Origin of the sequence: Bacillus sp. S71, assembly GCF_016625265.1 — a bacterium.
Taxonomy (GTDB): domain Bacteria; phylum Bacillota; class Bacilli; order Bacillales; family Bacillaceae_G; genus Bacillus_A; species Bacillus_A cereus.
This window is the reverse complement of sequence record NZ_JACVUW010000002.1, coordinates 633629-688805: the sequence shown is the minus strand read 5'-3', so window position 1 is coordinate 688805 and position 55177 is coordinate 633629. Positions and strand designations below refer to the sequence as shown.

Genomic DNA, 55177 nt, shown 5'->3' with positions numbered 1-55177 from the left:
TGCTACTGGTGCTACCGGCGCTACTGGACCTCAAGGCGTTCAAGGTAACACAGGTGCTACTGGACCTCAAGGCGTTCAAGGTAACACAGGTGCTACCGGCGCTACTGGACCTCAGGGTGTTCAAGGTAACACGGGCGCTACCGGACCTCAAGGTGTTCAAGGTAACACAGGCGCTACCGGACCTCAAGGCATTCAAGGACCAACGGGTGCTACCGGCGCTACTGGTATAGGAGTTACTGGACCTACTGGACCTTCTGGTGGACCTACCGGACCTACTGGGCCAACTGGACCTAGCTTCCCTATAGCAACAATTGTTGTAACAAACAATATTCAGCAAACAGTACTGCAATTTAATAACTTTATTTTTAGTACTGCAATTAACGTAAACAATATTATCTTCAACGGCACAGATACAGTTACTGTTATTAACGGTGGTATTTATGTAATTAGCGTATCCATTTCTACAACTGCGCCAGGATGCGCTCCACTCGGAGTAGGAATTTCAATTAATGGAGCAGTCGCAACTGATAATTTCTCTTCAAATTTAATAGGCGACTCACTTTCATTTACTACAATCGAAACATTAGCAGCTGGTGCAAGAATTTCTGTTCAATCTACTCTTAATGAGATTACGATCCCTGCGACAGGAAATACTAACATCCGCCTTACTGTATTTAGAATCGCTTAAATTTCATCATATATTGTTTATGACAAATAAAAAAAGAGCGAGGAAACTCGCTCTTTTTTTGTTATGTACAATAATTCATTACTATTCTAATTCAATTGAAACATTTTTTTGTGGTACAAATGTAGAAATTGCATGTTTATAAATAAGCTGTTGCTTACCTTCTGTTTCCAGCAGGACTGTAAAATTATCAAATCCTTTAATTAGTCCACGAAGCTGGAAACCATTTAATAAGTACAGCGTAACAAACGTATTTTCTTTACGGAGTTGATTTAAAAACTGATCTTGAATATTGATTGATTGCTTCATGTCGAATCCTCCTCTTTTTCTCTACTTACTATTATTCGACTTTACTTGTAACTTTCCTTCTATGTATCGTAAAATTTCTGACGTTTTTTCACCGTCTGTAACATCAAACCACGTGACATCCATTTTATTACGGAACCACGTTAATTGACGCTTTGCATAACGACGCGAATTCGTCTTTAATTGTGATACCGCATCTTCTAAAGGGGCTCGATTCTCAAAATAATCATAGATTTCTTTATATCCAATCGCTTGAATAGATTGACAATCTCGTATCCCTCTATTATACAGACCTTCTACTTCCTCTAATAGGCCTTGTTCCATCATCAAATCCACTCGTAAGTTAATGCGATCGTATAGCATTTCTCGATCCATTGTCAAGCCAATTAATGAAACATCATAGAGTAACTCTTTTTCTTGTTTCTCAATTTGGTCACTCATTTTTTCACCCGTCGTGCGGAAAATTTCTAACGCCCGAATGACACGTCGTACATTATTTGCATGAATACGCTCCGCACTTTCCGGATCTACTTCTTGCAATTTTTTATGTACATATTCCACACCGCGTTCTAAAGCTAACTTTTCCATTTGCTCTCGGTATATCACATCACCAGCATCATCTGTAAACTGATAATCGAATAAAACAGATTGTATATAAAGACCGGTCCCACCAACTATAATTGGTAATTTACCACGTTCTGTAATTTCTCGAATATGTTTGCGAACACGTTCTTGAAATTCCGCGACAGAAAATGAATCTTCCGGATTTTTTATATCGACCATATAATGTGGAATTCCGTCCATCTCTGCTTGTGTTACCTTTGCAGTTCCAATATCCATCGTTCGATAGATTTGCATGGAATCACCACTAATAATTTCACCGTTCAACGCTTTGGCAAGATCGATACTTAACTTCGTCTTTCCAACAGCTGTTGGTCCAATGATGACAGCAACTTTTTCACGTTGCACTTCTCCCATAGCATTCAACTCTCTTTATGTAATATACTCCATCTATTGATTATACCCAATCTTACCAATTTTAACGTCATGATTGCAAGTTCTTTCATTTCGGTACATGAAATTACATATAAAAAAGAACATAGTTTGTCCAATTCTGCATATACATGATAAAAATAGTTTCGAGAGGATGAGTTAACTATGAAACAATCCACCATCAATTTTTCATCTTTGACAAAAGACCTCATTTTAGCTACTTCTACAAAAGAACAAAATTGTTCACAAGAGGAATTATACTTCGCCCTAAATTGTTTACTACGGGCTTTTCATTCTACTCTCCATGAAACAACATCACATCCAGAAAATAAAAATACAGAATATATACAAACACAATTTTGCAGTGCATATAAAATTATTACAGGTAAAACTATTTATCCCTTTCAATAATCCATAAAAAGCGGCTGCTTACATAATTTCAAGCAACCGCTTTTTATATTAATATCGATAACCTATTGTATAACTTTCACTTTTACAGATTTGCGCCCCCAGCTATTAGCACTACCATCTGAACCGACTAATACATCAATACGATTTCCTTTAATCGCACCACCAGTGTCTCCAGCAATCGCTTCTCCATATCCTTCTACCCATACTTTTGATCCAAGCGGAATTACTTTCGGATCAACAGCAATTACTTTCATATTTGGATTTGCTGTTAAATCATGCCCCATTGCAGTTAATACACGACCACCATACGAACCATTCTCACTCGGATCTGCTGTATATGCCGTCGCTTCTACTGTAATTTCACGACCACCAGTAGGCGCACTTGTTTCAGTAGATTTCGCAACTGGTTTTGCAGCCGGCTTTTCTTTTACCACAGGTTTACTTGATTCTACATTCTTAATAGAATCGTTACTCTTAACAGACTCTTTATTCTTAACTGCTGTATTATTTTTAACCGGCGCTTCTTCTTGAGCTACAACCTCTTTCTTTTCAATTACAGGTGCCGTTCCTGTTAAAAATGGCACGTGAACATATCCGACTTTTCCATTGTAGTCGAATTGTAACCATTCATTTTGAACTTGATTCGTCGTTTCAATCACATCATTTTTATTAAGTTTACCTAAAATTTCAGAATCAGTATTCGCTCCAGCACGAACATTTAATACGCCCGCCGTTACATAATATGTGCTCTTTGTAAAATCAGCACTTACAAACGCTTCCTTACCGTTTAACTTAATTTTTGTCCATCCATTCTCTGTATTTATAACATCTAGTGTATTCCCACTTAACACTTTACCTACAAGCTTTGACTCTACATTTGGGTTTTCTCTAACATTTAATACGTCTGTTGTTACAATTGTTTCCGCTTTAGCAGAACCCGCAAAAATCCCAAGACCAAAAACTGCTGCTGTTGCTATACTTAATAATTTTTTCATGAATAGCCTCCATTTGCTTTGTTTTCGTATTTTCATTATAGCAACAGATTTTTAGAATTTTTAGAAATCACACAATTACAAAGCATTCGTAATATACAATTAACGAGTTGTAACATAAATTTCCATATTAATAAAATGTATTTCTCATACAATCTCCAGTGGTTTTCATATATTTTTCATATACGAGCACAAGAACTTTTTTCCAGAAAAAATTACAGTGTTACTTTTTTGTTACAAAAAATTCACAATTCGTTACATCTTTTACCAAAAAACATCAATATTCCATTGTTAACTTATTTTTTTGTAATAAAAAGAGAGCAGCTACTAAAAGCTACTCTCTTTTTATTTGTTATTGAACTTTCTTTTTCCAAACACCTAGCATAATAGCCGAGACAATTGTTCCAATTAATATAGAGAAAATATATAGTAACGGTTTATTTACTAACGCTATTACAAATAATCCACCATGCGGTGCCGGTAATGTAATTTGGAATAACATAGATAACGCACCTGCAATACTAGAACCAACAACACAACTTACGATTACTCGAACCGGATCTGCAGCTGCAAACGGAATCGCACCTTCTGTAATGAACGATGCCCCCATAATATAATTTGTTAAACCAGATTTACGTTCCGCTTCTGTAAACTTTGATTTAAAGAATGTAGTTGCGAATGCAATCGCAAGTGGCGGTACCATACCACCAGCCATAACTGCTGAGTGCACTCCAAAATTCTGTGCTTCTATTGCAGCAATACCAAACGTAAATGCCGCTTTATTAATTGGACCACCCATATCAATTGCCATCATACCACCTAAAATAAGACCTAGTAATATAGCATTCGTACCATTTAAACCATTTAACCACCCTGTCAACATTTCATTTAATGCTACTACAGGCGGAATTACTACTTTTTGCATTACAACTCCTGTAATCAATAATCCAAAGACTGGATATAACAAAACAGGTTTAATTCCTTCTAATTGTACTGGTAGTCCTGAAAATAATCTTTTTAACCCTAAAACAACATATCCAGCTAAGAAACCAGCAATTAATCCACCTAAAAATCCAGCATTCGCATTCGCCGCTAAAAATCCACCTACAACACCAGGCATAAAACCAGGACGATCAGCAATAGAGCTTGCAATAAATCCAGCTAAAATTGGTACAAGGAATAAAAATGCACCTGTTTTTCCTCCACCAATTGACATGAACAATTCAGCTAAAGGACCTTCCGCCTTTATACCACCAAACGAAAATGCTAGCGCTATTAAAATCCCGCCACCAACAACGAATGGAAGCATATTACTTACACCGCTCATTAAATGCTTATAAATTCCTAATCCTTTTTCTCTCTCAATACTTTCTGTTTTCCCATCCTCTTTTACACCTTTAAAGATTGGTGCATCTTGTTTGACAGCTCGTTTAAGCAGATTTTCCGTTTTTCTAATCCCATCAGCAACTGGCACTTGAATGACATGTTTACCAGCAAAACGATTCATTTCTACTTGTTTATCTGCCGCAACAATAATAGCTGTTGCACGTTCAATATCCTCTTTCGTTAAACCGTTTTTAATACCTGTTGATCCGTTCGTTTCAACTTTAATCGCTATTCCTAACTCTGTCGCTTTTGCTTTTAAGCTATCCGCCGCCATATATGTGTGAGCGATTCCAGTTGGGCAAGCTGTAACAGCAAGTACGTACGGTTCATTTCCTTCTGGTTTTGCGAATTCAATCTCTTCTTCTTTTTCATTCTCTTTTTCATCAAATAGTTGAAGAAGCTCACTTTCATCCTTCGCTTCTAATAGTTGCTTGCGAAACCCTTCATCCATTAATAATGTCGATAAACGAGACAACGTTTCTAAATGAGTATTATTCGCTCCTTCACTTGCAGCAATCATAAAGAATAAGTGTGCCGGTTGTCCATCAAGCGACTCATAATTGATACCGCTTACACTTCTACCAAAACAAATCGATGGTTGTTTAACAGCCTTTGTCTTCGCATGAGGTATTGCAATACCTTCCCCTATTCCAGTCGTACTTTGGGACTCCCGCTTTAAAATAGCTTCTTTAAATTCCGTTTTACTATTTAAACGATTTGCCCCGTGTAATTTCTCAACTAATTCATCTATGACAGCTTCTTTATTTGAAGCTGTCAAATCCATAATGACTGTATCCCTTTTTAATAGTTCTGTAATTTTCATATGTTGCTTCCCCCTATCGCTTAGCTACAATTACTTGCGACAATAATTCTTCTACTTTTTCCTTCTTACATAAATCAGCTGAAAATGCTGTTGCACTCCCTGTTGCAACGCCGTATTGAAATGCCTTTTCAATATCTTTTGTCTGTTCATATTTGCCTACAAACCCTGCAACAAGAGAATCTCCGGCCCCAACTGAATTAATTACAACACCTTTTGGAACAGTCGCTTCATATATACCTTCTGCCGTAAATAATAAAGCTCCCTCTCCAGCCATCGATACGATAACGTGTTTTACACCTTGTTCAATTAATTTTCTTCCATAAGGTAAAACGTCCTCTACTGTTGAAAGCTCCACTCCAAACAACTCACCAAGTTCATGATGGTTTGGCTTAATTAAAAATGGCTTATTTTTAATTACATGTTGCAGTGCACTTCCACTTGCATCTACTACTACACGAATACCTTTTTCAGCTCCAAACGCAGCAATTGATTCGTAAAAAGTACTTGGAATAGAGATCGGTACACTCCCAGCGAGTACAACACAATCTCCAGGTTGCATACTCTCAATTTTTTTCATTAACTGTTCGAACTGCTCTTTTGTTACAATAGGACCTTGGCCATTTAATTCTGTTTCTTCTTTCCCTTTTATTTTCACATTAATGCGAGTATCTTCATCTACTTGGACGAAGTTTGTTGTTACACCTTCGTCATGTAATACCTCTTTAATAAATTGACCAGTAAATCCACCAGTAAATCCAAGTGCTATATTTTTAACACCTAAACGCTGAAGAACACGAGAAACATTAATTCCTTTTCCTCCAGGAAACTTCATATCTTTCTCCGCTCGATTTATTGTTCCTAAATCAAAAGAAGGAACTTGCACTACATAATCAATAGATGGGTTTAAAGTAACTGTATAGATCATTGTTTATCAGCCTCAATTACATTGGTTTGTTTTTTATATTTTTCTAAATCAATTTCTAAATGGTTTGTAATAATATTTGCATCTTCAACATTTGCAATTTTCGCAAACGCAACTTCTGAAAACTTACTTTCATCAATTAAGAAATATCCTTCGTTTGCTAATGTTAGTGCCATTTGTTTTAGGAGCGCTTCTTCTGGATCTGGCGTTGTAAAGCCAAGCTGTTCATGTACACCATTTGCACCTAAAAAACATTTATCAAAGCGATACTTCTGCATACTTTCCTGTGCCATAGCACCGATTAAAGCTTTCGTCCTACTCTTCATCATTCCGCCTAGTAAATACGCACGAATATTATTTTCAACTAAAGCTTCAATATGCATAAGTCCATTCGTAACGACAGTAACATCTTTATTGATTAAAAATGGAATCATTTCAAATGTTGTACTCCCTGCATCTAAATAAATACAATCACCTTGTTCAACAACGCTAGCCGCATAATTAGCAATTTGTTGTTTTATTTGAATGTTTTTGGATGATTTTTCAACCATCGTTGGTTCTTGCCCTTTTCCTGTTAAAACAGCGGCACCACCATGAACTCTTTTTAATAACCTTTGCTTTTCCAATTGTGCTAAATCACGGCGAATTGTCGACTCAGAGCTTTCTGTTCTTTCAACTAATTGCTGTAATTTTACAACTTTCTGTTCTTTTACAAGTTGCAATATCATTTGATGACGTTCAGGAGTTAACATTTTATTCACCTCTTCTTTGATTACAGTATAATGAAAACGGTCACAAAAATCAACCATAAACAATCAAAAATAATCACAAACATTCATAAACGTTTATAAAAAGCAAAAAAAGAAACCTATTCGATCAAACAATCAAATAGGTTTCTTTTCTAAATTCACTTATAAAGAAGCTTTATATATACTTAGAACATCATCTTTGTTTAATTTTTTAAAGTTACCAAATTCACCATACGCCATCGCTTTATTAGCCATTATATCAATTTCATTTTCTCCAATACCGTAATCAGCTAATGTTGCTGGCGCTTCAATTGAAGTCCAAAATTGACGCAGTGCCTCAATTCCTTCTAACGCCACTTCTTTATCTGTTTTTCCATCTGTTTCTATTTCAAATACACGAATAGCGAACTGTTTAAAACGACTTACATTTTCCTCTACAACATGTTTCATCCAGTTCGGGAATAAAATCGCAAGGCCACCCCCGTGCGGTATATCATGAACAGCAGAAACTGCATGTTCAATATTATGAGTTGCCCAGTCACCTCTTACTCCCATCGCTAAAATACCATTTAACGCCATCGTTCCGCAATATAAAATTGTTTCCCTATGCTCATAATTTTCTAAATCACTTAAAAGCTTAGGTGCTGTTTCAACGACTGTTCTTAAAACAGATTCACAATAACGATCTTGTAGTTCTGTATTCGTTCCATGATGGAAATATTGTTCTAATACATGTGACATAATATCTACCATACCATAAATCGTTTGATCTCTCGGCACAGATGCAGTATGAACTGGATCTAAAATTGAAAACTGCGGGAATGTAACGGGGCTTCCCCATCCATACTTTTCATTCGTTTCCCAGTTTGTAATTACCGAGCCTGCATTCATTTCAGAACCTGTCGCAGCAAGAGTAAGTACAGTACCAAATGGTAATGCCTCACTAGCAAATGCTTTTTTCGTTACAATATCCCATACATCTCCATCATATTTACTACCAGCAGCAATCGCTTTCGTACAGTCGATTACACTTCCTCCACCAACTGCTAAAATAAATTCGACTCCATTATCTTTACAAATTTGAATCCCTTTCTTTACAGTTGATACACGCGGATTCGGTTCAACACCCGTCAATTCAAATACTTCTGCATTAATATCCTTTAAAATAGAAATCACATTATCATAAATACCGTTTCTTTTAATACTGCCTCCTCCATATACGAGAAGAACCTTCTTACCAAACTGTGGAATTTCAGTTTTTAACTGTTCTAATTGATCTTTACCGAAAATAAGTTTCGTTGGATTACGAAATACAAAATTTTGCATATTTCTTTACCATCCCTTCTATATGAAAAGCAACTATACTTTTGTATACCATATTTTTTTCATTTCACAAAAAGATTTGCTTAATAAAAAAATCCCAGCCTACAGGCTGAGATTTTTTTATTGATAATAAGGTGAGATCATTAAGTAAACAATAACACCAGATAAACTTACATATAACCAAATCGGCATCGTCCAACGTACAATTTTACGGTGACGTGTTAATTGATTTGTAAAACCAAATACAAGCGCAAACAATGCAAGTGGTACGATAATTGCTGCTAGGATAATATGTGTAATTAAAATGATGAAATACACATATTTAATGAATCCTTCTCCACCAAAATGTGTTGCCGGTGCTAAGTAATGATACGATAAATACGACACACAAAATAGTAAAGTTGTCGTAAATGCTGCAAGGATGAATCCACGATGCATTTTCACATTCTTTTTAATAATAGAGAATAACGCTGCTAATAAAAATACGAATGTAAAGCTATTAAAAATCGCGTTTAACATTGGTAAAATCGTTACATCAAAATGTACTTCTCCTTCATAGCCAACAGGTCCAAAGAACAAAAATAAAATAATCGCATTTACAATTACAGAAAGCGTTATCACAATAGGAGCATAGCTTTTCTGATTTGTTGATTGATCCACCAAAATGGTCACTCCCTCTTCCTTCAAGTATGTATACATAACCTCACTATTTTAACATATTATTCACAGTGTAAATGTGACAATAGTTTGACACAGCAAGACAAAACAAAGAAAAAAATCCTTCTTAATAAAACTTCTTAAGAAGGATTTTATCGCTTTATTATTCAAATAGCAACGCGATTAATTTTTGTTAAAAAATGTATCGCTATATGCTTGAAAAATTTCAGACACTTGATATCCCATTAATGAAATTGCTGTTAATGAAAAGAAACCAATCATAAGAAATCGAAACCACATATAAATCTCCTCCTTGTATTTAGCTTAAAAAACGTTAGCTACCTTACAAGTTGCGTGGCACTCTTCATCATCACTTTCCTTCTTCTTTACAATTGCTGTTATAAATCGAATCATAAAGAAAACTACAAAAGGAAATTGTTCGTAATTCACATTGGCATAGTTTAGCAACGGCTCGCGCTGCACATCGAACGGAGATGAGAAGGAATAGAACATACCTTGCTCTTCCATATATACAATTACAATTTTCATGCAAAATACTATTCCTAGAAACGAAACAATATCTTGCCATTCTGTCGTATATAACAGGTTATACAGCTCTAATACGTACTCTTCCATCATCATCCCCCCTTCCTTTTTTACCATTTTGCTCGCCTTCGTATAAAAAGTCAAGAAAAAAGTTTATATCCACTATGACAATAGTAATTACTTGTTTCTATGATTATATATGATTCTTTTATAGCAATGACTGGGTGTAACTCTCTTCGAAAATAAGAAAATTAGAATCGAACAGATTCCTCATTCTTACTTTTAGGATTCAAAACTGTGCTATTTTTATTTCTATTAAAAATAAAATAAGAAAGTATGATAAGAACTGTAACAAACATTGTTAAAAGTGCTTGTGAACGTAAAGTATCAATTGCGAACATCGCAACTAAAACTGCTATAATAGCAGCAATTGTAACATACGTTACATACGGAAAAAGCCACATTTTCACTTTCAAATTTTGTTGTTCTACTTTCCCCATTTTTTTACGCACCTTTAAATGCGAAACTGCAATAACGAGATAAACTAGTAACGCAATCCCGCCAGATGCATTCACTAAAAACAAAAAGACTTTATCTGGAGAAATATAACTAAACACAACTCCAATATAAGCGAAGAAAGTTCCAAATAAAACGGCTCGAACAGGAACACCACTACTGTTCAATTTTAAAAATGACTTTGGCGCATCTCCTCTTTCTGCCATTGAAAAAAGCATTCTTGAATTTGTATATAATCCTGAATTTAAGCAAGAAAGTACAGCTGTTAAAACGATAAAATTCATAATTTGTGCTGCCGCTGGAATTCCTATATGTTCAAGTACAGCTACAAACGGACTTTTTAGTATGTTTGCTGAATTCCATGGTAGTAGTGTAACAACTACCGCTATAGATCCAATGAAAAATACAAGAATACGCCAAATCACACTGTTTGTTGCTGTTTTTACTGCTTTTACAGGTTCTGCAGATTCACCTGCCGCTACTGCTACAATCTCTGATCCCATAAATGAAAATATAACAACAGTAATTCCAAGCAAGACCGAACTTATACCGTTTGGCATAAACCCACCTTGTCCAATTAAATTCGAAGTGCCGGGTGCTTCTGTTCCTGGAACAAATCCTAAAATAACAGCAAGACCTAGACAAAGGAACAAAACAATACTTATTACTTTAATAAAAGAAAACCAATATTCAAACTCTCCAAATGATTTCACCGAAAAAACGTTCGTCAGCGTTAATAAAATTGTTAATATTAAACTTAATAACCATAGCGGTATTTGTGGAATCCAATATTGGATAATACCAGCACCTGCTGTGGCTTCTATTGCAATAACAATTACCCAGAAAAACCAGTATAACCAGCCTATTGTATAACCCGCCCATGGACCAATTGCTTCTCTTGCATACGTTGCAAATGAACCACTTGTCGGATTTACAGCTGCCATTTCTCCTAGCATTCTCATGACGAAAATGACTAGAAGTCCTGCTAATGCATATGAAACGATAGAACCAGGTCCTGCCGAATGTACAACGGCACCACTTCCAACAAACAAACCAGCCCCTATTACGCCGCCAATTGAGATCATTGTAATGTGGCGTATTTTGAGATCTTTCTTTAGATTTTTATCCAACTCTTGTACATCCCCTTCCAAACTAAATTTTGAAATTTATGTAAGAGTACTGTGCGAAAGATTTTGTTCTATATGTTAAAATATATCAAAATATTCTGAATTTAACAATTGCAATTCAATCTCCTTCAAAAATTATTTCATTAGGTTTAATACTTTCCCACACACAATTGTTGAGAAAATTATAGTCCTCTTACGAAAGAAAGAATTTTCAGATATTATTAAATAAACAAGATTATACATCTAGACAACTTTTTGTATAGGAGTGTTGATATGTTAAACAAGTTCAAATTTTTTTGTTGTATTTTAGTACTGTTCTTACTACTACCGCTATCCCCTTTCCAAACACAAGCAGCAAACAATTTAGGTTCAAAATTACTCGTTGGATACTGGCATAACTTTGATAACGGTACTGGCATTATTAAATTAAAAGACGTTTCACCAAAATGGGATGTAATCAATGTATCTTTTGGTGAAACTGGTGGTGATCGTTCCACTGTTGAATTTTCTCCTGTGTATGGTACAGATGCAGACTTCAAATCAGATATTTCTTATTTAAAAAGTAAAGGAAAGAAAGTAGTTCTTTCAATAGGAGGACAAAATGGAGTCGTTTTACTTCCTGACAATGCCGCTAAGCAACGTTTTATTAATTCCATACAATCTCTAATCGATAAATACGGTTTTGATGGAATAGATATTGACCTTGAATCAGGTATTTACTTAAACGGAAATGACATTAATTTCAAAAATCCAACTACTCCCCAAATCGTAAATCTTATATCAGCTATTCGAACAATCTCAGATCATTATGGTCCAGATTTTCTATTAAGCATGGCTCCTGAAACAGCTTATGTTCAAGGCGGTTATAGCGCATACGGAAGTATCTGGGGTGCATATTTACCAATTATTTACGGAGTGAAAGATAAACTAACATACATTCACGTTCAACACTACAACGCTGGCAGCGGGGTTGGAATGGACGGTAATAACTACAATCAAGGTACTGCAGACTACGAAGTCGCTATGGCAGATATGCTCTTACATGGTTTTCCTGTAGGTGGTAATCCAAATAACATTTTCCCAGCTCTTCGCTCAGATCAAGTTATGATTGGGCTTCCAGCAGCACCAGCGGCAGCTCCAAGTGGTGGATACATTTCGCCAACTGAAATGAAAAAAGCTTTAAATTATATCATTAAAGGAGTTCCGTTCGGAGGAAAGTATAAACTTTCTAACCAAAGTGGCTATCCTGCATTCCGCGGCCTAATGTCTTGGTCTATTAATTGGGATGCAAAAAACAACTTTGAATTCTCTAATAATTACAGAACATATTTTGATACTCTTCCCTTGCAAAAATAATAAAAAACAACAATAGGTTATAGGACCTATTGTTGTTTTATTTACCATCAATTACCATATATCGTTCATCAAAATCAAATTGAGAATGATGATGTGGAATTGAATACATTAGTTACTATTTTGCTTCAATACAAATACTGAAAGTTCTGGTACACTCCAAAATCTAACAGGCATTCGGGTTGTCCCAATACCTCGATTTACATATAAATATAACAGCTTACTCTTCCCCTCTACTTCATACATACCTTCAACATAGCTCTCAGCTAGTTTGGTAGTAATTAATGGACCTACGAAAGGAATTTGGACTTGTCCTCCGTGACTATGTCCTGACAGTTGAAGATCCACTGGGTAACGATTTATTTTGGTTACAACATCCGGCTCATGTACTAATAACATGTTGAAATCATCTTGTTTCAAGTTTTTTAAAGTTGAATCTATTTGCGGCTTCCCTAATAGAAAATCATCCAAACCTGATATTGTAATATATTTGCCGTTTTCCACTTTAATTTTCTGCACTTCATTTACTAATACAGAAAAACCAGCTTCCTCCATATATTTTTTGTAAAATAAACTACCGCCCCCGCCCCTATCATGATTCCCAAACACAGCATATTTCCCTAAGGGAGCGTAAATTTTCTGCAAAATAGCCTTCGCTGCTTCTCTTTCCGCACTATAAGACCCAAATTTATCTATTAAATCTCCGGTAAAAACTACTATATCTGGATGTAATTCATTCATCTTCTCCACTAAATGTTCAAGTTGTTTCAGTGTAAACTCTGGTCCTAAATGTACATCTGAAAACTGCAATATTTTTTTATTATTAAACTCTTTAGGAATTGTAGAAGCTTCTATTTCATTCCACGTAACGGTTACTAGTTTTCGTTCTATTTCTGTCGCATAATAATACAAACTTACTGGTATCATTAATATACTTATAAAACTAATAATAAATATCTTTACGATTGATTTTTTTCGTTCTTTTTTTACATGATTCGTATTCATGTTTTCACCTCTAGAAACACTTTAAATCCTTATTGTTACATTCATGTGACAATATGAACAATGTTATCAATATTTAATTTCCTCTCTATTCACTTTGACAATTTTATACAGAAGTCATAACATATTTTTATAATACATAGATTTTTGAAATTTTTTCTATTCATTCCATCATTTTATTACGGAGGGATTATTCATGTCTGTATTTACACCAGAAGAAATTACGGAACTTGCTGCGAATTCAGGAAGAAAAAAAGCTCATTTATCATTGCTCCCTATGCTAATTCTTGGTTTTTTTGGTGGCGCTTTTATCGCATTAGGGTATTTACTCGATATTCATGTTATTGGGACAATGCCAAAATATTGGGGATCATTTTCTAGTTTTCTAGGCGCTGCTGTATTCCCTGTTGGTCTCATTCTCGTTATTCTTGCAGGCGGTGAACTAGTAACTGGTAACATGATGACAGTTTCTATGGCCTGGCTCCAAAAGAAAATTACTTTATTTTATTTCATACGAAATTTAGTTATTGTTACATGTAGCAATTTCATAGGAGCTGTATTCGTAGCCTATTTTTTCGGTCATATCGTCGGCTTAACTGAAGGAGCTTTTTTAGCGAAAACTATTTCTATCGCTCAAGCGAAACTACAAGATACACCATTGCAAGCATTTATTTCTGCAATCGGATGTAATTGGCTCGTTTGTTTAGCTGTTTGGCTCAGTATGGGAAGTAAAGAATTTATCGGAAAGATTATCGGTATTTGGTTCCCGGTTATGACTTTTGTTGCGATTGGATTTCAACACGTTGTAGCCAATATGTTTGTCATCCCAGCCGCGATTTTTGCCGGTCATTTCACTTGGGCTGAATATTTTCCAAACTTTATTTTTGTTTTCTTTGGAAATTTAGTAGGAGGTATGTTATTTGTAGCACTACCTTACTTCATATCTTATAATAAGAAACTACCTTCTTATCAAGAGAAGACTGAAATGAAAAACAAATCTCTGTCCGCTTAAATGGAATGTCTATAAAGTGCCCTAAAAAATATTACAAATTTCATTTTTTTTGCGAATATATGTACGTACACTTGTTCTCGAATGTTTTATACGTTATAATAACAACTTAAATAGCATTATTTACATATGAGGTGAAAAACATGAACAAAACAGAATTAATTAAAAACGTAGCACAAAATGCTGAGATTTCTCAAAAAGAAGCTACTGTAGTTGTACAAACTGTAGTAGAATCAATCACTAACACTTTAGCTGCTGGTGAAAAAGTACAACTTATCGGATTCGGTACATTCGAAGTTCGTGAAAGAGCTGCTCGTACAGGCCGTAACCCACAAACTGGTGAAGAAATGCAAATCGCAGCTTCTAAAGTACCTGCTTTCAAAGCTGGTAAAGAACTAAAAGAAGCTGTAAAATAATGAAAAATATCCTTCTCATTTATGAGAAGGATATTTTTTTCATAACATAATTAATAAAAATCTGACCATTATGCTGTTTCTTTTGTTCCTTTATGCAAATAAAACCTTTACTTTCAAAGAAAGGTTTTGCTGTAATACTCGCTTCTGTATAGATTTCCCTATGCCCTAGATTCACTGCTTCTTTTTCTAACTTCTGTAATATCGATGAGGCTATCCTTTTCCCTTGATAATATTTATGTGTAAATAAACGATCTACGTAATGATCCTCATTATAATCTCCAAATCCGACTATCACACCGTTATGATCCGCTACATAACTAATATTCTTTTCTAAAGACTTTAACCAGCTTTCTCTATCTAGTCGATCTGGTGCCCATGCCTGTAGCTGTAACTCATTATAATCTTTTGCATTAACCGTATGAACTGTTTCATAGAACAATTGTAATACTTGCTTTAAATCTTCTTTCTGAAATGTTCTAATTATAATATCTTTTAACATATATAAGTCTCCTTACCAAACTACCTCTTAACTTTTCTACTACATACGATTCAATAATTCTTCTTTATTATATCGTTTTAATTTCTATACGAACAAAAAAACAATACTTATTCAAAGTATTGTTTTTTAATTCTATTCAATTACTTAATGTAGCTTTTTAAGATTTTAATTTAACTCTTTGTAATCGTAATGCATTTAATACAACGGATACAGAACTAAATGCCATCGCTGCTCCAGCAACCCAAGGGGCTAAGAAACCTAATGCCGCAATTGGAATTCCTAACGCGTTATAAGCTAATGCCCAAAATAAATTTTGTTTAATATTTCTTATCGTCATTTTACTCATAAAGATCGCATCAGCAATACTATTTAAATCACCGCGGATTAACGTTATATCCGCTGCTTCCATCGCTACATCCGTTCCCGTTCCAATTGCCATACCAATGTTCGCTGTAGCAAGAGCAGGAGCATCATTTATCCCGTCTCCAACCATCGCTACTTTCTTACCATTTGCTTGCAGTTTTTTCACTTCTTCTGCTTTTCCTTCTGGCAATACTTCTGCAATTACGTGATCAATACCAACTTGCTTTGCAATTGCCTGAGCAGTTTGTGTATTATCCCCTGTAATCATCACAACGTCTAGACCCATTTTTTTCAGTCTTGCGATAGCTGCTTTTGAAGTATCTTTCACAGTATCTGCAACGGCAACTATACCAGCATATTCTTTATCGATTGCAATAAGCATTGCTGTTTTTCCTTCTCGTTCTAGCTCTTCCATTGATTTTGAAACTTCTTCAATATCAATATTGAATTTCTTCATTAATCGACGTGTGCCAATTAATAATTGTTTTCCTTCTACGACTGATTCGATACCAAATCCAGGAATCGCTTCAAACGTTTCTGAACTTGGAATATCAATTTTCTTTTCTCTAATTCCTTCCACAATCGCTTCTGCAAGTGGGTGTTCAGAATTTTTTTCTGCCGCACCTACTAAACGTAGTATTTCTTCTTCATGGAATCCATCTGCTACAATTATATCTGTTAACACAGGCTTTCCGTTTGTCACAGTACCTGTTTTATCTAGAATAACTGTATCTAATCGGTGCGTTGATTCTAAATGCTCTCCACCTTTAAATAAAATACCATACTCAGCCGATCTTCCTGATCCTGCCATAATAGATGTAGGCGTTGCAAGACCTAATGCACATGGACAAGCGATAACAAGTACTGCTATCATTTTCTCAAGTGCTCCGCCAAAATCACCAGGTGTAACAAATATCATCCATACTGCAAATGTGATAATCGCAATCACAACTACAACCGGTACAAAAATACCTGAAATTTGATCCGCTACCCTTTGAATAGGAGCTTTTGAACCTTGTGCCTCTTCTACTACTTTAATGATTTGAGCTAATGCAGTATCTCTGCCTACTTTAGTTGCTTTCACTTTTAAAAAACCATTTTTATTTATTGTCGAACCTATTACTACATCCCCAATTGACTTATCAACAGGAATACTTTCACCCGTTAACATCGATTCATCAATCGCTGATTTTCCTTCTACAATCTCACCATCTACTGGTATTTTTTCACCAGGCTTTACATAGACGATATCACCAGCTACTACTTCTTCAATCAAAATTTTTATTTCTGTTCCATCTCGCACAACTGTAGCTGTCTTCGCTTGTAAACCCATCAATTTTTTAATTGCTTCTGATGAGCGCCCTTTTGCTTTCGCTTCAAATAATTTACCTAAAATAATTAATGTAATAAGTACCGCACTCGTTTCAAAATATAAATCTGTCATATGTTCCGAAGAACCAATAGATTGAATACTTAAATATACACTATAGAAATACGCGGCCGACGTTCCAAGTGCCACGAGAACATCCATATTAGCACTTTTATTGCGTAACGCTTTATAAGCCCCAACATAAAACTGTCCACCAATGATAAATTGAACAGGAGTTGCAAGTGCTAGTTGCACCCAAGGGTTCATTAACATATCTGGTAAATAAATAAATGACGTAAATGAGAAATGACTAACCATTGCCCATAATAATGGGAAAGATAAAATAAACGAAATAATAAACTTCTTCTTTTGTCTTTCAATTTCTTGTAATCGATGATCAGTTGATGCATCTTGATCATCTGGTTTCACTTCTAATTTATATCCTAGCTTCGTAATCGCGCTCTTCATTTCATTTACATTAACTTCATCAGGGTTAAAGTCTACTGTGGCTGATTCTAAAGCAAAATTTACTGTCGCCTTGTTCACACCATCTAACTTATTTAAACGCTTTTCAACTCTATTTGCACATGCTGCACATGTCATTCCTGAAACAGTAAATTCAGCTTTATCACTTACAATTCCATATCCTAATGATTCAACTTTTTCTTTAAATTGTTGCGGATTTGTTTTAGTTGGATCGTACATTATTTTTGTTTTTTCAAGCGCAAAATTTACATTTGCCTCATGAACACCTTCTACTTTTTTTAGACCTTTTTCAATTCTATTTGCACATGCCGCACATGTCATTCCTGATATTTGAAGATTGGCCTCTTTTTTTTCATTCATGTCTCTCACCTCTATATACCCTTATGAGGTATAATTATTAGCAAAATAAATCGTACTTCATTTAAAGTACGATTTATTTCCATATCTAAAAATAATTATTGAACATCGTATCCTTGATCTTCGATTACAGCAACGATATCTTTTAATGTTACAGCAGACGAGTCGATAGTAACTTCAACAGTTCCTTCTGCTAATTGAACCTTCACTTGTTCAACACCGTTTAGCTCTTTCACGCTGCTTTCGATAGCATTTACACAATGTCCACAAGACATACCTTCAACTTGTAATGTTAACTGTTCCATTTAAAATCCTCCTCTTGTTTATTCATTGTTTGTTAATCACAATTATATCTTACCATACCCCCCTAAGGTAATCAATGGTTTTGTATCATGATTTTTCAATTATTTTCTAAAAGTTTATTTTACACACACTTTTTCACTACAATACACCCAAATCCAATATGAGGGTAAACAAAAAAACAAGCCAGTTAAATACTAGCTTGTTTTTACGCTTTTGAAAAACGTTCAAATACTGTCATTAATTCTTCAATTGCTTCGTCACCATTTCCATTTTTAATAGCTCCTGAAACACAATGACTCGTATGATTTTTGAGAACGCCCATTCCTACTTTTTTCATCGCTGCATTAATCGCTGAAATTTGCACTAAAATATCTACGCAATAACGATCATTTTCAATCATGTTTTGAATACCGCGGACCTGTCCTTCAATTCTCTTTAATCTATTTATAATCTGTTCTTTTTCTTTTTCTGATCTATGTGTTACTGCTTCATGCTCTTTATGATCCATATTATCACCTTCTTAAAGTTTCTCTTCATCCAATAAAATAATTGTTTTTTATGAGTATACCAATTATAGCATTAAATATCTACGCATGATACCCCATAAGAGTATATTTTCACTTTATGATTATTCTTAACAACTCATTAGCTTCTTAATCTCAATTTTCAGTATACCCTTTCCTTTTTGTCAAAAAATCATTATATCTCTCATCAAAATTCAATAAAGTGAAACAAGAATAAGCGGGGATTACCCGCCCCCGCTTATTCTTCGTCTATAATGTTTTAATTTTAATTTTCAGATATTTAACCCTAGAATTTTTCTTTCCATATATAATTATTGCTGATCACATACTTTTGTATCATTCACTACTGAAGTTCCTTCAACGGTTACCGTATGAAAACAATCATTCACTCGAACTGTCACAACATTATCTTGCCGATCAATGATATGATATTCATTAAAATTTTTATTCAGAGCACTGCGAATTTGTTCTCCTTCATAAATTGGGATGCCATGCGATAGAACCCAAATAAGTCCAGCGATAGCAAGAATAGTTTTCATACGATCTACCTCCTTGGGAATATAGTGAACTTTTAATCCATACTTTTTCAGCTCTACGAATCCTGATTGAAATAAACCAAGCCTTTTTGGAAATAAGTTCATTTCGTCTATTTTATGTTTATGCTAATTGTGACCGTTTTGTGACAACTTTTTGTCTCTTTAGACGAAAAGTTGAAACAAAACTTTCAAAAAGGACAATTCTACATATTAAAAAGGTTATGGAATGTCTCATCCATAACCTTTTTAAGCTCAATTCTACAACTCATCCACCGTACTTTATGTGATCTTTGTAGACTTGTTTTATTTTCATTCAGTGGCATCAAAGCAAAACTTCGAAAATACTTCCCACACAAGTTCATTTCTGCTACTTACCCCAGTCTTTTCAAAAATGGATTTTAAATGATCTTGTACCGTGTATATAGATATACAAAATTCTTGGGCTAATTCCTTTGTCGACATACCTGTAAGAATTTTACGTATTACTTGCTTCTCACGCATTGTAAAACTATAAGTTTCCATAATAAGTGGAAAAATCTCTTCCGGTCTTGCTCTTTCGAATAGAACAATATAACCATCTTGAAAACTACTTGTATGTTCTAACTTACTAGCCCGAATGATTAAAAAATGGCCATAGGCTAAAGGTAGACAAACTTTTTCTTCTCTATTCATACACCCTACATTATACTCGTTAGCCTTTACTTTTGAACAAACTGCACGTATTGGTCTTGGTATTTCTTTTATATTTAACTGTTCATACTTTCTAAGATTTGAAAGCCACTCGCTGCCATCTTGATTCCAATATAATACATTAAATTCCTCACTTACTATAATCGTGCCTGTACCTATCACCTTCTCTTCTGAAAAAGGTATAGGAACTGCCTTCTTTAAAGCCTCTCCAGCAATTGGGACTATCGTTGCTAAGTACTTACAATCATCGATATGAAACGCGGGACTTGTACTTCCTCGAAATAAACTAAGATGGCCATAACATTTTCCCTTACTCATACAAACGCCCCTTAATTCATCTCCAAAATTTGCTGGTTTTAAAATATTTCGGTATCTCGAACTTTTCTTTTGTTCACCATTTGTCGCCATACTTAGAGAAGCAACATGAGGAGAGTGTTCTGTTAAACATTTAAATTTATTAAAATCATCTTCTAAAAATTCATTCATAAACAATTGTGGATGAATCTTTTCAACACTCTCATCGGTAAATGCCCCAGTAGATAAAAAAGAAATCGGGTCTATAGTTGTAAAACAAGCGGCGTCAAAATCAATGACTTTACGTATCAAGTGGAGAAATGAATCTTGAAATGACCTTATAGAACTTATATGATTCGCCACCATTGTAATTTCTTTCATTGTTTTTTCATACATCCTCTTCCCCCCCAGATTTACGGGATTGTTCCCCTTCATAATTTCATTTCATAATAAACCTATAAAACACATACTTAGGAGGTTTAAAATGAATTGGAATGATACTACCGTAAATTCATATGAACAAAGAATTCCATGTAAAATCCCAGGCTACTACCACTTATATGAAATGATGAATCATTTCTTGTTTACTACACTCCCTAAAGAAAATATCAATCCCAATTTGCTAGTTATAGGTGCTGGTGGCGGACAAGAAATTCTCTCAATAGGCAAACAAAATAGTAATTTATATTTTACAGGTGTCGATCCATCTGAAAGCATGCTACAGTTAGCTAAAAAAAGAATTAACAACGAAGGCATACAAAATCATGTTCATCTTGTACATGGAACTATCCACACATTATTACCAAATCAGTTATTTGACGCTGCCACCTGTATGCTTGTCCTGCACTTCATTCCAACTAATAAGGAGAAAAAAGAACTTATTAATGACATCAGTAGTCGCCTAAAGCCTGGTGCGCCATTCTTTCTCTCTTCAATAAATGGTGTGCCCCATACGAGTATGTTTTCTACACAATTACATGCTTGGCGCAACCATATGATGCAAAATCAAATTCCATTAGAAGATTGGGACCGATTTGAAAATTCTTTTGAAACAGAAATATTCCCTATTTCCGAAGCTAATTTATTAACTATCATGAAGGAATGTGACTTTACTCAAATGACTCGCTTCTTCACTAGTTTTTTAATTGATGGATACATTGCCTTTAAACAATAAGGAAAAAAGGTAAGCAATTGCTTACCTTTTTTCCTATACGTAACTAATAAACCTCAATCCTTTACTTAAAGACGTCGGCACAACAGATGCATGATTCTCCCCTTCAGCTTCATAAAACTTAAATTTAAGTTTATCGTGGTTTACTTGGAGAAGGCGCTCTGATAATTCATTTGCACCTACAACCATATGCTCTCGTTCAAGTGATCCAACTGTAAGGAACACTCCTGTTTCAAACTTAGCATTGTTTAATTCAATTATAAGGTTCTCTTCTTTTTCAAGAACGGATTTATTATTCCACCATATAGATGGACTACTAATAAAATAATTTTGAAAAGCATTCAAGTTTGTAAATAGTATATGCAAAGCGAATAGGCCACCTAAAGAATGCCCAAATAACGTTTGCTTACTTTTATCAATCTCAAAATTCTTTTCAATTTGTGGTTTCAGTTCTTCTTCAATAAAAGTAAAGAAATTATGTGCTCCTCCTGTTTTAGGCCACGGTTTACCGTCTGGTTTTAAAGGGGCATCTTTTGAAATTACGCTAGGCGTAAAATCATAGCACCTTTCTTCCCCTGAAAATGCGCCTTCAATTGGATAACCCACTCCTACTATAATAGCTGGTGAAACACCGGTTTTTTCCGCTCTTACTGATTGTATTTTAACTGCTTCATGAAATGTTTGAAAAAAGGCATTGCCATCTAATACGTAAATGACAGGATATCCTGAATCCGGTGCTGGTTGCCTCGGCTTTGAAATATGAATTTGATATTCCTTACCTTCTAATTTTGAATACATTTTCCACTGCTCTGTATTAGATGTTATAATCTGCTGTTTTTCAACTGTAGTATTCACCCTATCCCCCCTTTTTAACTTGTTACATATATTTCGATTTTTTCTTCTTGAGATACAACGCTATCATAACCGAAACAAACAGGAGCCCCGTTATACGGATCAATCATGACACGTGCATCAATATGAAATACTTCTTTTAACACTTCATTTGTAATGATTTCTTCTGGGCTACCAGTTGTAACAATTTCTCCTTCCTTCATTGCAATAATTTCATCTGAAAACCTTGCTGCATGGTTAATATCATGTAATACCATAACAACCGTACAATTATGTTCTTTATTTAACTTCTCCACAATTTGTAATACATCTAATTGATGAGACATATCAAGGTATGTAGTTGGCTCATCTAATAGCAACACTTCTGTCTCTTGTGCTAATGCCATCGCTAGCCATACCTTTTGTCTTTGACCACCTGATAAATTTGCAATTTGTCTCGTTCGAAATTCAGAAGTTTTCGTTATATCTAATGCCCAATCAATCATTTCTTTATCTTTTGTTGTTAACTTATTTACGTTATTTCGATGTGGATAGCGTCCATAAGAAATTAATTCTTCCACTTTAAGCTCACCTGGTGCAATTGGAGTTTGCGGGAGTAAAGCTAACTGCTTCGCAATTTCTTTCGTTGGAATTGTATGTAAATCCTGTCCTTGCAAATATACTTTACCGCTTTTTTGTTTTAAAATTCTTCCCATTGTTTTTAACAATGTCGATTTACCGCAACCGTTTGGACCTATAATTGTCGTTACTTTTCCTTCTTGTATTTCCACATTTAAATCGCGAAACACTGTAAGCTTTTCATAACTTGTTTCTAAATTTTTTGCACTTAAAATACTCACTTTTATTCCTCCTCTTACGCTTTCGCCTTATAAAGTAAATATAAGAAATACGGTACACCGACAATAGAAATAACGATTCCAACTGGTAGCTCTACAGGTGTAAAAACTGTTTTCGCAATAAAGTCTGAAGCAATTACAAGAAACATTCCGATTACACCGCACGTAGGAATTATATACTTATGTTGAATACCGACAAGCCTTTTCGCTATATGCGGTGCCATTAGGCCAATAAAACCGATACTCCCTGAAACAGCAACACATGCGCTCACAAGCCCGATACTACTTAATAGTAAAATCGATTTCTCTCTTTCTACTGAAACACCTAAACTTGTAATACTCGTTTCTTCCAATTGAAATAAATCTAATAAATAAGCTTTCTTTTGTATAAGCGGAATTAAGATAATAAGCCATGGTAACATAGCCACAATATACTTCCAGTTTGCACTATATATGCTTCCAGACACCCACACTGCGGCCATTTCAAAATCAGTTGACTTCATTTTGAGTGATAAGTACATAGAAAAGGCTCCAAATCCTGATCCAATTGCAATCCCTGTTAATAAAAGTCGCTGCGAATCTAATTTACCGTTTTTCCAAGAAAACAGATAAATGATGATAGCTGCACCTAATCCGCCTACTAAACCAAACATTGGCATCATCATAATAGAAACCCAGTCTGTGCTTTTTAATTGCCCTTGAAAGAAAAACATAAAAATGACAATCGCTGTTCCTGCTCCGGCATTTACGCCTAAAATACCTGGGTCCGCCAACCCATTTCTCGTAATCCCTTGAATAACGGCACCCGCAACACCAAGGCCTAATCCTACTAATCCAGCAATTACGATGCGCGGAAGGCGAAACTCAAAAATAACTAAATCATGTTCTGGTACTGGATCAATTCTAAACAGTGTTTTAAATACATCTGTAATCGTAATATCGAACGTACCATTTGTTAAACTAATATAAATAGCACATAGTATTAAAAATATAATAATCCCCATCGTCATTCCGAAACGTTGACTTGAACTTTTAGGCATGTCTCTCTCCTCCTCTAGTACGGATTAAATAAAGGAAGAAAGGAATTCCAATTAAAGAGGTAACGACTCCAATAGGTGTTTCAAATGGATAGTTTACAAATCTACTCAAAACGTCACATAACGCTAAGAAAACGCCACCAATAACACCTGCACATGGCAAAATCCACTTATAATCTACCCCAATTATAAAGCGGGTAATGTGCGGAATAATTAAACCTACAAAACCAACTTTCCCCACTAAAGCAACTGCTGTTCCTGTTAAGAAAATTACCGATAAAATTGCCATCGCTTTAACTAGTTTTGTACGTTGCCCTAAATTAATAGAAACCTCTTCGCCTAATGAAAGAATGGTAATAGATTTTGATATTAACAGTGCTAAAATTATTCCAATTATCCCAAACGGTATCGTGATTTTAATGATATTAGGATCTACTTGATCTAACTTTGCATTAAACCAAAAACTAACATTTTGAGAAATTTGGAAATACGAAGCCATTGCAGCCGATACACTACTTAAAAATGTTCCAATAACTGTTCCTATAATCGCTAACCTAACTGGTGATAAGCCATTTTGAAGGAGCGAACCAAAACCAAACACGATACCGGCTCCTAGTGCAGAACCAATCATTGAACATAAAACCATACCAATTGATGACATTCCCGGAAGAAAAATCATGCTAAGTGTAATAACAAAGGCAGCGCCATCCGTCACACCCATAATAGAAGGGGATGCAAGATAGTTTCTTGTCATCCCCTGCATAAGTGCTCCTGATATGGCTAGAAATGCTCCGACTAAAAGAGCTGCAACTACCCTTGGTAAACGTGAAGTAATAATAATATTATGATTTACATCGCTTGAATCAAAATGAAATAATGCGTTCCACACTGTTTCAGCGTCAATACTTTTTGCCCCATACAAAATCGAAAGTATAACTGTAAATAAGATGAGTATGGGTGCTATACATAATATAGTTACTGGTACTGCATTTGTTTTCTGCATATCATTCAACGCACCTTACTTATTGTATTATTTAGATAAATTTTTCACTGCTTCTTTTAAAAATGCTGTTTTACTCCAAGCTGTACCACCTTGTGCCATTGGGTCTACAACATTTACAAATACTTTCTTTTCTTTCGCAGCGTTCATACTTTGCCAAATTGGATTATTTTCAATATCTTCTAGCACTTTCGGTTTATTATTTTCACTTGCTTCGTATTGCAAGAAGATATAATCAGGATTAACTTCAGCTAATTTTTCTAAAGAAATTTTTTCTTGTGCTTTTACCATTTTAAGTTGTTCTGGAGCAGTTAGTCCAAGATCTTTATAAATTACAGGGTTAAAGTATACTCCTTCTGGGTATAGGAATAAGTCATTTGCTCTTAGTCTAATGACAAGTACTTTTTTATCTTTTAACTTATCTCCTAGTTTTACTTTTGCTTTTTCAGCGTCCGAATTGTAGTCTTTAATAATTTTTTCTGCTTTATCTTTTTTACCAGTTAATTCTCCCATTAACTTTAAGTTATCTTCCCAATTTGTTGAAACGTGTGATACCGGGAATGTAGGAGCTACTTTCGTAAACTTTTCAGCTGTTTCTGCTGGGAATTTCGTACTTGATGTAATAACGTCTGGTTTTAATTGAAGTAATGTTTCGAAATTTGGTTCCATTTTCTCACCAACAGATTTCGCACCTTCTAAATCTTTCTCAAGATACTTCGGTAATTTACCACCAACAGTAATGGCACCAACTGGTTTAATTCCAAGTACTGCCGCATCTTCCATTGACTCTAAACTAGCTGTCGCAATTTTATCTACTTTTGCTGGCACTGTATATTCTTTACCTAAATATGTAATTTTACGTTTTTCATCTTTTTTCGTTTCCGTAGCTTTTGTCTGTTGTTTTTGCTCGCCTGAAGTTTTATCCGCACTATTACATGCCGCTAAACCTACACTTAAAACTGTAACCATCCCTAATGTAAATAACTTCTTATTCATCTTTATATATCTCCTCTCGAATTTTCCAAACTATATTCTCAATAAAATTTAACTATATGAAACTTGTCTTACATATATATTTCATTAGATTAATAATTCTATCCAGAACTCATTCTCGTTCACTTCCCCTAAGCTATAATTCTTTTATACCTCATCCATTGATAATATTTTTCATTGATAATGATTATCGTTACTAAGTATATATTTAATATGCAATTATTTCAAGAAAGATTTGAAAAATTTTAACAAACTGAATTAAAAAAGAAGTATCCGCCTAATGTTAGATGGATACTTCTTTTTTTAGAAATTTATATGTAATTCAACTGGACAATGGTCAGATCCCATTACTTCACTATTAATTTTCGCTTCTGTTATTTGGTCTTTCATTCTTTCCGAAACAACAAAATAATCTAAACGCCATCCGATATTTTTCGCTCTCGCGCCCATACGATACGACCACCACGAGTATGCACCTTCTTGATCAGGATAAAGGTAACGATATGTATCAACAAACCCTTCTTCTAAAATACATGAAAATTTCTCTCGTTCCTCATCAGAGAATCCAGGGTTTTTACGATTACTTTTTGGATTTTTCAAATCAATTTCTTTATGAGCAACATTTAAATCTCCACAAAAAATAACTGTTTTTTTCTCATCTAATCGTTTGATATAGGACCTGAAATCATCTTCCCATTTCATTCTGTAATCTAATCGTTCTAATCCACGTTTTGAATTTGGTGTATATAACGTTATCATGTAAAAATCTTCGAATTCTAAAGTAATAAGTCGTCCTTCTTGATCATGCTCTTCAATGCCTAAACCATATGTAACTGAAAGCGGTTCTTTTTTCGAAAAAATAGCTGTTCCTGAATATCCTTTTTTCACAGCATAGTTCCAGTATGTATAATATCCCTCTAGATTTAAATCAATTTGCCCTTCTTGTAATTTAATCTCTTGTAGACAAAATATATCAGCACTTGATTCCTCAAGATATTCCAAAAATCCACCTTTCGCGATAACTGCTCGCAAACCATTTACATTCCATGAAATTAACTTCACTTTTAGCCCTCCTCTTGATGTTTATTTCCAAATTTCATGCTATCACAAAATAGAAAAACAATCATATTTTCACCTTTGTAATCTTGCTCTTACATTTATGAATACATACATACGGACTTTATTCAGGTTATACTAATTTCTGAGGTGATGTTCTTTGCACAATGAAGGAGTTATATTAACAAATGAGTATTGGCAAGCAATTATTCATAATGATTCTTCCTATGATAGCAAATTCTTTTATGCTGTGAAATCAACTGGAATCTTTTGCAGGCCATCATGCAAATCAAGAATACCGAATAGAAACAATGTACGAATTTTTCATCATGCAGAACAAGCATTAAGTGAAAACTTTCGCCCGTGCAAACGTTGTAAGCCAAACGGGATCACTTTACCTAATGAAGAGTGGATAGAACAAATTAAAGACTATATCGAAAAGCATTATGATGAACCCTTAACTCTCGACATGCTTGCGGAAATGTGTCACGGTAGCCCTTTTCATTTACAGCGTACTTTCAAAAGAATAATAGGGATAACTCCTATAGAATATATACAACAATTCAGGGTTCTTAAAGCAACCGAATACCTTTTACACACAAATCAATCAATTAAAGAAATTAGTACTGCTGTCGGGATAGAAAACCCAGAGTATTTCGCAACTTTATTTAAAAAGAAAACCGGATTTACTCCTACTGAATATCGAAAAAAGAACGAAATGAAAGAGGGATACGATAATGAATTCCGACAAAAATAATTATATATATTGGATGCTACTTACACATAAAAATTGGCGATTTCATATTGCTGCAACTGAAAATGGACTATGCTTCATCGGATCACAAGAAGAAAACTTTGAAGAATTAAATATATGGGCTAGAAAAAAACTGCCCCACCATATATTGATCCATAGTCCAGATTACTTGCAAATATATACGCAAGAAGTTATCGAGTATTTAGAAAACAAGCGAGAAACTTTCACATTTCCTATCGATGCTTATGGAACTAATTTTCAATTATCTGTTTGGAATACGGTACGTGAAATTCCTTATGGAAAGACATATTCTTATACAGAAATTGCTGAAAGAATTCAAAAACCTAAAGCTGTGCGTGCCGTTGCTTCTGCTATTGCTGCTAACCCTCTTCTTATTACAATTCCTTGTCACCGCGTTATTGGGAAGAATGGGAAACTAACCGGATTTAGGGGCGGATTAGAAATGAAGAAAAAATTGCTTACATTAGAAAAGGTGCAGGTGGAATTCATATGACAACAGAATATAATAGCGCATTATCTATAGCAGTTCCAAAAGAATTTTGTTTCCAAGAAAATTTACGTTATCTATCACGTTCGAACAATGAATGTATGTTCCATATTGAAGATAACAAAATTTATAAAGTTATCCCTGTTCAAGATGTAAATCCTTTAGTTGAAATTAGTGTGAATACAGATGGAAATATTCAAATACGTTGTTTAGAAGAACCATATACATCTGAAAAATCGATACGTGAAGCTGTAGTTAACTATGTAAAAGAATGGTTTGATTTAACTACTGATTTAGCCCCATTTTATACATTAGCTAAACATGATTTACTCCTTCAAGGACCAATTGAACAATATTATGGCCTTCGTACTTTAGGCATTCCAGACTTATTTGAGGCACTTTCCTGGGGAATTATCGGTCAACAAATTAACCTAACATATGCTTATACGCTAAAAAGGAGATTAGTTGAGCAATTTGGAAGTTATGTAGAATGGGACGGTAGAAAACATTGGATATTCCCATCACCTGAAACAATTGCAAATCTACATGTAGAAAATCTTCAACAATTAAAAATGACGACTAGAAAATGTGAATATTTAATCGGTATTGCGAAGCTTATTACAGAGAGAAAACTATCAAAAGAGGATTTACTGCAAACACAAGATGTAAAGGTTGCTGAGAAACAATTAACTGCTATCCATGGTATAGGACCATGGACTGCCAACTATGTTTTAATGCGTTGTTTAAGATTTCCTTCGGCTTTTCCAATTGATGATGTTGGTCTGCATAATGCAATTAAATTTATAACAGGTTCCGAAAATAAACCGACAAAAAATGAAATAAAAGATTTCGCGGCAAACTGGGCTAATTGGGAGTCTTATGCGACTTTTTATTTGTGGCGAGTACTATATTAAAAGAACCAAGTAGCACATTCGTACTACTTGGTTCTTTTTTAAGCTTGCTCCTCAAAACGTCTTGCAATTTCCACAATAACTTGAACGGCTTTTTCCATAGTATCTACCGAAACATACTCAAATTTACCGTGATAGTTTTCACCACCAGTGAAAATATTCGGCGTCGGTAATCCCATATATGATAATTGTGATCCATCTGTGCCTCCGCGAATCGGATGAATATTTGGTTCAATGTCTAAACTTTTCATTGCTTCATATGCAATATCAACGATTTCTCTTACCGGTTCAATTTTTTCAAGCATGTTATAGTATTGATCATTCATTTCTAAAACGACTGCATCTTCGCCATATTTTTCTTGCATAGTCTTCACAATATTTTTAACGTTATTTTTACGTGCCTCAAAATTTTCACGGTCAAAGTCTCGAATAATATAATACGCTTTACTTTGCTCAACATCACCATTTAAAGAAAGTAAATGATAGAATCCTTCATAGCCTTCTGTATATTCTGGCGCCTCTTCTACTGGTAAATCCCCATTAAACTCCATAGCAAGTTTAGTAGCATTGCGCATTTTATTTTTCGCTGTTCCAGGATGTGTATTCGTTCCGTTAAACGTTAACTTAGCACCTGCAGCATTAAAACTTTCATACTCTAAACCACCTAATGGACCTCCATCCATCGTATAAGCGAATGATGCACCAAACGCTTCTACATCAAAATGCGCTGGCCCACGACCAATTTCTTCATCCGGTGTAAATGCTACTCTTATTTTCCCGTGCTTAATTTGCGGATTATGTATTAAATGGTTCATTGCAACCATAATTTCGGTAAGACCAGCTTTATCATCTGCTCCTAGCAGTGTTGTACCATCAGTTGTAATAATCGTATGTCCTTTATATGATGGTAATTCTGGGAACTGCTCTGGTGTTAACACAACATTTAGCTCTTCATTTAACGTAATTGCATTACCATCAAAATTTTCATGAATTTGTGGTTTGACGTTTTTCCCTGTAAAGTCTGTTGCCGTATCTAAATGGGCTAAAAATCCGATTACAGGAACATCCTTGTCCGTATTAGCTGGAAGTGTTGCCATTACATAGCCATTATCATCCATCGTTACTTCTGTTAAACCAATTTCTTTTAGCTCTTCCACTAATAACTTACCAAACTCAATTTGTCCTGGTGTTGTTGGTACTGTATGACTTTCTTCATTTGATTGCGTATCAATTTTTACATATCTCGTAAATCTTTCAATAAGTTCTTGTTTCAAGTTCATTCACTCCCTTTTATGTTTCTCCCTCCATTATAATCCTTAAAACGAAATATTTTAACTTTTTTGACTGTGAAGATGTATATTTCATTTACATTGTTAACACTTTTAAACGAATGATAAAAAGACATAATATTTGTACATTAAAACTGTAACAGGTAACATACATAATTATAAAATATGGGAGGTTGTAAAGATGAGGCTAACTCTCTTTCGCTATTTTCTTTTTTTCTTAGGATTAATTTTCTTTGGCCTTGGAAACGCTCTTGCAGTCAAAGTTAAATTTCTAGGCTTGCACCCTTGGGAAGTTTTAAATATGGCTCTCTACCAAAAGTTTGGATGGACCATCGGTACGTGGAGTGTCATATGTGGGTTATGTCTCGTCCTAATATCTTTACTAGTAGATCGAAAATATATAAATGTGGGGACATTTTTGAATGCACTACTTATCGGTCCCATTATGGACTTTTTCTTACAATCAAACATGCTTCCAGACGCTAGTAATTATTTATGGATAAACTTACTCATTTTATTTTCTGGTATTGCCATTACAGGTATCGGGGGAGGTATGTACGTTGCGGCTGGGATTGGCGCTGGACCCCGTGATGGATTCATGCTTACTATTTCAGACAAAACAGGACTTTCTATTAGCCGTGCTAGAATCATAGTAGAATGTATTGTACTAGTTATTGGATTTATGCTAGGAGGTCCTGTTTTCATCGTAACTTTTCTGTACACCTTTATTCAAAGTCCAATCTTTCAGCAATCATTTAAGATGTTTCAAACACTTTTACATACTTTACATGGCAAAAAGAAAATTAGCGAACATATTTAAAGTACAGCTTAATACAAATAAATCCACCCTATTTACGACTCTCATCGCAAATAGGGTGTTTCTGTTTTTATCTCGCAATTTAAGAATATATACTACTCATTTACAATAAAAGTATATACATCATCATAAATACAGCCATTTACTTTAATCACATACTTCCCAGGTTTATTAAAACTAATTGTGTATTTATTTAACTGAATTGCTTCTTTATCTCCAGAAAGAATATCAATGCTTCTGCCACTTAATACATACAATTCATTTAGATTCATCGTTACATCAATTGTATTGAAATTTTCTACTTTCACTTGCTGTGCTTCCGCAACGCTTACACTTGGTTCTAAAAACAGTAGTCCACTTAATCCAATCGTCCCCGCTAAAGCAACTCCCGCAAACTTTTTAATCTGTTTCATTATAATGACCTCCTTATAGATTTTGCGTAAAGGTAATGTCCGCCCTTACACCACAAAGCCTATATGTAATGAAATGAAAAGTAAACGGGGACTGTAAGACAAAATTCTACATCTTTTTCTCCTATTGAATATAAATCCAACGTTTGGAGTTTTGACACATTTAAAATTGTTTCCCTAAACCAATTTCCCAATAATTTATTCAAATACTGAATAATTACTTATTGATTTAACATTCTAAAAATAGTTGATAAAGATGCTTTCTATTCAAAAAAAGACTTTGCTATAAAAGTAACTTTTACAACAAAATCCATGCAACTAATTTTATTCCGCTTTCCATAATCTCTCTACATTCATTAATTGTTCTTCTTTAAACTCCATCTTATATATATCCGGTTTTGACGTATTCATTAAAAATTCAAAACCATATTGTTTATCAAAATAGTTCATCATTAATGTCATGACAAGCCCATGTGTACCAATTACAATTTTGCATCCTCGAAAATCCATTAAGATTTCTTTTAATACTTTCACTACTCTTCTCTGGCAATCTGCATATGACTCTCCTTCCGTTCGTGCAAAGTCCGGATTAGAGAACATCTTCTGTACAAGTGGATACACCTCTTTGTCTGATATAACCTGATCCTCACTTGAAAACATACACTCTTTAAGATTTTCATATACTACTATTTCTTTTTCATGGAAATTAGCTGACTCCTCTATCGTTAGCATAGCCCGATTATAAGGACTGGAAATAAAAGTATCAATCCTCTCCGCTTTTAATATGTCAGTTACTCCACGGGCATCCATATGTCCCCTCTCAGTTAATCCACGCATTCTTTCATTTCCTTCTAGTTTTGGTGATTCACCATGTCTAACCATATAAATATATGTGCTCATAATTTCTCCTTAAAATTTTTTATAAAGTGAAACTTTAATCAGCCCTCACTAATCGGGCTGCCCGGCAAATAGCGAGATAAGTTAATAAATCACGTTCATTTATCCCATTTCAACACTTAGGGGTAATACTAAAATACTTTATAAACTGTGCTGATTTGTTCGTCTAATCCATTCTCCTACTAAACTCTCAAATAATTCAGGCTGCTCAATTTGTAAATTATGCCCTGCCATATCTAACACTGCTAATGTTGCCCTTGGATATTCTTCAATAATTTCTATAATATTTTGATAACCTACTGATATATCTTGTCTTCCAGTCAGTAAAAGAACGGGATTTCCATATTTTTCATGATGAAAATCCATAGTAAGAGAGTAATTCTTTTGCAACCTTTCAATAAATTCATAATTAGCAACATCTAACCCAGGCTTAATTTCTTCTTTAAATCGCGTATATGTATATTCATTTGCTATTACAGCTAACTCACAAAACTCCTCTCTTTCTGTGGAAGTGAGCGTATTTAAAAATTCCTCATCTTGTACAATTATCTGTTTATCTGGAAGAATCCTTTTTTCTGGCTCCGCTACAACAACAGGACATACTAATAGTAATCCGCTAACTCTCTCAAACATCTTTGCAAGTATACCTTTGGCTAAATAGCCTCCATATGATTCTCCTACCAATAAAAATTTTTCAGTACAAATGATTTCCTCAATAAATGTGATAAGCACATCTACTATACGATCTGAACTATTTATCCAATTTGGAGCATTCGATTTTCCCATTCCAGGTAAATCAATATATATTCGCTTATAACCTTCATATTTCTGAAATACTGATTCCATACATTTCATCATTAACCTATGGTCAGGAGCGCAGCCATGTATGATAATGACCGGTTTACCCTCCCCCACAATTTCATAGTATATTTCTGCATCTTTAATTCGATATATCATAAAAAAACCTCCCTATTTAGTGGCAATACTATTCCACTCTGTAAGAATACACGTTCTTATTTTATATCTTTTCCTAACATTTCTACAAATATTAATTTTCAGACTAAAAATAAAAATCCCCATCATTTTATATGCAATTTTGCATCTCCACTTACAAATCACTAAAAAAACTTTACAATTCAAAGGATGACTAAATATACAATTTCTATTTAAAGTCTTGATACCGTCTATACTATCCACCGCAATATTTTTTCAACTTTGAGAATACTTATACTCTTTAACACTTTCCTTATAAACATGATTTTTATAAGGAAATCTGATACAATTCTTAAATAATATTATTATGTATAGATATAACGAACATAGTGCATAATTAAAGAAGGTGATTTCATTGAAATTAAATAAAAATTTACAATTATGTATATTAATCGGAACATTAATATGCTATTCAATCTATTTTATGTTTTTCTATCTGTTCCCTACTCATTTTTCAAATTCAGATGTACGCTTCGCTTCACTTGTCGTTGAAGCCATTACATTTGTATCACTGATTTACTCTATATATTCTAAAAAAGTCAGTTCAAATCCGTTTTGGATATGTATTACAATAGCAATTGGTAGTTTTTTATTAGGGAAAATAGTATATACATATCAAGATAGCTTCTTCGAAATTCCAATACATCGTTTTACTATTTCTGATGTATTTTACATGGTTTTTCTACTTTTCTGTCTTATCGCTTTCTCCTATAAAATCTTAAAGGAATGCAATAAATGGGAAAAAGCGTTCTTTATTTGTGATATATGCATAGTGCTTACTTCCATATTTACATTAGAATGGTATTTATTTAATCAACCAAATTTAAATATATTCGCTCTTTCACTAGGAGATGTTTTCCTTTCATTTTTATATCCAATTGCAGATTTATTATTTCTACTGCTAGGTGTTAGTCTCTTTTTCCGTCCAACAATTTTTAATTCCAAACGGAAAATTTATATATTTATTTTTGTATTAATAAGTTCTGCAACTTTTAACTATATTTATTTTTACTTAAATAACCACTTATCAACAGAAACAATAACATTATTACGTCTTTTATATAGAATACCTATATTACTTATTGCAATAGCTGGCTCTATTTCAGAAGATCATAATAGCCATAAAAATTATTTCATTGTAAACCCTATAATAGGAAAAAAAGCTTTAGTTGTATTTCCCTATCTTGCTGTTGCAATACTAATCGGGTTTACATTAAAAGAACAAACATCATCTTCAACTCTCATTACAGGGAATTGTATTACTTTTATTTTCGTACTCATTCGTCATTCTATCGTACGTATGCAAAACAATTCCTTAACAAAACGTTTACAGGCATTTAATGCCCAACTAGAAGAAAAAGTTACTGTACGGACGTCTGATTTAGTTCATAAATCAGAGGCTCTTTCTCAAAAACAACAAAAGTTTAAATCATTATATGAATATCATCCTGACCCTATTTTCACCATTGATTTAAATGGAACATTCTTAAATGTAAATAAGGCTGGGAGTGTACTACTTGGGGCACCAACGGATGAGTTACTAGGCGAAACTTGTTTTTCGATCATTTTAGATGAAGATAAGCATAAGCTAGCATTGGCATTAGAAAAAGTGAAACAACAAGAATCGGCATTCTTACAACTTAGTTCTCAATATAAAGATGGCTTTACTTATTTTTTATACGTTACAATCATTCCTATTATAATAGACGGACAAATTTCAGGAAGCTATATTATGGTGAAAGATATTACTGCACTAAAAAAACAGCAAGAAGAAATAAAATATTTAGCATTCCATGACACTGTAACGAAAATTGGGAACCGTGCCTTTTTCCATAAGAAATTAAAGAGAGTTATAAAAAATGCTAAAATAACAGAAAGCGAGTTTGCATTATTATATTTAGATTTAGATCGCTTTAAAGCAATTAACGATACACTTGGACATTCGTCAGGAGATTACATATTAGAAGAAGTAGCAAAGCGATTCCAATCATGTCTTCCATCACATACTCATCTTTCAAGAATCGGTGGCGATGAATTTACAATCATAATTGAAAACTATACTGACGAAGATTACTTATTCCAATTATGTAACCAATTATTTGAATGCATGAAAAAATCATTTATCATACATGAGCATAAATTAACTTTATCACTGAGTATCGGTATCGCTATTTATCCACATTCCGGAATCGATACCGCTACACTTTTGAAAAACGCTAATGTTGCAATGTATGATGCAAAAGCAAAAGAGCTTAATTCTGTCTCTATTTATGACGATGTAATCGCTAAAAAAATTGAAAGACGATTACGATTAGAAAAAGATTTACCAAACGCACTACAAAATGAAGAATTGTTCCTTTTGTATCAACCTCAAGTTGATAGTGAATCTAATAAAATTATCGGTGCAGAAGCTTTAATTAGGTGGAATCATCCTGAATTAGGTATTATTTCTCCATACGAGTTTATTCCGATTGCAGAAGAAACACTACAAATTATTTCAATAGGAAAATGGACATTAGAGCAGGCTTGTAAGCAAATGAAACGTTGGCACGCACTCGGATATTCACATTTAAAAATAGGTGTAAATTTATCTGCTAAAGAATTTGAACAAGAGGATTTTGTAAAATCTATTTCTTCTACTTTAACAAATACAGGTTTACCAGCAAGCTCTCTTGATCTTGAATTAACAGAGCGAATTGCAATGATGGATGAGCGAGAAACATTGATAAAACTGCGTACACTAAAAAGTTTAGGGATTCACATTTCAATCGACGACTTTGGTACAGGTTATTCTTCGCTAGCCTACTTACCTTTATATCCAATTGATACGTTAAAAATCCCGAGAGAATTTATTACAATGTCTGAAACATGTGATGATGGAATGGAAATTATTAAAACGATCATCACATTAGCAAATACATTAGGAATGTCTGTCATTGCTGAAGGTGTAGAAACAAAAGAGCACGTAAATTTCCTTCAAAAAAATAAATGTCAGTTTATTCAAGGTTATTATTACAGTAAACCTATTCATATTCATGCATTTACTGAGCTATTAGAAAACGGCATTCACCCATAGTACATAACTAATTAGAACAAATATAGCAAAAAGGAAAGAAGATACCTTCTTTCCTTTTGTTTTTCTATTTACATTTCTATTACTTCACCACTTCATTTATTATATCTATTATTTGATGAATCCCCTCATCATTTGTTTTCTTATACCCATTCATGTTTTGAATATATTTCTCCTTATTTGTATACAACTTATTTACTGCATGTATAAATGTATTCGTACTTACTCTGTCTTGGAGTATAACTTCAGCATATCCTTGCCGTGAAAAATATTCAGCATTTAAAACTTGATCTCCCCTACTGGAACTGTTAGTTAACGGGATAAGCAACATCGGTTTCTTCAAAAATAACAATTCAGAAATAGCAGTAGAACCCGCTCTAGAAACTACAACACTTGCCATATTTAGTATATGCGGCAACTCGTCGCCTATATATTCAAATTGCATATACCCCTCCATACCAATAGATGGGTCTACCTTTCCTTTACCACATATATGAATAATATTAAAATTTAATAGTATTGTATCTAAACATTCCCTTACCATATCATTTATCCACTTAGCACCTTGACTCCCACCCATAATTAATAATACTGGTTTATCTTGCTGAAATTCACAATATCTTCTTCCTCGTAATACGTTACCCTTCTCAATTTCTTCCCTTACAATTGGTCCTACATAAACCTTCTTCTCATTACTTACATTTTCTCCTGTCTGAGGAAATGTTGTGCATAGCTTTGTAGCAAAAGGTAATGCTATTTTATTAGCAAGTCCTAATGTGCTATCTGGTTCACGTATAATTATAGGCACACGATTTAACCATGCTCCTATAGCTACAGGAACTGAAACAAATCCTCCTGCTGAAAAGATAACGTCAGGCTTTGTTTTCTTAATTAATTTATAACTTTGTAAACAACCTCGTATAATTTTAAAAGGATCTTTAAAATTTTCCCAATCCCAATATCTCCTAAGCTTGCCCGTTGAAACACTATTGTATTTAACATTTTGCACTAATGATTTTTCAATTCCATTTTTTGATCCAATATACTCGACTCTCCAGCCTTTCTCTATAAATTTAGGAATTAATACAATATTAATCATAACGTGTCCGGCTGTACCGCCCCCAGTAAAAAGAATCGTTTTGCTCATAACTTATACCCACCTTTATTATTAAAAATCTAGCTATCTCTTTACCTTTTAAATGTAAATAAACTTATTATTTTTTATATAAATCTTTAACTCCACCTCTATATCTTGTAAAAGATCTTTAATGAGTTCATAAAAATCATTTCCATACTCACTACACTCGTATTGAGCAAAGATTTGAATCACATATCTAGTTTCCGTCTCTAATGCTGACTTTATTTGATTAACCCTTTTTTCTTCTACATACGCTTGATATTTATGTATTGCCTCATAAAGACGCAATACATGCGCTTCTTCATCTCTCCAATCCAACGTATCAACAATTGAAAGAAATAGCGTATTTTGATTATCTATTATTTCATAATCATTCATATATTTCTTACACCCTTTTTTGTTTTTCATTGCATGCAGATGTCACTACACTTCGCATACTCAAGTACATCTTTTAATGATTGATGAAATTCAATTTCTGGGATCCAACCTAACCTTTTTATCTCCTCTATTGCTAAACTCTCATTTGAGTCGCTCCCATTTTTCTCTGTTTCCTCTATAAAAAAATTTAGCTGTGTTAATTCTTTATATTGTTCTAGTACATTTAATAAAGATCGTTTTACTCCTGATCCGATATTATATTGTTTTCCATTTATTCCATCTCGTAATAACACATGATACGCTTTAATCGCATCACGTACATCTAGAAAATCTCTACTATCTTTCAAACTGTTTACTTCAATAATGGCTTTACTTCTACCTGATTCTATATCTATCATTTTCTTTGCGAGAATCGAACAAATGCCATTCGATTCCCCTGGACCAATTAAGTTTGAGGGCTTTGCAATGATAATATTTGAATCCATTAATCCTCCCCAAGCCTCTGCAATAATGACTTGCATCGTTTTACTTAAACTATATGGATTTGAAATTTTTATTTCGTTCATACTATCTGCTTGCAAAGCAGATCCTATAACTAATGTTCTACAATGCGAGGCTTCTTGCTTAATTGCTTCTAATAAATATAACGTTCCTATTACATTAATCTCTATATACTCAAGAGCAGCTGTCCAAGATTCTATAACCGAATTCCTTCCTGCTAAATGCAATACGTAGTCTGGCTTTATTTGTTTCATTACCTTCATTACTTCGCTCTTATTAGTTAAATTACAAGTAATACCATTTCTAATTTTTTCTCTATGTGCACGATTTTGAAACATAGGAATTACATGAAAGCCCTGCTCTAAAAAATATTGGCAAGCATGGCGTCCTGTGAAACCATTTGCACCAGTTATTAAAAGGCTCGCATTTTTTTTCATCGCAAAAACCCTCCTTTTAATAGCATTTGTTTCACCTCATGTTTTGCAAGCAAGTCTTGTTGAGAACTAAAACTCTTCACATCCACTAGCGGATAGCTAGAATAATATTCTTGAAGTCCTTCGATAGGAATCGTCGGTAGTACCACAAAATAATTTTGATCAAAGCTTATACTTGTTTTACTCTCTACCTCAGATAGAAGCATTTCACTTAATTTTTCACCCGGTCTTATCCCTACCTCTTTCACCTTAATGTTTTCTTTTTTTGAATCTTCAATTAATATTTCTGCTAAATCTGTTATTTTACATGCCGGCATTTTCATAACAAAGATTTCCCCGCCTCTACCTTGATATACTGCTTTAAATAACAATCCAACAGCATCTTCAACTGTTAAGAAAAATCTAGTCATATTCGCATCGGTAATCCCTACTTGTGAAGATCTTTTAATTTGTTGTTTAAAAAGCGGTACTACACTTCCACTCGTTCCTAAAACATTTCCACCACGAACACAAATGAATTTTGTTTTCTTCGTTTGTATATTCGCATGAATCATTAATTTTTCACCAATTGCTTTTGTCATCCCATACGTATTTGATGGATCAGCTGCTTTATCCGTTGAAACATATATAACTTTTTCAACTTGCGTCTGTGTAGAGGCTTCAATTACATTTTGCGTACCATGTATGTTAGTTTTTATAGCTTCATAAGGATAATACTCACATACTGGAACGTGTTTTAAAGCTGCAAGATGGAATACATAATGTACACCTTGGCATGCATAGACTAGTTGATCTTTATCACGAATATCTCCAATAATAAATTTTAGCCTATCATCATTTATAAACTGTTGCTGCATTTCAAACTGGACCGTTTCATTTCTTGAAAAAACTCTAATTTCTTTCGGTGATTTTTCTAATAGTTGTTTTATAAGTTCATGCCCCCACGAACCTGTACCACCAGTAATTAAAATTATTTTATTTAACATTCCTTTTCCTCCTACGAAACATCTCAATTTAAATAATATTTATTGAATTATTTTCAATTGATTCAAATCATAATCGTCGTTTGTTACATTTAATTGACAAAATAAAAAAACAGAAACTATTAAACTTAGTTTCTGTTTTTCATTTCACCTCACAACAGTAAGATTTTTTATACTGTTTGCATGATAAATAAATTCCTTGTAAAAAACACCGCTCATTTATTTCTTATACTCGTAATAAAATAAATAGAATGATTCATAGCCAATAATCATGTTTAAATTTATGAAAAAGGGAGGTAACGGAATGGACCGAAACAATTCATATCATACATATAACGGACCTTCCAAAGCACTGCCTCTCTCCCTATTCGATGTAAAAAATGAATTGAAACAAAAAAGCAAACTTATTCCTTCTGATACCATGTATAAATTAACGAAAGAAGAGCAACTCATCATCAACAAAATAAAAATACAAACAGAACAGCTAAATAAAAATAATGTTACAAGAACACGTGCATACTACCAATTTTACATTCAATATCCAGAAATACATTGGGCACTGCTTGGGCATATGGTATCACGTAACGGCGGTTGGAATATGACTGATTTAAAGGGCGATTTATATACGAGAATTTTATCAGAGAAAGATCAATTCATATTTTTTTCTTTTTTAGAAAGAGGGAATTGGCTTATTTTCCAAGATGTATACCCTCAATTTTTACTTTACGAACAAAGTGTAAAGAGATCACAAAAGTTATTTCACCTTCTCCCTCACCTAAATGTTTCTACATTTATGGAAACGATGTGGAACGATTTTTGGAAAACAGGCAACAAAAAAACATTAGCGATTGCAACTATTGTTAATGAACAAAACTACTTAGAAAAAAGAGTGATTCAAAATGTACAATTTAAAAAGACTGTACTAAATAGTATTGGATTTAAACTCTTTGATTTCTTTCAGTTTAATCATATCCTTTTCCCATTCTACGAAAATGATAAAAAACAAAAAGTATTACTATTTGGTGATACAATGAAACATTTCACTTCCTTACATGAACGAATATTAATTGGAAAAAGATTGTATTCATTATTATTTCGAGATACACATGTTTTATCTCAAATAATAAGCTGGGCCCAACATCATCCGCATACAGGATCAAGGAAAGATTACTGGCCCCATTTATTTTCAAGTGTAAATGAATCTTTTTCCCGTGAGTTTTATAAGCGCCGAATAAAGAAATGCCAGTTGCGAAGTGGCGCTTATCGTATATACAGTCCTTCACTCATCTATGCATGGCGAGATATGAAGCATGAAGAAGTTGACAGTGAAGATTGGTTTACCGATTGGCAAGTTGTAAATTACTTAGTTGATAAGGAGGAAAATATAAATGGACAAATTACAGAAGACTACTGCAAAACACTCGAAAAAATTGAACTCGCAATTCTCGCAAAGAAAAATGTCCTCCTCCGAGAAGATGAATGAGTTTCTAGCATTAGTAGTTACAATCTTTCTCTCTTCTATTATTGGAACTTGTTTAGATGCTTTTTTTGTTCATAAACAAATATATTCCTTTCCAGCTAGACCCTTCTCATCCACATTTTCAGTTAATATAGCTTTTACATTGTTCGTACTGCCGATTTTAACAGTTATCTTTATACACATTTCAAAAAAATTATCTAAAGTTTCTAGAATTCTATTTATTATTTCGATCGGTATTTGCGCTAGCCTTTTTGAACAGATTGCTGAAAGTTTAGGTTTATTTGTACATAGTGCGAATTGGAACCATACATATTCTTTATTTGGTTATATGATTTTTTATTCTTTTATTTGGAACGTATATAATTGGATAAAAAAATAAAGAGACCATTATAGGTCCCTTCTTAAGCATACTCTTCCATTATTGCTAATGGTGCCAGTGTTTGAAGGCTTTTAGAGCGTAAACGATAGGCAACGACTTTCTTCTTATATTGCTTAATGACATCAACATGTTCCTCATAGCTATATAGAGAAAACCTAATCTCTTTATTCCCTTTCTTCGTATCAATGACTATTGGTGTCCCTTCTCCGTGCGGCGGGAAATAATGTTTATCTAAAAACAAAGCCTCATTAAATTCATGAATAACTTGTAGTTTCATTTCTCCCTCTATATTTTTTCCATCTATCGATATAGAAGTATTTTCCGCCTCAAGCTTTTGATGCAATTCAAATTTACTAATAATTGATTCTACAACAGAAGTGGGCATGCTAGAAACTAATACTTTAATAGCTCCAAAAACAAATAATGTAACTATAAACCATGTTGTCATTGTTATCATCTCCATTACATTTAAAAAATAAATTTCGTTCCATACGGTATTAGTATACTAATGAGTATTCCAGTTACAATCATCGTTACCGAACCGATAGTCGCTTCTTTCTCGCCTTCCTTCACTAAACGGCTCACACCGATAATATGTGATGCACAGCCCATTCCAACTCCTTTTCCAATCGTACTTGTTATACTGAAAAGCTTAAGTACTGTTGGTCCGATAATAGCACCTGTTATTCCTGCAACAACTACAAAACTAGAAGTCATAGATGGAATACCACCAATTTGATCCGCTAATGATAGGGCAATAGGCATCGTTGCTAACTGTGGTAAAGTAGTTAATATAAGTTCCTTATCTATATTTAAAATTCCGCCAATCACTACATTCATACTCGTTACAGCCACTATACCTATCACTACTCCAATAAGTATCGATAAAAAATTTTTCATAAGTATCTTTCGCTCTTTAAATAGAGGTATGGCTAATGCTACAATTGCAGGGCTCAATAAGCTTGAAAGAATGTCTCCTCCATTTTCCCTATACTCATGATGAGAAATATCAAAAATGAAAAATAAACAAATCATAATTGCCGTAACTGTTAACACCGGTAACGTAAATGCAAACGTAAATTTTTTATATAGCTTTGTCGCCAAGAAATAAATTGCTACAGTAATAATAATTAAGACCATTTGAATCGTGCACCTTGTCGATTTTATTTTTTTGTTGTTATTAATAATTGACTTATATACCCTGAAACAATCAAAGTTACTACAGTACTTGCAACTACTAAAAGGAATATAATACTCCCCTTACTTAAAAGAAAAGACCCGTATTCCATCAGCCCTGTTGTCGAAGGGATTAAAAATAACGGTAAAAATACGATTAACTTTTCCGCACCTAACTCAAACCATTTTAACGGTAAAATGCGAGTGGAAAGGAGCAGGAACAGCATTAACATCCCTATTAAACTTCCCGGTATTGATAGATGGAATATTTCCTGAATCCACGTACCCACTAAGCTAAATATATATAGCACGCCTACTTGAAGTAAAAGCATCACGTACTTCATTTCTTTCCCTCATTTCACTATCACACATCCATATTATGAAATTTCATTTAGCGTGTAGGCAAACCGTTTAATTCCAAGTTGAATTTGTTCTATATTCGCTCTACCAAACGTAAATCGTATATATTCATTTTTCGAACCTAAAACACTGCCCGGAACAAATGCGACACCATTCCGTATAGATTCACCTAATAAGTGATATTCATCAAACTTTCCTTTCACTTTACACCATACATGTATTCCACCCTCTGGCACGAAACATTCAACTCGGTCTCCCAATGTTCCTTCAAGCTCTGCAATTAATTCATCTCTTCTTTGCTTCAATTTCCCACGAAGTATCGTAATATGTGTATGAAAATCCTTTGATTCTAAAAATTGATTTGCTACCCACTGCGTAAATACACTATGGCCAAAATCAACTTGTTGCTTTGCATCTGCTAAACGCTCAATTACGCGTGTAGGACCAATTATCCATCCAATACGTAATCCTGATGCAACAATTTTTGATAATGAACTTATATAAAGAACATTTCCATTTTGGTCCATTGATTTTAATGTCGGGTTCACTTCTCCATTAAAAGAAATTAAACTATACGGATCATCTTCTACAATTGGTATACCGAACTCAGAAGACAGTTCTAAAATCTTTTTACGTCTCGCTAATGAAAGCACAGTACCTGTTGGATTTTGATAATCTGGATTCAAAAATACCATACGAATGCGATGCTTTTTGTGCAAATCGATTAAGTCATCTGGATTCATTCCATGCTCATCAACAGGTAAATGAAATATGTTTAAACCAGCCGATTTAAACATTGGAAGCGAAAAACAATATGACGGATCTTCAATCGCAATCGCATCGCCAGGTTTTAATAAACATTGAACGATAAGATTAAGCGCCTGTTGTGCTCCAGACGTAATAAGAATAGAGCTTGAATCTGCTTCAATTTGTTTATATTGCTGAACATGTGCTGCAATTGTTTTTCTCAACATCTCATTTCCAAGTGGATGGTCATAGCCGAGATTTTCCATAAATGTTTTCTCCGCCAAAATTGTTCGAAATCTATCACTCGGAATTAATTCTGGTGACAGTTCACCACTCGCTAAATTAATTAAATCATCTTTTTGTGTTTCCGTTCGAATTTGTTGAACGAGTGGTACGTTAGGTAAGAACGATCCATCCTCCACGTACCTACCCCAGTTCGGTATTCGTTTATGTGAGACACCCCATATGTCTGTATTAACCCGTGTTCCGCTTCCCTTTTGCCGTTCTACTACTCCAAGTGATTTTAATTCTTCATACGCAGCTACTATTGTACTCCGGTTCACCTGTAATTCCTTTGCCAATATACGCTCAGAAGGTAACTTACTATCAGAAGGAAATTCACCTGAAGAAATGCCTCTTTCAATATAATCAGCAATTTGTTTATATACAGGTGTCTTATCTGCACGATTTGGTTTCCATTCCATCTAGTTCCCTCCTTTCAAAACGAACTATCCTCATTTTTTACTAACAGTATTCACCGTAAAAATAGTATTAATTAGTCACATTTTCTTATCCGTAAATGGATATATCCAAAATGGTTCTCTTTCTGATTACTCAATAGCTTCTGAAATTCCAACTTCATACTCTCATTTCCAGTTCTTTTACAAACTATCAAATCATTACCGCATACCATGTTACCCCGGCCAGTAGAACAAAAAGAAGAAGAATATAGATTGCAGATAAGTTTTTCACATTTCTTTTTGTAGACTTACCGTAATTCTCCTCCACGTTTCTTGCAACTAGTACAGTCCCAAATAGCGATACAATTACAATAATAACGACTAGTGAAATTGCAAAACTCATTGTCTTTTCACCTCTCTAAGACCCATCTATTTTAATTAAAGAACTTACATAAAAACCTTCCTCTTTAAAACGTTGATAACATACTACCTTTCTTCTCTTATCATAATAGATGTTTGCAAAAAGCGGACCAACCACTTTCGTGTTTTTTTGCTCATCCACTTAAAAAATAAAAAGCAACTGATCACTTAGGACCAGTTGCTTTTTTCACACGATAATTTTTCATTTAAAATTAATTCGATTTAAAAGTTTCGCCTTTTCATAATGAAACATCGACTGAGATAACTCGAAAATTGTTCCATTTACAAGATACACTGTATTTTCAATAAGAAGCGCCGGATCACCTTCATTTAATTCTAAAAGCTGTGCATTTTCTTTATTTACTTTTTCACAACTAATAACTTTATCAGCAAAACCAATATTTAATCGTAAATCTTCAATGAAATAACTGTATACAGAGCTTAATGCTATTTCTTCGTTCAAATATGGAATAATATCCTTTTTGAAATAACTTATTTCAATAGAGAATGGTTTAGCATCTACAATTCTTAAGCGCTTCAAAAAATACAACCTAGTTCCAGTTTCGCATTGCATCCGCTTTGCTATCTCTTCGTCCGCATCTATTACTTCAAGCTCTAACACTTTCGTTTCAATATTTTGTGAAACAAGATTTTTCGTTAATCCACGTAAACTTCCTAAATTAATGTAATCTGTTACAGAAGTTTCGCGTAAAAACATGCCACTACCTTGCACTTGAAAAATATAACCTCTATTCACAAGCTGACTAATTACTTTACGTATCGTATTACGGCTTACTTCAAATCGATTCATCAACGCTTCTTCTGTAGGTAGTTTTTTCGTTTCATTAAAAAGCCCATCTCGAATGTTTTGCTCTAACACATCTGCAATTTGTTTATACTTTGCACTCATACACTTTCTCCTAAAATACTCTTTTATCTGTTATAACTCTTCCCCTCTCGTTTCGATCACACGTTTATACCAATGAAACGAAAGTTTCTTCTTACGTTTTAAGTTATCATTATGATCGACAAAAATAAAGCCATATTGCTTTTTATATCCATTTAACCAACTTAAAAGATCAATCACTGACCATGCATAATAACCTTTTAAGTTAATTCCCTCTTCAATTGCACGCTTCATTACTTTTAAATGCGCTTCAATAAATTTAATTCTCGGAACATCTACAATTTCTCCGTCAATGATTGGATCTTCATCACCAAGTCCATTTTCCGTTACATACATCTTTATGTCACCGTAACGCGCTTTCAACATATGCAATCCCTCTAAGAAACCTTCGGGAGATATTTCCCATCCCCATTTTGTATATGTTTTATCATCCATTTTAACTGTTCGATAAAAACCATCAAAAGAAGGGTTACCTGGAGCAAGCGTTGAGTTTTCTCGAGAATGTCCCTCACTCTTTATATCCATATCGTATCTTTCTACTCGTATTGGTTGATAATAATTCAAGCCAATAAAATCATTTTCTTCTGCATTTTGTTTAATGATTTCTAATTCTTCAACCGTCCAATTAGGAGTCCACCCTTTTTCCTTTAATTGTTGTACAACATAAGACGGATACTCGCCTTTTAAAATTGGATCATAATACCAATACGTTTCATATTCATTCGCATGATTTGCTGCTCGTATATTTTCTTTTTGATCATCCACACTATAAGCAGGTAAGAAAACATGTGTAATCCCAATCTCACCATATTGTTTCAGCTGCTTGTACACCGCAACTGTTTTCGCATGTGCATAAAATACATAATGAGTCGCTTGAAAATACTTTGGAACATCATTTTGGATTCCTGGTGGATGTGCACCTTTTAAATAACCTAATCCACAAAACATTACTGTCTCATTAAAAGTAATCCAATGCTTAACTCTGTCACCAAATGCCTTAAAACAAGTTTCTGCATATTTTACGAAAGCCTCTGCTGTTCTTTTATTCGTCCATCCACCATCTTTTTCTAACGGTAATGGTAAATCCCAATGATATAAAGTGACAAACGGCACAATCCCGTATTTTAAACATTCATCAATTAAGTTGTTATAAAATTCAATCCCTTTTTCATTTACCTTTCCATCTCCAGTCGGCAATATTCTCGCCCAAGAAATAGAAAAACGATACGATTCTAATCCCATCTCAGCCATTAAGCGAACATCTTCCTTATATCGATGATAATGATCAACAGCTACATCACCATTTGTTCCATTGTATGTTTTGCCAGGAATTTTTGAAAACTCGTCCCAATTCGTAACACCTTTTCCATCTTCATTCCATGCACCTTCTACTTGATAAGAAGCTGAAGCAGCTCCGAATAAAAAATCATGTGGAAACTTCATAGTATATACCTCCATTTCATTACAATAAATCAAATTCATTCATACATATAAAATTTATAGGTACAAATTTTATATGTATGATTATATCTTATGTTTTTATTTTTTTCTATTATAAAAGTACAATTTCTATTGTTGGCTATTGGAAAAGAAAAAGAAGCGATATATTTTCTCGCTTCTTACTCTCATCATCTTTATTCTTTTATTAATGACTTATTCGCTCTTATAACTTCTTGATACAATAATGGTGACCACTTTTCATTTATGTAGTCTTGAATTACCCAGCCCACTCTCAAAGGATTCTTTTGTTTTATATAGTTTGCAATTTCAGGATTTATATAAGAGGCATAGTAATACGGACTATTCCATGCTGTACCACCAGAAGACAAGCTTGTAAAATTAATATATAGATGATTTAAATCCTCGCTATTGTTCATCGTTTCATCCATCGTATCTTTAATAGATTTTACTTTCTCATCATAATTCACTTTATATTTATCTTGTACTGTTACATTTACATTTTGGTTTACAGTTGTGGTAAACGTCTCATTATCTGGCCAATAAAAATTATTATATCCTCCAGATTCATTACTACCACTATATCTTTTTAGTAGTACAATTTTCCCACGAGCATCTCCAAGTTTTATATTTCCTTCTGTTTTTAAAAAGATAGGATCAACAAAATAATTTTTTTCAAACGTACTACTAAATGAACCTTCTGCCCCTTTCATATCCTCATACTCTTTTTTTAAAGACATAATAATTGTTTCACTCGGGTTATCTTTTAAAAATTGTTTCGCTTCATTTATGAATTCATGCAGTGTTACGTAAAGATATAATGGCCCATGATGAAGAACTATCGTATTATCATCTGTTAAACGTCCTCTTATATCAAAAATGCGAGCTCCATGGTCCATTTGATAGCGAAAATCATATTCTTGCGTCATTCCCCACACTTGCTTAATCGGATTTTGCAACTTGAACGTCCCACTATCGTGTGTTCCTGGAATTGAAATTCGTGCTAACGGGATATTATCAGGTATAGGTTGCATCCATTTTGACCAATTTTCAAGCTCATTAACAGAGCTAGCTGCAACTACTCTCTTATCATGTAAAGCAAATACAAATGTGATAAATATTGTACTACATATGAATAATTTCAAAATTAACTTCTTATTGCTCATTATTATCCCTCACTTTTTCTGTTTTTACATCAAACTTATTGAATATAATATAAGCTAGTTCATAAAAAATAAATAACATTTCATCAATATGAAATATTGCATAGAAGTAAAGTTAAAAAATCATTCACATATACTAAATTAGAAAAATTTAAAGGAACTTCATCTGAAGTTCCTTTTGCTTATTTTATGTTCAATACATATGAACCATCTTTATTCTCATATTTATAGACGTATAAATAATATTTCCCTGGCTTTGCATTATAAGTTCCTTTAACTACATTTCCTTCATTTTCACCATATGCTACATAGTTATTTAAATCTGATTCATGATGAAGTACCCATGTCATTCCGATATTTTGTTCATTTAGTAGAGAAATATTAATATTTTCCGGTGAGTCAATTTGGAAAGTAAATACATCTACTCTATCACTATTATGTAGCGTTCCTTTCACCGGTGTATGAAAGTTAACTTTATTTGCCTGTCTAGGCTCATTGTTTGGTTCATTTTCTGTTACTTGTAACTCATTCCCACCGTTTGGTTTTCTTTGTTCATAACCTAAGTTTACTAGTATAGACTTCAAATCTGGTAAAACGCCAATTTTATCTGCATATGGATCTTTAGATTTTGTTCCTGTGCTCTGGTTGCTTAATATTGCTCTTAGTTCACTTGGTCTATATGGTTGTCCTAAATTTTCTTTAGCAATGCTTTGTACTAAAGTCGCTGCCCCAGCAATAATTGGCGAGGCACTAGATGTTCCGCTAAAGCTTGAAGTATAAAGATTTACAGCACTTCTACTTTGCTCGGCTGTAGTTGTATCTACATTTTCTCCCCATCCGTACACATCAATACGGCTTCCATAATTCGAAAACCACATACGTTCATGAGGGAAAGATGAAGAGCCAGCTCCTACCATAATTGCACCCGAATCTTTAAAATCTTTACTATTACGATTTAAGACTTGCTTACCTTTTCTATCTTTGAACTGATCTAAATCATTCCACCCATTTGCTCCAGCCTCTATAATTACAATTCCCTTATCTGTACCAGCACGAATTGCATCAAAAATATCTGGTTGTACTTCAACAGGTAAATATTTATCACCATATCCATCAAAGGATGCTTGCGCCTCTAATAATAAAACATCCCCAGCTTCTAACTGATTTACAGCGCTTAATATTGCATCAGCCGTATTATACTGTCCGTTATCTCTTATTTGAGAGATAACCTTTGCTTTCGCTTTTGGCGCAATCCCAATATTCCCGACTTCATTGTCCTCAGAGGATACAATTCCTAGTACAGACGTCCCATGACCGACATGCTGATTTATATTTCTTCCAGACATTAATTCAATATTTTGATGTAATAAATCCTCATGATTTAATAGCCATCCGTATTCCATATCAACAAAAGTAATACCATTTCCATTACCGCCTTGAATTCCCCAGGCGAAAGGCGCATTAATACCGTATGGGGCTGCTTCAAGATAACCTTGTTTTTTAAATCTAGGATTGTTATTAGGATTAAGAGCTACACTTGATGATTGCACTTCAGGTGGCATTATTTTCTCTTGTTTCTTCATATACGCATCTTCTATTAAAGAAGATGCCTTTAACTTATCTACTATTTCTTCTTCATACCCACTATTTTGATTTTGAAGAATATAGTAGTTTAATAGACTTGTAGATACATGATTAGGTGCTTTCACTTCAAGGTTTTGTATTTGTTCCGGGCTTACAGATGTGAATAAACGAGTAAATGTTACATCTGGATATTCTGTCAAAAGATCTTTTATTACTTTATCATTCGTTTGAGATTGTATTTGTTTTTCAATACCATCTTCATATGGCAAATCCAAATCCGCTTTAAATTTTACAATGATTTGCTTATCTGTTTCTTGTTCTATCCCTAATTTACTCTGCTGTTCTATAGAATCAGCATATACACTATTGATAGTGCCTCCTGTTCCTAAAAGTGTTGTAATGATTACAGTTGACGCACACATTTTTTGAAATATTTTCATTACATCAATCCTCCTATTAATAATTATTAATCATTATATTAATCTATAATGATTAATTCTATAACGTATTCCCTTTCTACTAAATAGATTATAGTAATCAGAAATATGAACTTCAATGTATTTTCATATGCAATATTTCATATTCTGACTCTACACTAAACGAATATGAAACTTATAGTGATTATTTATTTTATATGTGCTAATATACTTACATTAATATATTACGCATATACACATTTCAAACTACATTACTTAATCGTTTCACCTTAATTTTTTCTTAGGAGGATTTACAATGAAATTACTAAAAATAAAACATATAATTCCTTTATCTGCGGCCGCAATTACATTCGTATGTAGTCAAAGTACAGCTGAAGCTTCTACCATTCATACAGTAAAAAAGAACGATACACTTTGGGGCATTAGTAAACAATACGGAGTTTCAATACAATCCATTAAACAGGCTAATAATAAAGGAAACGATAAAACCTTTATTGGCGAACAGTTACATATTCCAGGGTCCGTGAAATCAAATGAAATCACTGTTCCTCAAAACGCCAAGCCTGCGAACATTTCTGAACAAATTATTTATCAAGTACAACCGGGAGATTCATTAGAAACGATAGCAAAGCGTTACAATGTCACTGTCCAATCTATAAAACAAATGAACAATACAGTCGGAAACAAGCTTTATACAGGACAACATTTAAAAATCAACTCAAGTATTTCACAAAAAGAAAAAGACTTAATGGCACGCTTAGTTACCGCTGAAGCAGGTGGCGAATCCTATAAAGGAAAAGTAGCAGTAGCCAAAGTTATACTAAATCGTGTAAATGCAAAAGGTTTTCCAAATACAATAACAGGCGTTATTTATGAACCTATTAAATACGGATATGCATTTACTCCTATTACAGATGGAAGAATTAATCAACCTGCAAGTGCAGAAGCAAAAATGGCTGTAGAAGAGGCTATCTCCACAAATGGAGTAGATTCAGACTGGATTTATTTCTACAATCCAAAAACATCAACGGACAAGTGGATTACGACACGTCAAACAGTAGCAGTAATTGGTAACCATGTGTTTGCTAAATAAGATTTAAAATCATTAACAGGCCTCTTCACTTAAAAGGTCTGTTTTTTTATATGTAAGATGTTATTAATCATATGACATAGTGATTTTTTAAACTATTTCTTCTTTCAAATAAAAATTTTTGTATTTACTCCACCACTCGGAGAAATTAATAAAGCATCAAGTTCAAAAACTCCCACTTTATTAATAAAAGCTATTTCTTACCTTCATAAAATTGTTATACACTAGAAAAATAAAAAACAAACTATTCGTTAGCAGGTGAAAGAATATGTATGATGTTACAATTATCGGCGCTGGAGTAAGTAGCATTTTTATGGCTTATTCACTAGCTAAAAGTAACAAAAAAGTTTTAATTCTTGATAAAGGTAAAGCGCTAGAAGATCGCCATTGTCCTTTAGACGAAGGAAAAGTGTGTAATTGTACTACATGTGATAAATATTTCGGGTTTGGTGGTTTAGGCAAATCTGAAGGGAAATTTAATTATACAAACGGATTTGGCGGAGAACTTGAGAAAAAAGTCGGTAAAGAGGGTTTTATACAACTCATGGCTGAAGTAGATGAAATTCTATGTCAGTTTGGTGGAAGTTCGATTTCAAAATATTCTACTGAAAATTCAAGTCTCACTAAGAGAGCTGAAGCGTGTGGTTTACAAATGCTAACAACAGAAGTAAGACATCTTGGTACTACACTTTCCAGTAACATTTTTCAGCAGCTCTATGAATTTTTACTGACGAAAATAAAGATCCAATTTCATATAGATGTACAACATATTCTGAAACAGGAAGATCATTTTACAATAGATACAAATCAAGGAACAGTTCAAACTAAGCAACTAGTATTTGCAACTGGGCGCTCTGGGGCCGATTGGTTAAAAGAAATGTGCAGTTCCCTAAATATTTCTCAGGAGCAAACACGTGTAGATTTAGGAATTAGAGTAGAAATGAAAGAACATCAATTACGTTCTATATTACAAGATACTTTTGAAACAAAACTTTCTTATCAAGGTGAGCATTTCATAGCAACTACTTACTGTATGAATCCAAAAGGACGCATCATTCGAAAGTACGAAGAAGGTTTAGTTATGCCTGACGGTCAAAATTTTCGAGAACAAGGAACTGGCACTTCTAATTTAAATTTCACTTTATTTATTCCTCGCTATTTTCCTACTCTCAAAGAAGCAAATGTATACGCAAGTTCAATTATTAAAGGCATTAACCAAGGACGAGATCGGATTGTTATACAGCGCTTAGAGGACTTACTAAAGAAACAACCTACAGCGGAAAACAGCATGGAACATAGCCGTATACAGCCTACACTACAGGGGGATTATGGAGATTTGAATCAAGAAATTCCTCAATTATATATTGAAGGGCTCAAAGAATTTTTATTACGTTTAGAACAATTTATACAAGAACCTATTGATCAACATACTTTACTATATGGAATTGATGGAAAGTTCTATGCTCCTACGATAAAAATTAATAATCATTTTGAAACTAGTATACATGGGCTATTTTTAATTGGAGATTGTTCAGGCGTTACGCACTCATTATCTCAAGCAGCTGCAAGTGGTCTATATGTTGGAAAGTACTTATCTGACATTTAATTTCTATCATTAAGATTCTAGTCAAATATTCCTAATTTCAAAACACTTTACTTATATAGTAAAAATATATTAATAAGCCCTCCTATCCTTCCCGGCTAATGATTAACCGACAAAAAATCGGAATTTTACAAGATACATATGTAATATAACTACATATTTAAAACTGTTGGTATTCAATTCTAATAAATTGAATGTCAACAGTTTTAAAAGTCTCTATCCATTTTCACTTTCATTTGTTCGATATTTTGTAACATCATCATAGTGTTTAATATGGTAGGATGTCTATAAGTCAATTTCACTACAACTATGACTTGTTCTGCCCGTTTCTCAAAAAGAGTTATATTTATGCTACTACGCTTTAAAAATCCCCATTGTATGTATATGAATACTTCAAATTATTCCCTTTAGAAAATAGAGTCTAAATGGTTCATTATACTCTAATAGTTATAAAAACATAATATATAACTTCAGTTAAATAAATTGTATAAAGAAGGTGTAAAAATGAAGAATAAAATAAATTTACAAATGCAAAATATAAGCTTTGTTATAATAATGGCTTTAGCAGTATGGTTAAAAACATATCTTATTACGCGATTCAGTTTTGATTTAAAAATCGAGTCTTCAACGCAAGAGCTTATTTTGTTTATTAGTCCTCTAGCCGCATCATTAGCATTTGTTGGATTAGCATTATTTGCAACTGGTGAAAAGCGAAATTATATAGCGCTATGTATTAATTTCTTATTAACAATCGTACTCGTTGGAAATGTAATGTTCTATGATTTTTATAGTGATTTCGTTACATTACCAGTACTTGGACAAACCTCAAACTTTGGACAATTAGGCGGCAGTATTATAGAAATATTAAACTACAAAATTATACTCGCATTCGTAGACATTGTTTTCTTCTTTATTTTATTAAAAAAGAAATCATTGGTCTTTAAAACAGAACGTGTAACTCATTCTACACGCTTGTTATACTTTCTTTTAACAATTGGTGTATTCTTTGCGAATCTACATCTTGC

At 33.7% G+C, this 55177-nt stretch carries 56 protein-coding genes (1 of these 56 only partly in view); 16 read left to right on the top strand and 40 right to left on the bottom strand.

Going from position 1 to position 55177, the window contains the following annotated elements; genetic code table 11:
• Positions 1-688, top strand: a 688-nt coding sequence (locus IBT51_RS07015) for a Gly-Xaa-Xaa repeat protein (RefSeq protein ID WP_200483273.1), incomplete at its 5' end; no start/stop codon positions are given.
• Positions 689-769: 81 nt separating this feature from the next.
• Here the strand turns inward: IBT51_RS07015 and hfq are convergent.
• Together hfq and miaA are read right to left on the bottom strand one after the other, a co-directional pair.
• A complete protein-coding gene (gene hfq, locus IBT51_RS07010; protein ID WP_000813896.1) occupies positions 770-994 on the bottom strand; it encodes an RNA chaperone Hfq in 225 nt (74 codons plus the stop codon).
• 21 nt (positions 995-1015) lie between these two features.
• Positions 1016-1969: a tRNA (adenosine(37)-N6)-dimethylallyltransferase MiaA gene (miaA, locus tag IBT51_RS07005; RefSeq protein WP_200458020.1), complete on the bottom strand. Its 954-nt coding sequence runs from the start codon at positions 1967-1969 to the stop codon at positions 1016-1018.
• A gap of 180 nt (positions 1970-2149) precedes the next feature.
• Between miaA and IBT51_RS07000 the strand changes: the two genes are divergently transcribed.
• Positions 2150-2395, top strand: coding sequence for a hypothetical protein (locus tag IBT51_RS07000; RefSeq protein WP_000814431.1), 246 nt, complete (start codon positions 2150-2152; stop codon positions 2393-2395).
• A 62-nt stretch (positions 2396-2457) separates the two neighbouring features.
• Here the strand turns inward: IBT51_RS07000 and entD are convergent, their stop codons facing one another.
• From entD to gabP, 8 genes are all read right to left on the bottom strand, one after another.
• Positions 2458-3390, bottom strand: a complete 933-nt coding sequence (entD, locus tag IBT51_RS06995; protein ID WP_023522798.1) for a cell wall-binding protein EntD — start codon at positions 3388-3390, stop codon at positions 2458-2460.
• 349 nt (positions 3391-3739) lie between these two features.
• Positions 3740-5596 carry a PTS fructose transporter subunit IIABC gene (locus tag IBT51_RS06990; protein WP_000704592.1) on the bottom strand — a complete coding sequence of 619 codons (1857 nt, stop codon included), beginning with the start codon at positions 5594-5596 and terminating at the stop codon, positions 3740-3742.
• 13 nt (positions 5597-5609) lie between these two features.
• Positions 5610-6521, bottom strand: coding sequence for a 1-phosphofructokinase (gene pfkB, locus IBT51_RS06985; RefSeq protein WP_000640854.1), 912 nt, complete (start codon positions 6519-6521; stop codon positions 5610-5612).
• Positions 6518-7270 (bottom strand): DeoR/GlpR family DNA-binding transcription regulator, encoded by a 753-nt coding sequence (locus IBT51_RS06980; RefSeq protein ID WP_000957288.1) that lies wholly within the window; start codon positions 7268-7270, stop codon positions 6518-6520. Before IBT51_RS06980 ends, pfkB begins: the two co-directional genes overlap by 4 nt.
• Before the next feature lie 159 nt (positions 7271-7429).
• Positions 7430-8593 carry an iron-containing alcohol dehydrogenase gene (locus IBT51_RS06975; protein WP_053563793.1) on the bottom strand — a complete coding sequence of 388 codons (1164 nt, stop codon included), beginning with the start codon at positions 8591-8593 and terminating at the stop codon, positions 7430-7432.
• 117 nt (positions 8594-8710) lie between these two features.
• Positions 8711-9253 (bottom strand): DUF420 domain-containing protein, encoded by a 543-nt coding sequence (locus tag IBT51_RS06970; protein WP_000228315.1) that lies wholly within the window; start codon positions 9251-9253, stop codon positions 8711-8713.
• A gap of 318 nt (positions 9254-9571) precedes the next feature.
• The gene (locus IBT51_RS06965; protein WP_003271231.1) at positions 9572-9910 is read right to left on the bottom strand and encodes a hypothetical protein; all 339 of its coding nucleotides are present in this window, start codon (positions 9908-9910) and stop codon (positions 9572-9574) included.
• 134 nt (positions 9911-10044) lie between these two features.
• Positions 10045-11439 carry a GABA permease gene (gene gabP / locus IBT51_RS06960; RefSeq protein ID WP_088025052.1) on the bottom strand — a complete coding sequence of 465 codons (1395 nt, stop codon included), beginning with the start codon at positions 11437-11439 and terminating at the stop codon, positions 10045-10047.
• A 270-nt stretch (positions 11440-11709) separates the two neighbouring features.
• On the opposite strand from gabP, the gene IBT51_RS06955 reads away from it, so the two are divergent.
• Positions 11710-12792: a chitinase gene (locus IBT51_RS06955; protein WP_053563792.1), complete on the top strand. Its 1083-nt coding sequence runs from the start codon at positions 11710-11712 to the stop codon at positions 12790-12792.
• A gap of 108 nt (positions 12793-12900) precedes the next feature.
• Here the strand turns inward: IBT51_RS06955 and IBT51_RS06950 are convergent, their stop codons facing one another.
• Positions 12901-13794 carry a metallophosphoesterase gene (locus tag IBT51_RS06950; protein WP_075718845.1) on the bottom strand — a complete coding sequence of 298 codons (894 nt, stop codon included), beginning with the start codon at positions 13792-13794 and terminating at the stop codon, positions 12901-12903.
• A gap of 193 nt (positions 13795-13987) precedes the next feature.
• Between IBT51_RS06950 and IBT51_RS06945 the strand changes: the two genes are divergently transcribed.
• Both IBT51_RS06945 and IBT51_RS06940 read left to right on the top strand, forming a co-directional pair.
• Positions 13988-14803 carry a formate/nitrite transporter family protein gene (locus tag IBT51_RS06945; protein WP_069356101.1) on the top strand — a complete coding sequence of 272 codons (816 nt, stop codon included), beginning with the start codon at positions 13988-13990 and terminating at the stop codon, positions 14801-14803.
• Positions 14804-14943: 140 nt separating this feature from the next.
• The gene (locus IBT51_RS06940; protein WP_001043904.1) at positions 14944-15216 is read left to right on the top strand and encodes an HU family DNA-binding protein; all 273 of its coding nucleotides are present in this window, start codon (positions 14944-14946) and stop codon (positions 15214-15216) included.
• A gap of 19 nt (positions 15217-15235) precedes the next feature.
• Here IBT51_RS06940 and IBT51_RS06935 read toward each other — a convergent pair whose 3' ends face one another.
• The 6 genes from IBT51_RS06935 to IBT51_RS06910 form a co-directional block, all read right to left on the bottom strand.
• Complete coding sequence (locus IBT51_RS06935) at positions 15236-15715, bottom strand: GNAT family N-acetyltransferase (RefSeq protein ID WP_069356102.1); 480 nt, start codon at positions 15713-15715, stop codon at positions 15236-15238.
• A 157-nt stretch (positions 15716-15872) separates the two neighbouring features.
• On the bottom strand, positions 15873-18293 hold the full coding sequence (locus IBT51_RS06930) for a heavy metal translocating P-type ATPase (RefSeq protein ID WP_200458021.1): 2421 nt from the start codon (positions 18291-18293) through the stop codon (positions 15873-15875).
• A gap of 95 nt (positions 18294-18388) precedes the next feature.
• A complete protein-coding gene (gene copZ / locus IBT51_RS06925) occupies positions 18389-18595 on the bottom strand; it encodes a copper chaperone CopZ (RefSeq protein WP_000436973.1) in 207 nt (68 codons plus the stop codon).
• Between the two features lie 203 nt (positions 18596-18798).
• Positions 18799-19101: a metal-sensing transcriptional repressor gene (locus IBT51_RS06920; RefSeq protein ID WP_000349637.1), complete on the bottom strand. Its 303-nt coding sequence runs from the start codon at positions 19099-19101 to the stop codon at positions 18799-18801.
• Between the two features lie 327 nt (positions 19102-19428).
• The gene (locus IBT51_RS06915; RefSeq protein ID WP_000849103.1) at positions 19429-19656 is read right to left on the bottom strand and encodes a hypothetical protein; all 228 of its coding nucleotides are present in this window, start codon (positions 19654-19656) and stop codon (positions 19429-19431) included.
• A 306-nt stretch (positions 19657-19962) separates the two neighbouring features.
• Positions 19963-21033 (bottom strand): helix-turn-helix transcriptional regulator, encoded by a 1071-nt coding sequence (locus tag IBT51_RS06910; RefSeq protein ID WP_200458022.1) that lies wholly within the window; start codon positions 21031-21033, stop codon positions 19963-19965.
• 88 nt (positions 21034-21121) lie between these two features.
• On the opposite strand from IBT51_RS06910, the gene IBT51_RS06905 reads away from it, so the two are divergent.
• Positions 21122-21811, top strand: a complete 690-nt coding sequence (locus tag IBT51_RS06905) for a class I SAM-dependent methyltransferase (RefSeq protein ID WP_001104345.1) — start codon at positions 21122-21124, stop codon at positions 21809-21811.
• 33 nt (positions 21812-21844) lie between these two features.
• Here IBT51_RS06905 and IBT51_RS06900 read toward each other — a convergent pair whose 3' ends face one another.
• The 6 genes from IBT51_RS06900 to IBT51_RS06875 all read right to left on the bottom strand — a co-directional run bounded on the left by IBT51_RS06900 (position 21845) and on the right by IBT51_RS06875 (position 27588).
• A complete protein-coding gene (locus IBT51_RS06900; RefSeq protein WP_053563785.1) occupies positions 21845-22663 on the bottom strand; it encodes an alpha/beta hydrolase in 819 nt (272 codons plus the stop codon).
• Between the two features lie 14 nt (positions 22664-22677).
• A complete protein-coding gene (locus IBT51_RS06895; RefSeq protein ID WP_000025764.1) occupies positions 22678-23499 on the bottom strand; it encodes an ABC transporter ATP-binding protein in 822 nt (273 codons plus the stop codon).
• Between the two features lie 14 nt (positions 23500-23513).
• Positions 23514-24536, bottom strand: a complete 1023-nt coding sequence (locus tag IBT51_RS06890; protein WP_023522806.1) for a FecCD family ABC transporter permease — start codon at positions 24534-24536, stop codon at positions 23514-23516.
• Positions 24529-25536 carry a FecCD family ABC transporter permease gene (locus IBT51_RS06885; RefSeq protein ID WP_001173064.1) on the bottom strand — a complete coding sequence of 336 codons (1008 nt, stop codon included), beginning with the start codon at positions 25534-25536 and terminating at the stop codon, positions 24529-24531. Before IBT51_RS06885 ends, IBT51_RS06890 begins: the two co-directional genes overlap by 8 nt.
• 27 nt (positions 25537-25563) lie before the next feature.
• Positions 25564-26529, bottom strand: a complete 966-nt coding sequence (locus IBT51_RS06880) for an iron-hydroxamate ABC transporter substrate-binding protein (protein ID WP_200458023.1) — start codon at positions 26527-26529, stop codon at positions 25564-25566.
• A 300-nt stretch (positions 26530-26829) separates the two neighbouring features.
• A complete protein-coding gene (locus IBT51_RS06875; RefSeq protein WP_086422900.1) occupies positions 26830-27588 on the bottom strand; it encodes an exodeoxyribonuclease III in 759 nt (252 codons plus the stop codon).
• A gap of 154 nt (positions 27589-27742) precedes the next feature.
• Here IBT51_RS06875 and IBT51_RS06870 point away from each other — a divergent pair, with 154 nt between their 5' ends.
• Genes IBT51_RS06870 through IBT51_RS06860 form a run of 3 tightly spaced genes read left to right on the top strand, consistent with a single transcriptional unit; the run spans position 27743 to position 29758 of the window.
• Positions 27743-28339 (top strand): bifunctional transcriptional activator/DNA repair enzyme AdaA, encoded by a 597-nt coding sequence (locus IBT51_RS06870; protein ID WP_075718835.1) that lies wholly within the window; start codon positions 27743-27745, stop codon positions 28337-28339.
• The gene (locus IBT51_RS06865; RefSeq protein ID WP_200458024.1) at positions 28320-28850 is read left to right on the top strand and encodes a methylated-DNA--[protein]-cysteine S-methyltransferase; all 531 of its coding nucleotides are present in this window, start codon (positions 28320-28322) and stop codon (positions 28848-28850) included. The genes IBT51_RS06870 and IBT51_RS06865 overlap by 20 nt, the downstream gene beginning before the upstream one ends.
• The gene (locus tag IBT51_RS06860) at positions 28847-29758 is read left to right on the top strand and encodes a DNA glycosylase (protein WP_023522808.1); all 912 of its coding nucleotides are present in this window, start codon (positions 28847-28849) and stop codon (positions 29756-29758) included. The genes IBT51_RS06865 and IBT51_RS06860 overlap by 4 nt, the downstream gene beginning before the upstream one ends.
• Positions 29759-29796: 38 nt before the next feature.
• Here the strand turns inward: IBT51_RS06860 and pepT are convergent, their stop codons facing one another.
• Positions 29797-31029: a peptidase T gene (gene pepT, locus IBT51_RS06855; RefSeq protein WP_071729858.1), complete on the bottom strand. Its 1233-nt coding sequence runs from the start codon at positions 31027-31029 to the stop codon at positions 29797-29799.
• 196 nt (positions 31030-31225) lie between these two features.
• Between pepT and IBT51_RS06850 the strand changes: the two genes are divergently transcribed.
• Positions 31226-31864, top strand: coding sequence for a YczE/YyaS/YitT family protein (locus IBT51_RS06850; protein ID WP_001241256.1), 639 nt, complete (start codon positions 31226-31228; stop codon positions 31862-31864).
• A gap of 92 nt (positions 31865-31956) precedes the next feature.
• Here the strand turns inward: IBT51_RS06850 and IBT51_RS06845 are convergent, their stop codons facing one another.
• The 3 genes from IBT51_RS06845 to IBT51_RS06835 form a co-directional block, all read right to left on the bottom strand.
• Complete coding sequence (locus IBT51_RS06845) at positions 31957-32274, bottom strand: hypothetical protein (RefSeq protein ID WP_000809495.1); 318 nt, start codon at positions 32272-32274, stop codon at positions 31957-31959.
• Between the two features lie 321 nt (positions 32275-32595).
• Positions 32596-33171, bottom strand: coding sequence for a histidine phosphatase family protein (locus IBT51_RS06840; protein WP_046392964.1), 576 nt, complete (start codon positions 33169-33171; stop codon positions 32596-32598).
• A 138-nt stretch (positions 33172-33309) separates the two neighbouring features.
• The gene (locus IBT51_RS06835; RefSeq protein WP_200458025.1) at positions 33310-34125 is read right to left on the bottom strand and encodes an alpha/beta fold hydrolase; all 816 of its coding nucleotides are present in this window, start codon (positions 34123-34125) and stop codon (positions 33310-33312) included.
• A gap of 391 nt (positions 34126-34516) precedes the next feature.
• Between IBT51_RS06835 and IBT51_RS06830 the strand changes: the two genes are divergently transcribed.
• Positions 34517-37237 carry a sensor domain-containing protein gene (locus tag IBT51_RS06830; RefSeq protein WP_063548421.1) on the top strand — a complete coding sequence of 907 codons (2721 nt, stop codon included), beginning with the start codon at positions 34517-34519 and terminating at the stop codon, positions 37235-37237.
• A 79-nt stretch (positions 37238-37316) separates the two neighbouring features.
• On the opposite strand, the gene IBT51_RS06825 is transcribed toward IBT51_RS06830, so the two are convergent.
• From IBT51_RS06825 to IBT51_RS06810, 4 genes are read right to left on the bottom strand one after another with little or no spacing between them, the layout of a single operon-like run.
• Positions 37317-38381, bottom strand: a complete 1065-nt coding sequence (locus IBT51_RS06825) for an undecaprenyldiphospho-muramoylpentapeptide beta-N-acetylglucosaminyltransferase (RefSeq protein WP_053563777.1) — start codon at positions 38379-38381, stop codon at positions 37317-37319.
• 48 nt (positions 38382-38429) lie between these two features.
• A complete protein-coding gene (locus tag IBT51_RS06820) occupies positions 38430-38780 on the bottom strand; it encodes a DUF6572 domain-containing protein (protein WP_002094117.1) in 351 nt (116 codons plus the stop codon).
• Complete coding sequence (locus tag IBT51_RS06815; protein ID WP_000739091.1) at positions 38777-39688, bottom strand: SDR family oxidoreductase; 912 nt, start codon at positions 39686-39688, stop codon at positions 38777-38779. Before IBT51_RS06815 ends, IBT51_RS06820 begins: the two co-directional genes overlap by 4 nt.
• Positions 39685-40671 (bottom strand): UDP-N-acetylglucosamine 4,6-dehydratase family protein, encoded by a 987-nt coding sequence (locus tag IBT51_RS06810; protein ID WP_200458026.1) that lies wholly within the window; start codon positions 40669-40671, stop codon positions 39685-39687. The genes IBT51_RS06815 and IBT51_RS06810 overlap by 4 nt, the downstream gene beginning before the upstream one ends.
• Positions 40672-40972: 301 nt before the next feature.
• Here IBT51_RS06810 and IBT51_RS06805 point away from each other — a divergent pair, with 301 nt between their 5' ends.
• Complete coding sequence (locus tag IBT51_RS06805; RefSeq protein WP_200458027.1) at positions 40973-42151, top strand: DUF2515 domain-containing protein; 1179 nt, start codon at positions 40973-40975, stop codon at positions 42149-42151.
• Complete coding sequence (locus tag IBT51_RS06800) at positions 42126-42527, top strand: CBO0543 family protein (protein ID WP_200458081.1); 402 nt, start codon at positions 42126-42128, stop codon at positions 42525-42527. Before IBT51_RS06805 ends, IBT51_RS06800 begins: the two co-directional genes overlap by 26 nt.
• Positions 42528-42549: 22 nt before the next feature.
• Here IBT51_RS06800 and IBT51_RS06795 read toward each other — a convergent pair whose 3' ends face one another.
• The 9 genes from IBT51_RS06795 to IBT51_RS06755 form a co-directional block, all read right to left on the bottom strand.
• A complete protein-coding gene (locus tag IBT51_RS06795) occupies positions 42550-42975 on the bottom strand; it encodes a YfmQ family protein (RefSeq protein WP_000214633.1) in 426 nt (141 codons plus the stop codon).
• Positions 42976-42995: 20 nt separating this feature from the next.
• On the bottom strand, positions 42996-43667 hold the full coding sequence (locus IBT51_RS06790; RefSeq protein ID WP_053563775.1) for an LrgB family protein: 672 nt from the start codon (positions 43665-43667) through the stop codon (positions 42996-42998).
• A gap of 23 nt (positions 43668-43690) precedes the next feature.
• Positions 43691-44047: a CidA/LrgA family holin-like protein gene (locus IBT51_RS06785; protein ID WP_000878380.1), complete on the bottom strand. Its 357-nt coding sequence runs from the start codon at positions 44045-44047 to the stop codon at positions 43691-43693.
• Positions 44048-44080: 33 nt separating this feature from the next.
• A complete protein-coding gene (gene pdxR, locus IBT51_RS06780) occupies positions 44081-45514 on the bottom strand; it encodes a MocR-like pyridoxine biosynthesis transcription factor PdxR (protein ID WP_200458028.1) in 1434 nt (477 codons plus the stop codon).
• A 187-nt stretch (positions 45515-45701) separates the two neighbouring features.
• Positions 45702-45893 (bottom strand): hypothetical protein, encoded by a 192-nt coding sequence (locus IBT51_RS06775; protein ID WP_000006458.1) that lies wholly within the window; start codon positions 45891-45893, stop codon positions 45702-45704.
• A gap of 219 nt (positions 45894-46112) precedes the next feature.
• Positions 46113-46820, bottom strand: coding sequence for a GntR family transcriptional regulator (locus IBT51_RS06770; protein WP_016080562.1), 708 nt, complete (start codon positions 46818-46820; stop codon positions 46113-46115).
• Positions 46821-46850: 30 nt separating this feature from the next.
• The gene (locus IBT51_RS06765) at positions 46851-48260 is read right to left on the bottom strand and encodes a glycoside hydrolase family 1 protein (RefSeq protein ID WP_029443096.1); all 1410 of its coding nucleotides are present in this window, start codon (positions 48258-48260) and stop codon (positions 46851-46853) included.
• 191 nt (positions 48261-48451) lie between these two features.
• A complete protein-coding gene (plcA, locus tag IBT51_RS06760) occupies positions 48452-49441 on the bottom strand; it encodes a phosphatidylinositol diacylglycerol-lyase (protein ID WP_000066297.1) in 990 nt (329 codons plus the stop codon).
• A gap of 179 nt (positions 49442-49620) precedes the next feature.
• The gene (locus IBT51_RS06755; protein ID WP_069356110.1) at positions 49621-51462 is read right to left on the bottom strand and encodes a S8 family peptidase; all 1842 of its coding nucleotides are present in this window, start codon (positions 51460-51462) and stop codon (positions 49621-49623) included.
• Between the two features lie 292 nt (positions 51463-51754).
• On the opposite strand from IBT51_RS06755, the gene IBT51_RS06750 reads away from it, so the two are divergent.
• From IBT51_RS06750 to IBT51_RS06740, 3 genes are all read left to right on the top strand, one after another.
• Positions 51755-52552: a cell wall hydrolase gene (locus tag IBT51_RS06750; protein ID WP_090977230.1), complete on the top strand. Its 798-nt coding sequence runs from the start codon at positions 51755-51757 to the stop codon at positions 52550-52552.
• Positions 52553-52817: 265 nt separating this feature from the next.
• Entirely contained in the window at positions 52818-54155 is a 1338-nt protein-coding gene (locus IBT51_RS06745; RefSeq protein ID WP_200458029.1) for an NAD(P)/FAD-dependent oxidoreductase, read from the top strand.
• A 501-nt stretch (positions 54156-54656) separates the two neighbouring features.
• Positions 54657-55177, top strand: partial view of an LTA synthase family protein gene (locus tag IBT51_RS06740; protein ID WP_078401578.1) — the beginning only. 1399 nt of this gene lie beyond the right edge of the window; 521 of the gene's 1920 nt are visible here — the first part of the coding sequence; its start codon is at positions 54657-54659; its stop codon lies off the right edge, out of view.

Bases quoted from the DNA above. Each gene is read 5' to 3' on its own strand.
- IBT51_RS06815 (WP_000739091.1), bottom strand. From the start codon at position 39,688: ATGAAAAAAAATGCGAGCCTTTTAATAACTGGTGCAAATGGTTTCACA.
- IBT51_RS06840 (WP_046392964.1), bottom strand. From the start codon at position 33,171: ATGAGCACATATATTTATATGGTTAGACATGGTGAATCACCAAAACTA.
- IBT51_RS06920 (WP_000349637.1), bottom strand. From the start codon at position 19,101: ATGGATCATAAAGAGCATGAAGCAGTAACACATAGATCAGAAAAAGAA.
- entD (WP_023522798.1), bottom strand. From the start codon at position 3,390: ATGAAAAAATTATTAAGTATAGCAACAGCAGCAGTTTTTGGTCTTGGG.
- IBT51_RS06755 (WP_069356110.1), bottom strand. From the start codon at position 51,462: ATGAAAATATTTCAAAAAATGTGTGCGTCAACTGTAATCATTACAACA.
- IBT51_RS06965 (WP_003271231.1), bottom strand. From the start codon at position 9,910: ATGGTAAAAAAGGAAGGGGGGATGATGATGGAAGAGTACGTATTAGAG.
- IBT51_RS06905 (WP_001104345.1), top strand. From the start codon at position 21,122: ATGAATTGGAATGATACTACCGTAAATTCATATGAACAAAGAATTCCA.
- IBT51_RS06980 (WP_000957288.1), bottom strand. From the start codon at position 7,270: ATGTTAACTCCTGAACGTCATCAAATGATATTGCAACTTGTAAAAGAA.
- IBT51_RS06775 (WP_000006458.1), bottom strand. From the start codon at position 45,893: ATGAGTTTTGCAATTTCACTAGTCGTTATTATTGTAATTGTATCGCTA.
- IBT51_RS06990 (WP_000704592.1), bottom strand. From the start codon at position 5,596: ATGAAAATTACAGAACTATTAAAAAGGGATACAGTCATTATGGATTTG.
- copZ (WP_000436973.1), bottom strand. From the start codon at position 18,595: ATGGAACAGTTAACATTACAAGTTGAAGGTATGTCTTGTGGACATTGT.
- IBT51_RS06930 (WP_200458021.1), bottom strand. From the start codon at position 18,293: ATGAATGAAAAAAAAGAGGCCAATCTTCAAATATCAGGAATGACATGT.
- IBT51_RS06820 (WP_002094117.1), bottom strand. From the start codon at position 38,780: ATGAAAAACAAAAAAGGGTGTAAGAAATATATGAATGATTATGAAATA.
- IBT51_RS06975 (WP_053563793.1), bottom strand. From the start codon at position 8,593: ATGCAAAATTTTGTATTTCGTAATCCAACGAAACTTATTTTCGGTAAA.
- pdxR (WP_200458028.1), bottom strand. From the start codon at position 45,514: ATGGAATGGAAACCAAATCGTGCAGATAAGACACCTGTATATAAACAA.
- IBT51_RS06845 (WP_000809495.1), bottom strand. From the start codon at position 32,274: ATGAAACAGATTAAAAAGTTTGCGGGAGTTGCTTTAGCGGGGACGATT.
- IBT51_RS06810 (WP_200458026.1), bottom strand. From the start codon at position 40,671: ATGTTAAATAAAATAATTTTAATTACTGGTGGTACAGGTTCGTGGGGG.
- IBT51_RS06885 (WP_001173064.1), bottom strand. From the start codon at position 25,536: ATGCAGAAAACAAATGCAGTACCAGTAACTATATTATGTATAGCACCC.
- IBT51_RS06825 (WP_053563777.1), bottom strand. From the start codon at position 38,381: ATGAGCAAAACGATTCTTTTTACTGGGGGCGGTACAGCCGGACACGTT.
- IBT51_RS06910 (WP_200458022.1), bottom strand. From the start codon at position 21,033: ATGTATGAAAAAACAATGAAAGAAATTACAATGGTGGCGAATCATATA.
- IBT51_RS06770 (WP_016080562.1), bottom strand. From the start codon at position 46,820: ATGAGTGCAAAGTATAAACAAATTGCAGATGTGTTAGAGCAAAACATT.
- IBT51_RS06835 (WP_200458025.1), bottom strand. From the start codon at position 34,125: ATGATATATCGAATTAAAGATGCAGAAATATACTATGAAATTGTGGGG.
- IBT51_RS06865 (WP_200458024.1), top strand. From the start codon at position 28,320: ATGAATTCCGACAAAAATAATTATATATATTGGATGCTACTTACACAT.
- IBT51_RS06945 (WP_069356101.1), top strand. From the start codon at position 13,988: ATGTCTGTATTTACACCAGAAGAAATTACGGAACTTGCTGCGAATTCA.
- hfq (WP_000813896.1), bottom strand. From the start codon at position 994: ATGAAGCAATCAATCAATATTCAAGATCAGTTTTTAAATCAACTCCGT.
- IBT51_RS06950 (WP_075718845.1), bottom strand. From the start codon at position 13,794: ATGAATACGAATCATGTAAAAAAAGAACGAAAAAAATCAATCGTAAAG.
- IBT51_RS06880 (WP_200458023.1), bottom strand. From the start codon at position 26,529: ATGAATAAGAAGTTATTTACATTAGGGATGGTTACAGTTTTAAGTGTA.
- IBT51_RS06790 (WP_053563775.1), bottom strand. From the start codon at position 43,667: ATGGTCTTAATTATTATTACTGTAGCAATTTATTTCTTGGCGACAAAG.
- IBT51_RS06800 (WP_200458081.1), top strand. From the start codon at position 42,126: ATGTCCTCCTCCGAGAAGATGAATGAGTTTCTAGCATTAGTAGTTACA.
- IBT51_RS06750 (WP_090977230.1), top strand. From the start codon at position 51,755: ATGAAATTACTAAAAATAAAACATATAATTCCTTTATCTGCGGCCGCA.
- IBT51_RS06850 (WP_001241256.1), top strand. From the start codon at position 31,226: ATGAGGCTAACTCTCTTTCGCTATTTTCTTTTTTTCTTAGGATTAATT.
- IBT51_RS06785 (WP_000878380.1), bottom strand. From the start codon at position 44,047: ATGAAGTACGTGATGCTTTTACTTCAAGTAGGCGTGCTATATATATTT.
- pfkB (WP_000640854.1), bottom strand. From the start codon at position 6,521: ATGATCTATACAGTTACTTTAAACCCATCTATTGATTATGTAGTGCAA.
- IBT51_RS06860 (WP_023522808.1), top strand. From the start codon at position 28,847: ATGACAACAGAATATAATAGCGCATTATCTATAGCAGTTCCAAAAGAA.
- plcA (WP_000066297.1), bottom strand. From the start codon at position 49,441: ATGAGCAATAAGAAGTTAATTTTGAAATTATTCATATGTAGTACAATA.
- IBT51_RS06805 (WP_200458027.1), top strand. From the start codon at position 40,973: ATGGACCGAAACAATTCATATCATACATATAACGGACCTTCCAAAGCA.
- IBT51_RS06745 (WP_200458029.1), top strand. From the start codon at position 52,818: ATGTATGATGTTACAATTATCGGCGCTGGAGTAAGTAGCATTTTTATG.
- IBT51_RS06890 (WP_023522806.1), bottom strand. From the start codon at position 24,536: ATGCCTAAAAGTTCAAGTCAACGTTTCGGAATGACGATGGGGATTATT.
- IBT51_RS06915 (WP_000849103.1), bottom strand. From the start codon at position 19,656: ATGAAAACTATTCTTGCTATCGCTGGACTTATTTGGGTTCTATCGCAT.
- IBT51_RS07000 (WP_000814431.1), top strand. From the start codon at position 2,150: ATGAAACAATCCACCATCAATTTTTCATCTTTGACAAAAGACCTCATT.
- IBT51_RS06935 (WP_069356102.1), bottom strand. From the start codon at position 15,715: ATGTTAAAAGATATTATAATTAGAACATTTCAGAAAGAAGATTTAAAG.
- IBT51_RS06765 (WP_029443096.1), bottom strand. From the start codon at position 48,260: ATGAAGTTTCCACATGATTTTTTATTCGGAGCTGCTTCAGCTTCTTAT.
- IBT51_RS06955 (WP_053563792.1), top strand. From the start codon at position 11,710: ATGTTAAACAAGTTCAAATTTTTTTGTTGTATTTTAGTACTGTTCTTA.
- IBT51_RS06795 (WP_000214633.1), bottom strand. From the start codon at position 42,975: ATGACAACATGGTTTATAGTTACATTATTTGTTTTTGGAGCTATTAAA.
- miaA (WP_200458020.1), bottom strand. From the start codon at position 1,969: ATGGGAGAAGTGCAACGTGAAAAAGTTGCTGTCATCATTGGACCAACA.
- IBT51_RS06940 (WP_001043904.1), top strand. From the start codon at position 14,944: ATGAACAAAACAGAATTAATTAAAAACGTAGCACAAAATGCTGAGATT.